Origin of the sequence: Streptomyces sp. NPDC001536, assembly GCF_042894505.1 — a bacterium.
GTDB lineage: Bacteria > Actinomycetota > Actinomycetes > Streptomycetales > Streptomycetaceae > Streptomyces.
On the sequence record NZ_JBIAVQ010000009.1, the window covers coordinates 1 to 55,918 of the forward strand.

General features: G+C 70.3%; 54 protein-coding genes (1 of these 54 cut by a window edge). 38 read left to right on the top strand and 16 right to left on the bottom strand.

Annotation, left to right across the window (positions count from 1 at the left end):
- The 3 genes from ACFY0U_RS24035 to truA form a co-directional block, all read left to right on the top strand.
- Window positions 1–314, top strand: a 314-nt coding sequence (locus tag ACFY0U_RS24035; protein ID WP_308812713.1) for a DNA-directed RNA polymerase subunit alpha C-terminal domain-containing protein, incomplete at its 5' end; no start/stop codon positions are given.
- A gap of 117 nt (window positions 315–431) precedes the next feature.
- On the top strand, window positions 432–941 hold the full coding sequence (rplQ, locus tag ACFY0U_RS24040; protein ID WP_266888950.1) for a 50S ribosomal protein L17: 510 nt from the start codon (window positions 432–434) through the stop codon (window positions 939–941).
- Window positions 942–1,022: 81 nt separating this feature from the next.
- On the top strand, window positions 1,023–1,877 hold the full coding sequence (gene truA, locus ACFY0U_RS24045) for a tRNA pseudouridine(38-40) synthase TruA (RefSeq protein ID WP_388638999.1): 855 nt from the start codon (window positions 1,023–1,025) through the stop codon (window positions 1,875–1,877).
- A 19-nt stretch (window positions 1,878–1,896) separates the two neighbouring features.
- Here truA and ACFY0U_RS24050 read toward each other — a convergent pair whose 3' ends face one another.
- Both ACFY0U_RS24050 and ACFY0U_RS24055 read right to left on the bottom strand, forming a co-directional pair.
- Window positions 1,897–3,504 (bottom strand): ArnT family glycosyltransferase, encoded by a 1,608-nt coding sequence (locus ACFY0U_RS24050; protein ID WP_388639001.1) that lies wholly within the window; start codon window positions 3,502–3,504, stop codon window positions 1,897–1,899.
- 174 nt (window positions 3,505–3,678) lie between these two features.
- The gene (locus ACFY0U_RS24055; RefSeq protein WP_388639003.1) at window positions 3,679–4,863 is read right to left on the bottom strand and encodes a ricin-type beta-trefoil lectin domain protein; all 1,185 of its coding nucleotides are present in this window, start codon (window positions 4,861–4,863) and stop codon (window positions 3,679–3,681) included.
- Between the two features lie 212 nt (window positions 4,864–5,075).
- Between ACFY0U_RS24055 and ACFY0U_RS24060 the strand changes: the two genes are divergently transcribed.
- From ACFY0U_RS24060 to ACFY0U_RS24085, 6 genes are read left to right on the top strand one after another with little or no spacing between them, the layout of a single operon-like run.
- Window positions 5,076–6,692 carry a glycosyltransferase family 2 protein gene (locus tag ACFY0U_RS24060; RefSeq protein ID WP_388639005.1) on the top strand — a complete coding sequence of 539 codons (1,617 nt, stop codon included), beginning with the start codon at window positions 5,076–5,078 and terminating at the stop codon, window positions 6,690–6,692.
- Window positions 6,693–6,697: 5 nt separating this feature from the next.
- Entirely contained in the window at window positions 6,698–7,729 is a 1,032-nt protein-coding gene (locus ACFY0U_RS24065; RefSeq protein ID WP_388639007.1) for a glycoside hydrolase family 26 protein, read from the top strand.
- Window positions 7,726–9,546: a glycosyltransferase family 39 protein gene (locus tag ACFY0U_RS24070; protein ID WP_388639009.1), complete on the top strand. Its 1,821-nt coding sequence runs from the start codon at window positions 7,726–7,728 to the stop codon at window positions 9,544–9,546. Before ACFY0U_RS24065 ends, ACFY0U_RS24070 begins: the two co-directional genes overlap by 4 nt.
- Window positions 9,547–9,576: 30 nt before the next feature.
- Window positions 9,577–10,893 (top strand): UDP-glucose dehydrogenase family protein, encoded by a 1,317-nt coding sequence (locus tag ACFY0U_RS24075; protein WP_388639604.1) that lies wholly within the window; start codon window positions 9,577–9,579, stop codon window positions 10,891–10,893.
- A gap of 19 nt (window positions 10,894–10,912) precedes the next feature.
- Window positions 10,913–11,674, top strand: coding sequence for a polyprenol monophosphomannose synthase (locus tag ACFY0U_RS24080; RefSeq protein WP_388639011.1), 762 nt, complete (start codon window positions 10,913–10,915; stop codon window positions 11,672–11,674).
- Between the two features lie 9 nt (window positions 11,675–11,683).
- Window positions 11,684–12,208, top strand: a complete 525-nt coding sequence (locus tag ACFY0U_RS24085; protein ID WP_388639012.1) for a GtrA family protein — start codon at window positions 11,684–11,686, stop codon at window positions 12,206–12,208.
- A 3-nt stretch (window positions 12,209–12,211) separates the two neighbouring features.
- Here the strand turns inward: ACFY0U_RS24085 and ACFY0U_RS24090 are convergent, their stop codons facing one another.
- Window positions 12,212–13,090, bottom strand: coding sequence for a hypothetical protein (locus ACFY0U_RS24090; protein ID WP_388639014.1), 879 nt, complete (start codon window positions 13,088–13,090; stop codon window positions 12,212–12,214).
- A 262-nt stretch (window positions 13,091–13,352) separates the two neighbouring features.
- On the opposite strand from ACFY0U_RS24090, the gene rplM reads away from it, so the two are divergent.
- The 3 genes from rplM (at window position 13,353) to glmM (ending at window position 15,903) form a co-directional block, all read left to right on the top strand.
- Window positions 13,353–13,796 carry a 50S ribosomal protein L13 gene (gene rplM, locus ACFY0U_RS24095; RefSeq protein ID WP_045559465.1) on the top strand — a complete coding sequence of 148 codons (444 nt, stop codon included), beginning with the start codon at window positions 13,353–13,355 and terminating at the stop codon, window positions 13,794–13,796.
- A gap of 41 nt (window positions 13,797–13,837) precedes the next feature.
- Window positions 13,838–14,365 carry a 30S ribosomal protein S9 gene (rpsI, locus tag ACFY0U_RS24100; RefSeq protein ID WP_388639016.1) on the top strand — a complete coding sequence of 176 codons (528 nt, stop codon included), beginning with the start codon at window positions 13,838–13,840 and terminating at the stop codon, window positions 14,363–14,365.
- A 179-nt stretch (window positions 14,366–14,544) separates the two neighbouring features.
- On the top strand, window positions 14,545–15,903 hold the full coding sequence (glmM, locus tag ACFY0U_RS24105; protein WP_388639018.1) for a phosphoglucosamine mutase: 1,359 nt from the start codon (window positions 14,545–14,547) through the stop codon (window positions 15,901–15,903).
- 79 nt (window positions 15,904–15,982) lie between these two features.
- Here the strand turns inward: glmM and ACFY0U_RS24110 are convergent, their stop codons facing one another.
- Both ACFY0U_RS24110 and coaA read right to left on the bottom strand, forming a co-directional pair.
- The gene (locus ACFY0U_RS24110) at window positions 15,983–16,915 is read right to left on the bottom strand and encodes a DUF389 domain-containing protein (protein WP_388639020.1); all 933 of its coding nucleotides are present in this window, start codon (window positions 16,913–16,915) and stop codon (window positions 15,983–15,985) included.
- A gap of 31 nt (window positions 16,916–16,946) precedes the next feature.
- Window positions 16,947–17,915, bottom strand: a complete 969-nt coding sequence (gene coaA, locus ACFY0U_RS24115) for a type I pantothenate kinase (RefSeq protein ID WP_388639606.1) — start codon at window positions 17,913–17,915, stop codon at window positions 16,947–16,949.
- Between the two features lie 188 nt (window positions 17,916–18,103).
- Between coaA and glmS the strand changes: the two genes are divergently transcribed.
- From glmS to tsaE, 7 genes are all read left to right on the top strand, one after another.
- Complete coding sequence (gene glmS / locus ACFY0U_RS24120) at window positions 18,104–19,951, top strand: glutamine--fructose-6-phosphate transaminase (isomerizing) (protein WP_388639021.1); 1,848 nt, start codon at window positions 18,104–18,106, stop codon at window positions 19,949–19,951.
- Window positions 19,952–19,989: 38 nt separating this feature from the next.
- Window positions 19,990–20,361 (top strand): holo-ACP synthase, encoded by a 372-nt coding sequence (locus ACFY0U_RS24125; protein WP_388639023.1) that lies wholly within the window; start codon window positions 19,990–19,992, stop codon window positions 20,359–20,361.
- 184 nt (window positions 20,362–20,545) lie between these two features.
- Complete coding sequence (locus ACFY0U_RS24130) at window positions 20,546–21,979, top strand: NAD(P)H-hydrate dehydratase (protein ID WP_388639025.1); 1,434 nt, start codon at window positions 20,546–20,548, stop codon at window positions 21,977–21,979.
- 89 nt (window positions 21,980–22,068) lie between these two features.
- Entirely contained in the window at window positions 22,069–22,944 is an 876-nt protein-coding gene (locus ACFY0U_RS24135) for a L,D-transpeptidase family protein (protein WP_388639027.1), read from the top strand.
- A 45-nt stretch (window positions 22,945–22,989) separates the two neighbouring features.
- On the top strand, window positions 22,990–24,162 hold the full coding sequence (alr, locus tag ACFY0U_RS24140) for an alanine racemase (RefSeq protein ID WP_388639029.1): 1,173 nt from the start codon (window positions 22,990–22,992) through the stop codon (window positions 24,160–24,162).
- A 51-nt stretch (window positions 24,163–24,213) separates the two neighbouring features.
- On the top strand, window positions 24,214–25,449 hold the full coding sequence (locus tag ACFY0U_RS24145; RefSeq protein WP_388639031.1) for an alpha/beta fold hydrolase: 1,236 nt from the start codon (window positions 24,214–24,216) through the stop codon (window positions 25,447–25,449).
- Window positions 25,415–25,927 (top strand): tRNA (adenosine(37)-N6)-threonylcarbamoyltransferase complex ATPase subunit type 1 TsaE, encoded by a 513-nt coding sequence (gene tsaE / locus ACFY0U_RS24150; RefSeq protein WP_388639033.1) that lies wholly within the window; start codon window positions 25,415–25,417, stop codon window positions 25,925–25,927. The genes ACFY0U_RS24145 and tsaE overlap by 35 nt, the downstream gene beginning before the upstream one ends.
- A gap of 331 nt (window positions 25,928–26,258) precedes the next feature.
- Here tsaE and ACFY0U_RS24155 read toward each other — a convergent pair whose 3' ends face one another.
- Window positions 26,259–26,813, bottom strand: coding sequence for a hypothetical protein (locus ACFY0U_RS24155; RefSeq protein ID WP_388639035.1), 555 nt, complete (start codon window positions 26,811–26,813; stop codon window positions 26,259–26,261).
- Window positions 26,814–26,921: 108 nt separating this feature from the next.
- On the opposite strand from ACFY0U_RS24155, the gene tsaB reads away from it, so the two are divergent.
- From tsaB to ACFY0U_RS24175, 4 genes are read left to right on the top strand one after another with little or no spacing between them, the layout of a single operon-like run.
- Window positions 26,922–27,578, top strand: coding sequence for a tRNA (adenosine(37)-N6)-threonylcarbamoyltransferase complex dimerization subunit type 1 TsaB (gene tsaB, locus ACFY0U_RS24160; protein ID WP_365392507.1), 657 nt, complete (start codon window positions 26,922–26,924; stop codon window positions 27,576–27,578).
- 17 nt (window positions 27,579–27,595) lie between these two features.
- On the top strand, window positions 27,596–28,093 hold the full coding sequence (gene rimI, locus ACFY0U_RS24165; protein WP_388639608.1) for a ribosomal protein S18-alanine N-acetyltransferase: 498 nt from the start codon (window positions 27,596–27,598) through the stop codon (window positions 28,091–28,093).
- Window positions 28,086–29,171 (top strand): tRNA (adenosine(37)-N6)-threonylcarbamoyltransferase complex transferase subunit TsaD, encoded by a 1,086-nt coding sequence (tsaD, locus tag ACFY0U_RS24170; protein WP_388639036.1) that lies wholly within the window; start codon window positions 28,086–28,088, stop codon window positions 29,169–29,171. Before rimI ends, tsaD begins: the two co-directional genes overlap by 8 nt.
- Complete coding sequence (locus ACFY0U_RS24175; protein WP_388639038.1) at window positions 29,168–29,425, top strand: hypothetical protein; 258 nt, start codon at window positions 29,168–29,170, stop codon at window positions 29,423–29,425. Before tsaD ends, ACFY0U_RS24175 begins: the two co-directional genes overlap by 4 nt.
- Window positions 29,426–29,542: 117 nt before the next feature.
- Here ACFY0U_RS24175 and ACFY0U_RS24180 read toward each other — a convergent pair whose 3' ends face one another.
- Together ACFY0U_RS24180 and ACFY0U_RS24185 are read right to left on the bottom strand one after the other, a co-directional pair.
- Window positions 29,543–30,052, bottom strand: coding sequence for a hypothetical protein (locus ACFY0U_RS24180; RefSeq protein WP_388639040.1), 510 nt, complete (start codon window positions 30,050–30,052; stop codon window positions 29,543–29,545).
- Window positions 30,053–30,078: 26 nt separating this feature from the next.
- Window positions 30,079–32,382 (bottom strand): glycoside hydrolase family 3 N-terminal domain-containing protein, encoded by a 2,304-nt coding sequence (locus tag ACFY0U_RS24185; protein WP_388639041.1) that lies wholly within the window; start codon window positions 32,380–32,382, stop codon window positions 30,079–30,081.
- A gap of 146 nt (window positions 32,383–32,528) precedes the next feature.
- On the opposite strand from ACFY0U_RS24185, the gene ACFY0U_RS24190 reads away from it, so the two are divergent.
- From ACFY0U_RS24190 to ACFY0U_RS24215, 6 genes are all read left to right on the top strand, one after another.
- Window positions 32,529–33,599, top strand: coding sequence for a LacI family DNA-binding transcriptional regulator (locus ACFY0U_RS24190; protein ID WP_388639043.1), 1,071 nt, complete (start codon window positions 32,529–32,531; stop codon window positions 33,597–33,599).
- Between the two features lie 82 nt (window positions 33,600–33,681).
- A complete protein-coding gene (locus ACFY0U_RS24195; RefSeq protein ID WP_388639045.1) occupies window positions 33,682–35,043 on the top strand; it encodes an endo-1,4-beta-xylanase in 1,362 nt (453 codons plus the stop codon).
- Between the two features lie 73 nt (window positions 35,044–35,116).
- The gene (locus tag ACFY0U_RS24200) at window positions 35,117–36,160 is read left to right on the top strand and encodes an LCP family protein (protein ID WP_388639047.1); all 1,044 of its coding nucleotides are present in this window, start codon (window positions 35,117–35,119) and stop codon (window positions 36,158–36,160) included.
- Window positions 36,161–36,321: 161 nt separating this feature from the next.
- Window positions 36,322–36,678 (top strand): YciI family protein, encoded by a 357-nt coding sequence (locus ACFY0U_RS24205; RefSeq protein WP_388639048.1) that lies wholly within the window; start codon window positions 36,322–36,324, stop codon window positions 36,676–36,678.
- A 149-nt stretch (window positions 36,679–36,827) separates the two neighbouring features.
- The gene (locus ACFY0U_RS24210; RefSeq protein ID WP_388639609.1) at window positions 36,828–38,039 is read left to right on the top strand and encodes an RNA polymerase sigma factor; all 1,212 of its coding nucleotides are present in this window, start codon (window positions 36,828–36,830) and stop codon (window positions 38,037–38,039) included.
- 108 nt (window positions 38,040–38,147) lie between these two features.
- Window positions 38,148–40,157 carry a cell wall-binding repeat-containing protein gene (locus tag ACFY0U_RS24215; RefSeq protein WP_388639049.1) on the top strand — a complete coding sequence of 670 codons (2,010 nt, stop codon included), beginning with the start codon at window positions 38,148–38,150 and terminating at the stop codon, window positions 40,155–40,157.
- A gap of 4 nt (window positions 40,158–40,161) precedes the next feature.
- Here the strand turns inward: ACFY0U_RS24215 and ACFY0U_RS24220 are convergent, their stop codons facing one another.
- Window positions 40,162–41,331 carry an SAM-dependent methyltransferase gene (locus tag ACFY0U_RS24220; protein ID WP_388639050.1) on the bottom strand — a complete coding sequence of 390 codons (1,170 nt, stop codon included), beginning with the start codon at window positions 41,329–41,331 and terminating at the stop codon, window positions 40,162–40,164.
- A gap of 90 nt (window positions 41,332–41,421) precedes the next feature.
- Here ACFY0U_RS24220 and ACFY0U_RS24225 point away from each other — a divergent pair, with 90 nt between their 5' ends.
- From ACFY0U_RS24225 to groL, 4 genes are all read left to right on the top strand, one after another.
- Window positions 41,422–42,354 carry a polysaccharide deacetylase family protein gene (locus ACFY0U_RS24225; protein ID WP_388639051.1) on the top strand — a complete coding sequence of 311 codons (933 nt, stop codon included), beginning with the start codon at window positions 41,422–41,424 and terminating at the stop codon, window positions 42,352–42,354.
- On the top strand, window positions 42,351–43,073 hold the full coding sequence (locus ACFY0U_RS24230; protein WP_388639052.1) for a polysaccharide deacetylase family protein: 723 nt from the start codon (window positions 42,351–42,353) through the stop codon (window positions 43,071–43,073). The genes ACFY0U_RS24225 and ACFY0U_RS24230 overlap by 4 nt, the downstream gene beginning before the upstream one ends.
- Window positions 43,074–43,311: 238 nt before the next feature.
- Window positions 43,312–43,620: a co-chaperone GroES gene (gene groES, locus ACFY0U_RS24235; protein WP_003998759.1), complete on the top strand. Its 309-nt coding sequence runs from the start codon at window positions 43,312–43,314 to the stop codon at window positions 43,618–43,620.
- Window positions 43,621–43,733: 113 nt separating this feature from the next.
- The gene (groL, locus tag ACFY0U_RS24240) at window positions 43,734–45,362 is read left to right on the top strand and encodes a chaperonin GroEL (RefSeq protein WP_388639054.1); all 1,629 of its coding nucleotides are present in this window, start codon (window positions 43,734–43,736) and stop codon (window positions 45,360–45,362) included.
- 68 nt (window positions 45,363–45,430) lie between these two features.
- Here groL and ACFY0U_RS24245 read toward each other — a convergent pair whose 3' ends face one another.
- From ACFY0U_RS24245 to ACFY0U_RS24255, 3 genes are all read right to left on the bottom strand, one after another.
- Window positions 45,431–46,138 carry an ester cyclase gene (locus ACFY0U_RS24245; protein ID WP_388639056.1) on the bottom strand — a complete coding sequence of 236 codons (708 nt, stop codon included), beginning with the start codon at window positions 46,136–46,138 and terminating at the stop codon, window positions 45,431–45,433.
- A gap of 152 nt (window positions 46,139–46,290) precedes the next feature.
- A complete protein-coding gene (locus ACFY0U_RS24250) occupies window positions 46,291–47,064 on the bottom strand; it encodes an SDR family NAD(P)-dependent oxidoreductase (protein WP_388639058.1) in 774 nt (257 codons plus the stop codon).
- 50 nt (window positions 47,065–47,114) lie between these two features.
- On the bottom strand, window positions 47,115–47,783 hold the full coding sequence (locus ACFY0U_RS24255) for an MOSC domain-containing protein (protein ID WP_388639060.1): 669 nt from the start codon (window positions 47,781–47,783) through the stop codon (window positions 47,115–47,117).
- An 81-nt stretch (window positions 47,784–47,864) separates the two neighbouring features.
- Between ACFY0U_RS24255 and ACFY0U_RS24260 the strand changes: the two genes are divergently transcribed.
- Window positions 47,865–48,764: a LysR family transcriptional regulator gene (locus ACFY0U_RS24260; protein ID WP_388639062.1), complete on the top strand. Its 900-nt coding sequence runs from the start codon at window positions 47,865–47,867 to the stop codon at window positions 48,762–48,764.
- A gap of 43 nt (window positions 48,765–48,807) precedes the next feature.
- Here the strand turns inward: ACFY0U_RS24260 and ACFY0U_RS24265 are convergent, their stop codons facing one another.
- A complete protein-coding gene (locus tag ACFY0U_RS24265) occupies window positions 48,808–49,137 on the bottom strand; it encodes a WhiB family transcriptional regulator (RefSeq protein ID WP_171145937.1) in 330 nt (109 codons plus the stop codon).
- Between the two features lie 382 nt (window positions 49,138–49,519).
- On the opposite strand from ACFY0U_RS24265, the gene ACFY0U_RS24270 reads away from it, so the two are divergent.
- The 4 genes from ACFY0U_RS24270 to ACFY0U_RS24285 all read left to right on the top strand — a co-directional run bounded on the left by ACFY0U_RS24270 (window position 49,520) and on the right by ACFY0U_RS24285 (window position 53,892).
- Entirely contained in the window at window positions 49,520–50,131 is a 612-nt protein-coding gene (locus ACFY0U_RS24270) for a response regulator transcription factor (protein ID WP_003948568.1), read from the top strand.
- Between the two features lie 208 nt (window positions 50,132–50,339).
- A complete protein-coding gene (locus ACFY0U_RS24275; RefSeq protein ID WP_388639064.1) occupies window positions 50,340–51,005 on the top strand; it encodes a sigma-70 family RNA polymerase sigma factor in 666 nt (221 codons plus the stop codon).
- 151 nt (window positions 51,006–51,156) lie between these two features.
- A complete protein-coding gene (gene guaB / locus ACFY0U_RS24280) occupies window positions 51,157–52,662 on the top strand; it encodes an IMP dehydrogenase (RefSeq protein WP_388639066.1) in 1,506 nt (501 codons plus the stop codon).
- A 105-nt stretch (window positions 52,663–52,767) separates the two neighbouring features.
- Window positions 52,768–53,892 carry a GuaB3 family IMP dehydrogenase-related protein gene (locus ACFY0U_RS24285; protein ID WP_388639068.1) on the top strand — a complete coding sequence of 375 codons (1,125 nt, stop codon included), beginning with the start codon at window positions 52,768–52,770 and terminating at the stop codon, window positions 53,890–53,892.
- Between the two features lie 67 nt (window positions 53,893–53,959).
- Here the strand turns inward: ACFY0U_RS24285 and ACFY0U_RS24290 are convergent, their stop codons facing one another.
- From ACFY0U_RS24290 to ACFY0U_RS24300, 3 genes are all read right to left on the bottom strand, one after another.
- Complete coding sequence (locus ACFY0U_RS24290; RefSeq protein ID WP_388639070.1) at window positions 53,960–54,223, bottom strand: hypothetical protein; 264 nt, start codon at window positions 54,221–54,223, stop codon at window positions 53,960–53,962.
- A gap of 2 nt (window positions 54,224–54,225) precedes the next feature.
- Window positions 54,226–54,717 (bottom strand): hypothetical protein, encoded by a 492-nt coding sequence (locus ACFY0U_RS24295; RefSeq protein ID WP_388639072.1) that lies wholly within the window; start codon window positions 54,715–54,717, stop codon window positions 54,226–54,228.
- A gap of 134 nt (window positions 54,718–54,851) precedes the next feature.
- Window positions 54,852–55,918 carry the 3' portion of a nucleotide sugar dehydrogenase gene (locus ACFY0U_RS24300; protein ID WP_388639074.1) on the bottom strand. 145 nt of this gene lie beyond the right edge of the window, so 1,067 of the gene's 1,212 nt are visible here — the last part of the coding sequence; its start codon lies beyond the right edge, outside the window — the gene reads right to left on this strand; the stop codon is at window positions 54,852–54,854.

Here is a 55,918-nt window from a genome sequence, read left to right on the forward strand (position 1 = left end):
CCCCCACGGACGCCGCCCTGGCCGCTGACCTGGCGCTGCCGATCGAGGAGCTGGAGCTCACCGTTCGGTCGTACAACTGCCTCAAGCGTGAGGGCATCCACTCCGTGGGTGAGCTCGTCGCCCGCTCCGAGGCGGACCTCCTGGACATCCGCAACTTCGGTGCGAAGTCCATCGACGAGGTCAAGGCGAAGCTGGCCGGCATGGGCCTGGCCCTCAAGGACAGCCCGCCCGGATTCGACCCGACCGCCGCCGCGGACGCCTTCGGCGCCGACGACGACGCGGACGCGGGTTTCGTGGAGACCGAGCAGTACTGATCTCCACCGCCTCCGGGGTTCGCGTCAGCGGACCCCGGATCTCCGACAGGTAACCGCCTGCTCGGATACTGACCCCGGTACCTGATACGGCCGGGGCAGACACCTAGGAGAAACACCATGCCGAAGCCCACCAAGGGTGCCCGTCTGGGCGGCAGCGCCGCGCACGAGAAGCTGCTCCTCGCGAACCTCGCGAAGGCGCTGTTCGAGCACGGCCGTATCACCACCACCGAGGCGAAGGCGCGCAAGCTGCGTCCGTACGCCGAGCGTCTGGTCACCAAGGCGAAGAAGGGCGACCTTCACAACCGCCGCCAGGTGCTCCAGGTCATCACGGACAAGGGCATCGTGCACACGCTCTTCACCGAGATCGGCCCGCGGTACGAGAACCGTCCGGGTGGCTACACCCGTATCACCAAGATCGGTAACCGTCGTGGCGACAACGCGCCCATGGCTGTCATCGAGCTGGTCGAGGCGCTGACGGTCGCGCAGCAGGCGACGGGTGAGGCCGAGGCCGCCACCAAGCGTGCCGCGAAGGACGCCGAGGCTGCTCCGGTTGCCGAGGAGACCAAGGTCGACGTGACCAAGGCCGATGAGGCCGAGGACGTCGCCGAGGAGTCCAAGGACGCCTGAGGCTCCGCCTCGCATTGAAGTAAGCGGGTCCGTTCCTTTTCGGGAGCGGGCCCGCTTTCGTGTTCCTGAGAGGATCTCTGTGTGAGTGACGAAGTAGAGCCCGGGTTCGTACGGGTGCGCCTTGATCTGTCGTACGACGGGAGCGAGTTCTCCGGGTGGGCCAAGCAGGCCGGGGGACGGCGGACCGTGCAGGGAGAGGTCGAGGACGCACTGCGTACGGTGACCCGGTCCCGGGAGACGTACGAGCTGACCGTCGCCGGGCGGACCGATGCCGGGGTGCATGCGCGGGGCCAGGTCGTGCATGTCGATCTGCCGCGTGAGGTCTGGGGCGAGCATCACGAGAAGCTGCTCAAGCGGCTGGCTGGGCGGCTGTCGAAGGACGTCCGGGTGTGGGCCCTGCGGGAGGCGCCGAGCGGCTTCAACGCCCGGTTCTCCGCCATCTGGCGGCGGTACGCCTATCGCGTCACCGACAACCCCGGGGGTGTGGACCCGCTGCTGCGCAGTCATGTCCTGTGGCACGACTGGCCGCTCGACGTCGACGCGATGAACGAGGCCGCCGGGCGGCTCCTCGGGGAGCACGACTTCGCCGCGTACTGCAAGAAGCGGGAGGGCGCGACCACCATTCGTACGCTCCAGGAGCTGAGCCTGGTGCGGGGGGACGACGGGATCATCACCGCCACGGTCCGGGCCGACGCCTTCTGCCACAACATGGTGCGCTCGCTGATCGGGGCGCTGCTGTTCGTGGGGGACGGGCACCGGGGGCCGGAGTGGCCGGGGAAGGTGCTGGCCGCCGGGGTCAGGGACTCGGCCGTGCATGTCGTACGGCCGCATGGGCTGACGCTCGAAGAGGTGGGTTACCCGGCGGACGAGTTGCTGGCCGCGCGGAACAAGGAGGCGCGGAACAAGCGGTCGCTGCCAGGGGCCGGCTGCTGCTGAACCGGCCCCTGGGCGCGCGTCACTTCTTTCCGAAGCCTGGTGCGAAGTAGATCGTGTACTGGCCGTCTCCGGTCCGGGTGCTCTTGATGACCTTGTGCACCCGGTAGCCCGCCTCCTTGAGGGAAGGCTGCAGGGCGACGTCGATGTCCGGGGTCTGGGTGAAGTCCAGGACGACGATCGAGTAGTAGTGGTCCTTGACGGCCGCCTGGAGGGCCGGGGCGCCGGAGAGGGTCTTCTTGGTCTCGGGGTCGGTGTAGCTCTTGCCGACGAGGTCCTGCCACTGCGGCCAGGTGGTCTGTTCCTTGAGGTAGTACGCCGGGACGTTGTAGTTCTCGACGAGGTACTCCTCCTTGCCCTTCTTGACATAGGGGCGCAGCGCGGAGACCAGGCCGGAGGAGTCGGACCACTCGGCGTACATGTGGGCGGACTGGCCCGCTCCGAAGTAGGTGAGCGGTGCGACCACCAAGGCGGTGACCAGGACGCCGGCGGTGACGTGGACCTTGCCGCGGAGTGTGACGAAGATCCGGGCGAGCAGCACTCCGGCCGCGATGCAGGCGAACCAGGCGCCGAAGTCGACGTGCTTCTGGAGCGACAGCCAGGTGTGGATACGGATCTGGTTGGCCGGTGCGAGGACGCCACCGACGAAGAGCAGCAGGGCGAGCCAGACGTCTGCCTTGCTCGCTCTGCCGCGCTTGCTGAGCACCAGGGTGACCAGAACGCCGATGAGGGCGAGGACGAGCAGCGGGCCGACCCACTTGGCGGCCTCCCCGGCGACGTACGAGACAGGGTCGGTGCCCGGCTTGCGCATCAGGGTGGTGTGGGTGAAGCCGTCGACGTGGGTCTTCGCCGTGACGGCGGGCAGCAGGAGGGCGACGAGCCACAGGACGGTCAGTTCGATACCGCGTCGTATACGAACCGCGGACCAGGCGGCTCCGCCGTGCCCGGCGAAGATCGCGATGCCGATGACGACCGGGGTCCACAGCAGGGAGGCGTACTTGGTCCAGTCGGCCAGTGCCATGAACATGGCGGCCATGATCATGCTGGAGTATCCGCCACCGGTGGTGAGCCGGACCGCGAAGTAGGCGCCCCAGGCCAGCAGGGTCAGTGCCATCGAGTCGTACGTGGAGTAGCTGCTGAGGAGCTGGGTGGGACCGAGCGCGACGAACAGCGCGGTCGCGAAGAAGGCCGCCACGGAGCCGTACATCCGCCGGGTGGCCAGGTGGAGGGCGACGGTGGCGGTGAGCATGAACGCCATGCTCAGCAGCCGGGTCGCGAGCAGGCCGCCGGCCATGTCGGCCATCGCGACGAAGACCGGGTAGATCAGGGGCGAGCCGGAGAAGAAGCTCGCGTAGTCGGCGACGGGCTCGCCGTGCAGCAGGTGCTCGATCTGGTTGTAACCGGCGTAGATGTAGGTGCCTTCGTCGACGAACGCGGTGTTGTCGTCGGTGAGGCGGTAGGCGAGCACGGCCTGTGCCAGCAGGACGAGCAGCAGAGGCAGCCAGTCGGTACGGAAGGCGGCCTTCGCGGGCTTCGACGGCGGCTCCAGACGTCGGCGGGCGATCCGCTCGGCGGTGCGGCGTGCGGCGACGTCCTCGGCGACCGTGCCCAGCGGCATGGTGGTGTCCATGCCGGGTCGGGTGCGTCTTGGGTTCGGCCTGGTGCCCTCAGGTCTGATCCAGGTGCCATCTGCCGTCATCAGGTCGTCTTTCTCGCTCGGAATCCGGAGCCGTGACCTGACGGAACCCCCCCCGTTAGGTCCATCGCTCAAATGTGTGGACGATGTGCGGATGATAGGCCATTGTCAGGAAGTCAGGCCGTTGTGGGGCAGTGACCAGCGTTGTGACGTTCCCTCATGACATGGCCGCAATACCGCCGTTACGCCGACGGCCAGGGAGCCTTCGTCGGTGTCCAGGCAGCGGCCGGACGCGGTGTGCACGAGCCGGTCGTCCGGGCCCGGGGCCCAGCGCTGGGCGGGCTTTCCGGCACAGGCGGCCAGGGTGACCTTGGTCGTGCCGGCCGACTGGAGACAGCGTCCGCCGGTGCGCAGATGGCCGTCGTTGGCCACCGTCCAGGTGGTCTTCCCGGCGCTGCCTCCGCAGGATCCGGTGACGGCCGTTTCGTCGTCCGACCGTAGGCAGATCCCCGTCGCACCGGAGCGTACGACCCCGGTCGGCAGTCCGGTCCTGTTGTGGAAGGCGAAGTCGAAGGTGCGCAGACCTACGCCGCCGGTCCAGATCTCGAAGCCGGCCGCGACCTTGCACAGGTAGGACTGCTCGGGGATGTATCCGCGCTGGAGCGCGTCCGCCGTGAACAGGCGCAGGTTGAGGCCGCGGACGGTGCGGGTCGGGTGGGTGCGGACGTAGCTGATCACGCTGTGGGCGCCGGTGACGGGAGCCTCGTAGACCGCGTATGTGTCGCCCCCGATGTCGACCGTGCCGGGGGTCCGCCTGCCGGCGGGCGCGATGTTGTCGGTGGCGTCCAGCCAGATCATCAGCTCCGCACTGTGAGCGGAATCGCAGTCGGTTCTGCTCGGGCCGTACCAGAGGTCGTACGCCAGGTTGTACGAGCCAGAGGCGGCGGGCCAGGCCGCCCAGTCGCTGGTCGCGTCGCCCAGGTCGGTGACGGGCACGGGCAGGCCCGCGGTGCCGGGGACGGTGGCGATGTTGGGGTAGGCGCGCGGGGCCTTGGCGTCCTTGGCGACGAGACCGTGGACGTCGGAGACGGTGAAGCCGGTGTCGCCGGGGGTCTTGAGGCAGATGGTGCCGCCCGAGGCGTTCCAGCGGTTGGGCTCGATGCTGTACTTGTCGCCCTTCACCAGGCGCTGGGGGTACGGCTTCTCGGCGGATGTGCACACCGTCGCCGGACCCGTCGCGGTGGTTGCCGGGGCGGCCGTCGTGGAGGCCGGGCTCGGGGTGCGCTTCGCGGCGGGCGCGGGTGTGTGACCTGAACAACCGGCGAGCAGGGCGAGAACGGCGAAGTGCGTCACCGTCCGAAATGATGATTTCACTGACAGAGATCTCATGAGATACGGCATGTCACGACCTGATGTCGCACGTGTTTCCTTGCCGGATGCATGCCGATTTGTTCACCTGTTCCCTCGCAAGAGCACTCGAAAACTCGGAAAAAAAACGTACTATCTTCACTCGTCTTCACCCGATCGGGTGAGAGTAGTCGTAGAACGCCCGGGGGGGCATAGGAATGACCGTCACGGACGGGCCCACGACGGGGGGCGGCAGCAGAAGCGCGTCCTCCTCCCATCGCAGGCTGAGGCGAGGGCAGCCCTCCCGCCGGATGTACGGACTGCTGCCGCAGCCGCCGGACAACGAGGAGAAGTACTCCTACACGAGTCGGCACCTGTGGGTGCTCACCTGCTGCTCCATCATCAGCTTCTGCTGCCTTGTGGCCAGTCAGATAGCGCTTGCCCAGTCTTCGCCGTGGCTCTGGGTCTACATGCCGTTCCTGCTGTTCACGGTGCTGTACTACCTGGTCTCCCTCAAGGTGAACGGTTTCACCAAGGACTTCGACCTCAAGGCGCACCGCGACCTGGTGCGCAGCTGGCGGCCGCAGCGCTACCCGACCGTGGACGTGTTCCTGCCGGTCTGCGGCGAGCCGATCGAGGTGCTGCACAACACCTGGACGCATGTGGCCCGGCTGCGTGACCGCTATCCCGGGGTGGTGACGCCGTACGTCCTCGACGACTCGGCGAGTGACGAGCTGGCCGCGATGGCGGTGGACTTCGGCTTTGTTTATGGCACCCGTCACAATCGGGGCTGGTTCAAGAAGGCCGGCAACATGCACTTCGGCTTTCAGAACTCCGATGGCGAGTACATCCTCATCCTGGACGCCGACTTCGCTCCCCGTGAGGACCTCCTGGAGGAACTTCTCCCGTACATGGAGAAGGACCCGGATGTCGGTATCGTCCAGTCCCCGCAGTTCTTCCGGATTCTCGACTCGCAGAACTGGATCGAACGCGGTGCGGGCGCGGTGCAGGAACTCTTCTACCGCTCCGTCCAGGTCTCCCGGCAGAACAACGACGGCGCGATCTGCGTCGGCTCCTGCGCCGTCTACCGGCGTGCCGCACTGGAGACCAACGGCGGCACCACGCTGATCGAGCACTCCGAGGACGTCCACACCGGCTTCGACCTGCGTGGCCTCGGCTGGGACCTGCGCTATGTGCCGGTCGCGCTGTCCACCGGCGTCTGCCCGGACACCGCGGGCGCCTTCTTCAACCAGCAGTACCGCTGGTGCTCGGGGTCGATGAGCCTGCTGGGCAGCAAGAAGTTCTGGAAGGCCAACCTCAAGCCGGAATCCCGGATGTGCTACATGTCCGGATTCTTCTACTACATTCACACGGCGCTGTTCACCATCGTCTCGCCGCTGATCCCGATCGTTCTGCTGCTGGCCATGCCGGACATGCTGAAGATCGAGTACATGGGTCTGGTGCTGCCGAGCCTGATCTACACCACGCTGATCTTCCCGCTGTGGCACCGCAACCCGTACCGCCTGGAAGCCTGGGCGGCCCGGATGATGTACGGCTGGGCGCATCTCTTCGCGATCTGGGACATCCTCCGCAAGAACCGCATGGGCTGGCAGCCCACCGGTTCCAGCGGCGCCAAGAAGAACAAGACGCGGCGCTTCTGGATCGGCATGACCGTCTGGGGCGGCGGCACGGCCGCGATCTGGGTCGGCGCCGCGACCTGGCGCATGCTCACCATGGACCCGCTGGACTTCGCCCTCGTCCTGGCCTCCGGGCTCTTCTACGCCGTCGTCGTCGGGCGCGTGCTGGTCCAGCCCCGCAGCCGGGAAGTGGTGTGATCGGAATGACCGCCCACGACCAGGGCGCCGTGTCCCGGCGTGCCCTGCCCCTGCTGGCGCTGCTCGTCGCCTGTCTCGTAGTGATCACCGGCTGCGGCCTCACCGGCGCCTCCAAGGACCCCGGCGGCTCGGCGGCCGAGCCCGGTGCGACCGCCGGCGCCGACGCGGAGCCTGTCACGCCGTACGACGTCAGCCCGCTGCTCAAGCCGAAGGGCAAGTACCTCGGGGTCGCCCTCGACGGTGTGCCCAGGTCGCTGAAGGCGTTCGACTCCTACAGCAAGCGGATCGGCAAGGAGCCGAACGTGCTGGAGTACTACGCGGCGTTCGGCGACGGCTTCGACACCAGCGGGGTGCGCAAGATCTACCAGGCGGGAGCGCTCCCCTTCATGGCCTGGGAGCCCTTCAAGCCCTCGCTGAAGTCCATCGCGGCCGGCAAGTCCGACGCCTACGTGGAGAAGATGGCGAAGGACATCGTCCATCTCAACCTGCCCATCGCCATCAGCTTCGGGCACGAGATGAACGGTGACTGGTACCCCTGGGGCCGCACCAAGGCCGACCCCGCCGACTTCGTGAAGGCGTGGCGGCACATCCACGACATCTTCCAGGACGCGGGCGCGACCAACGTCATCTGGGTGTGGACGCCGAACATCATCAACCCGATGCCCAAGGTCGACCTGGAGCAGTACTACCCGGGCGACGCCTATGTGGACTGGGCCGGGATGATCGGCTACTACACCGTCACCGGGGCCAAGACCTTCGACACCCTGTACGGGCCGACGATCGACGAGATCAGGACCTTCACCAAGAAGTCGATCTTCATCGCGGAGACGGCCTCGCAGGAGGGCGAGCGTCGCAGAGTCGACGTCAACGACCTCTTCGACGGCGTCGAGGCCAGCGACGACGTGATCGGCTTCATCTGGTTCAACATCCCCAAGCGCGCCGACTGGCGGATCGAGATCAGCCCGCTGGCTCTCGCCGAGTACCGCAAGCGCGCGCAGGATTCCGACTTCGGCTTCGACATCAGGAAGCAGCAGTGAACGAGCAGTCTGATTCCTGGTTCAGTCCTGCCAGCCCGCCGCCCCACTGGGACCCCGAGCAGGCCGACCCGAACCGCTATGTCGATCCCGCCCTGCAGCAGGTCCAGTACCGGCAGCCCGCCGCTCACCAGCAGCCTTACTACGGTGGCTACCCGGACCATCAGGCGGCCCCCGTCGCCTACGGTGCTCCGGCCCCGGGCATGGACGCGATCCCGGCCCAGGCGCCGGTCGCCACGGCACCGGGCAGCGAGAGCAACCTGTACGAGCACCAGTTTGAGTACCAGGGCCATTACGACGCGGGCCACCAGGCACCCGTCGAGGAGAAGCCCGCCTACGAGATCCCCGAGATCCCCGAGACCGGCTGGTCCGCGGCGCCCAGCCGCCGGCGCCGTTGGATCGGCCGGATCCTGCTGCTCGGCGTGCTTGCCATGCAAGCGCTCCTCTCCCTGCGGCTGAGCGACTCCGCGAGCCCCGAAGAGGCCGTGAACCTCGTCGTCGGGCGCCAGCAGTACGACCACCTGCTCGACGGAACCGCCGTCACCACCGACCTCGTGGACCGGGTGCCGGGCTCCGCGTCGCTGTATCCGGCTCTGGCCGGCGCCGCCGACCACCTCGGCGGACTGACCGCGGTCCGGCTGCTCAGCCTGGTGTTCACCCTGATCGGCACAGCGCTGCTCTACTCGGTGACCCGCCGCATGTTCAACGAGCGGGTCGCGGCCAGCGCCGCCGCCGCCTACGCGGTGCTCCAGTCCACGGTCGTCGTGGGCTACTACGCCTCCCCGGACGCGCTGGCGCTGATGCTGGTCGCCTTCGCGGCGTGGATCGTCCTCTACACCGATCGCGCACCGGTGTTCGCCGTCCTCGCGGCGGCTCCCGTGGCCGCGCTCGCCGCGGCCGTGAACCACACGGCGGTGCTGGTCCTGCCCACCCTGCTGCTGCTCGCGGTACACACGGCCTGGCCCTACAAGGGCCCCGCCCAGGGCATCCTGCGCGGCGGCATGCTGGGCCTGGCGACCGCCGCGCTGCTGGTGGTCACCGGTGTCTTCACCGACATCAGCGACAGCACCCTCTCGCGCGGCCAGGGCTCCGAGAGCACCACGGACATCCTGAGCCTGTCGCTCCAGTGGAGCGGTCTGTTCCTGCTGCTCGCCATCGGCGGCTCGATCGCCTGGGTCAGGCGGGAGCGGATGAACGAGGCCGTCGACGTGGACAGCGTCCCCGGCTCCCCGTTGCGCCGGGCCGCGCTCGGTCTGACGCTGTGCGCGACCGCGGTCCTGGTCCCGCTGCTCCAGGCCCAGCTGCACACGTCGGCGGGGATGTTCCGGCACATCGCCTTCGGGCTGCTGCTGGCCGCGCCGATGGCCGGTCTCGGCATCACCCGGATGATCGGCGCCCACTTCCGCCATCCCCAACTGGGCATCCTGGTATGGGTCCTGATGCTGGCCCTGGGCATCTCCCAGTCGGCCGACCGCTCCGAGAGCTGGGCCAGTTCCGGAAGCCTGGCCAAGGTGCTGAGCGAGCACGTGGACGGCAAGGGCACCTATCTGACCGCGGTCGACGGCCTGCCCCAGTACTACCTGGACGCCGAGACCAGCCCCGGCCAGTGGACCTCCCTGCGGGAGGGGAAAGTCGCCGACGTCACCAAGGGCCGCTACGGCCTGATCGTCCTCGACACCACCTCGGCAGCCGCCGGGAGCGCCCGGGACAAGGCCATCACCCAGGCCATTCGCGCCGGCGGGCACTACCGCCTGATCGCGCAGCTTCCCCACCGTGACACCGGCAAGGCCGGTGTGTACCGGGTCTACGTCAAGCAGTAGACCGTCACCTTCGAGGAGGTGCCGCACACCATGCGGCTCACCGTCATCGGCACCGGCTACCTCGGTGCCACCCACGCCGCCTGCATGGCGGAACTCGGTCACGAGGTGCTCGGCGTCGACGTCGACCCCGACAAGATCGCCGCGCTGCGCAACGGGCAGGTGCCGTTCCACGAGCCCGGGCTGCCCGAGCTGATCCGGAAGCACACGGCGACCGGGCGGCTGCGGTTCACCACCGACTACGCGGAGGCCGGGGCCTTCGGCGAGGTGCACTTCGTGTGTGTCGGCACCCCGCAGCGCAAGGGCTCCGAGGGCGCCGACCTCACCTACGTCGACGCGGCCTTCACGGCGATCGCCGAGCACGCGGCCGAGGACTCGCTGCTGGTCGGCAAGTCGACCGTGCCGGTGGGCACGGCGGAGCGGCTCGCCGGGGCGCTGGGGGTCGAGGTCGCCTGGAACCCGGAGTTCCTGCGGGAGGGCTTCGCCGTCCAGGACACGTTGCGGCCCGACCGGCTGGTCATCGGTGTCCGATCCGCACATGCGGAAACGATCCTCCGCAAGGTGTACGGGCCCGTCCTGGAGGCCGGCACCCCGCTGGTCACCGCCGACTTCCCGACCGCCGAGCTGGTCAAGACGGCCGCCAACGCCTTCCTCGCGACCAAGATCTCCTTCATCAACGCGATGGCCGAGCTCTGCGAGGCGGCGGGCGGCGACGTCGGCGTCCTCGCCGAGGCGATCGGCCACGACGACCGGATCGGGCGGAAGTTCCTGCGGGCCGGCGTCGGCTTCGGCGGCGGCTGCCTGCCCAAGGACATCCGCGCCTTCGCGCACCGCGCCGACGAGCTGGGGGTCTCGCTGGCGTTCCTGCGCGAGGTGGACGCGATCAACATGCGCCGCCGCGACAAGGTCGTCGAGCTGGCGCGGGAGCTGTGCGGAGGTGCGGTGCTGGGGGCCCGTATCGCCGTACTGGGCGCGGCGTTCAAGCCCGACTCGGACGACATCCGGGACTCGCCCGCGCTCAATGTGGCCGCCCGTCTGCGCCTGGACGGCGCCGACGTCACGGTCTACGACCCCGAGGCGCTGGACAACGCCCGCAAGGCGTTCCCGCTCCTCGGATACGCGATGTCGGCCGAGGAGGCGCTCAGGGGAGCCGACCTCGTGCTGCATCTGACCGAGTGGCCGCAGTTCCGGGAGATCGACCCGGAACGGGCCGCGTCGCTGGTGGCCCGTCCGCTGATCGTGGACGGCCGGGGGGCGCTCGACGGGGACCGCTGGTCCGCGGCGGGCTGGCACTTCCGCGCGCTGGGCAGACCCGCGCCGGTTGAGGAGAGGCCCCTCCGGGGCCTCTAGGGGAGGGAAACCGAAAGACATGACGGCCTACGACAGACACCCCGGCGTACCGGTCACCATCGTGATGCCGACGTACAACGAGGCGGCGAACCTGCCCAGGATGGCCGAGCTGGTCCTCGGTCTGCCGATCGACGGGCTGCACCTGAAGATCGTCGACGATTCCAGCCCCGACGGGACCGGCCGGATCGCCGAGGAGCTCGCCGAGAAGTACAACTGGGACGGGCGCCGCCGTATGAGCGTGCTGCACCGCACCGAGAAGGACGGACTCGGGCGCGCCTACGTCGCGGGCATGAGCGCCGCGCTCGCCGAGGGCGCCGCCTACGTGATCCAGATGGACGCCGACGGCAGCCACCCCGTCGAGGCGGTGCCGCGGATGCTCGGTACGGCCGTGGCCTCCGGCGTCGGCCTGGTCGTCGGCAGCCGGTACGTCGAGGGCGGCTCGCTGGACGAGGAGTGGGGAAAGCACCGCGTCCTGCTGTCCCGCTTCGCCAACCGCTACGCCCGGACCGTGCTCGGCACCAAGATCCGGGACATCACGGCCGGCTTCAACCTGTGGTCGGCCGCCACGCTGCGGGACGTGGATCTCGCGACCCTGGACAGCGCCGGCTACAGCTTCCAGGTCGAGCTGAAGTTCAAGGCCGTCCGGGCCGGGCACAGCGCCGTCGAGATCCCGATCCGCTTCGAGGAGCGCACCGAAGGCGTCTCCAAGATGAACCTCTCGACGCAGATCGAGTCGGCCCTGGTGCCGCTGCGGCTGCGGATGCGCAACCGGCGGGGTTGAGCGGGAACCATGAGCGGACGGCACGCGCTTCCCTCGCGGTTCGGCAAGCTGTACCGCGAGGTAGCCAAGTTCGGCCTGGTGGGGGCCTCGGGATTCGTGGTGAATCTCGGGGTCTTCAACATCATCACGGGCGTCGTCGGATGGGCGCCCGTCCGGGCGGGCGTCCTGGCGACGGCGGTCGCCATCCTCACCAACTACCTGGGCCTGCGGTACTTCACCTACCGGGACCGCGACCCGGCGGCCCGGGCCAGCCGGCGCAGGGAGATGACGCTCTTCCTCTTCTTCAGCGCGATCGGGCTGGTCATCGAGAACGGAGTCCTCTACATCACCACGTACGGCTTCGGCCTGGACAGCACCGTCGCCACCAATGTCTGCAAGTTCCTCGGCATCGGCGTCGCGACCCTGTTCCGCTTCTGGTCGTACCGGACGTGGGTCTTCAGGACGGTCGCCCGGCAGGCACCGCACCCGGCGCCGGTCGCACGGGGCGGGGTGCCCGCCGAACCCGTCCTCAACGTCTCCTGGGACGCCCGCTGAGCGTCACTCGTTCGCTGCCGCCGACGCCTGGGCCTCGCCACGGCGTCGGATCTGGCGGAAGGTGAACTCGGCCAGGTCGTCGCCGGTGGAGAAGACCTGGGTGCTCTTCTCCGTGACGTTCTTGCCGTTGGTGAAGCCGGCGGTGGTGAAGTAGGCGTAGCGGCCGTAGGAGTTGGTCGTCGTACGGCAGATCGCGGAGTCGCAGAAGGACTTCACACCGCTGCCGGACAGGGACTTCACGACGCTCTTGTCGTCGGCCTGGGTCTTGACCTTGGTCGCCTGTGCCTCGGTGTCGAAGACGGCCACGCCGACCGTCACCGCGACGCCGTCCTTGACGTACGTCACGCGCATCAGACGGGTGCAGTCGTTGGCGTTGAGGACCTTCGGGAGGGTCCCCTGGGCGACCGAGGCGCAGTTCTTGGTGTCGGCCGTCGGGCCCTTCTTGTAGACCGTCTCGCCCATGGTCAGCTGCGTGCCCGGGAAGAGGATGTCCGCGCCGATCGGGGCGGTGTCCTTGGTCTTGCTGGAGACGAAGTCCTTCGGGTCCAGCGGCGGCGGGGCGCTGGTCGGGGCGAAGGACGGGGCCGTGGCGGACTGGCTGGGGATGTCCGCGGTGGCGGGCAGCGAGGACGTGGTGGACGCCTCGCTGTCCCCGTTCGCCGACACCACGGCCACGGCCACGGCGGTGCCTATCGCCACGGTGGCGAGGGCGCCGCCGCCTATGAACAGCAGCCTGCGGCGTTTGTTACGGGTCTCCGAGGCCTCGGCGAGCGCGGCCCAGTCCGGGGTCGGGCCGTCGCTGCCGCCGGTCCACGGCTGCTGGGAATTCGGTTTCCAGGGATCCCACTGGGACGGGGGTCCCCCCTGCTGCCCAAAGCTCATGGGGCGCATCTTAGACGGGGGGCGGGAGGGGCAGGTGCGCGTACTCGTTTTGACCCGTCCGGGGCAGCCCGAGTAGTCTTGCAGCTTGTTATGCGTATTGGCTTGATCGCTCTCATGCGAGAAGTCCTTACGTAGGTTCCCTGGAGCAGTTACCAGTGGGCGGCATACGGGCATCGGTTCCCGGCACTGTCGTCCCCAGCTGCACGATCGCTTCAGTGATGCCATGTGTCAGCACCCATCCACTGAAGAAGAAGGCTGCGAAGTGCGTACGTACAGCCCTAAGCCCGGCGATGTGACTCGCCAGTGGCACGTCATTGACGCTCAGGACATCGTCCTGGGCCGTCTGGCTACCACTGCCGCGAACCTCCTCCGCGGCAAGCACAAGCCGACCTATGCCCCGCACATGGACATGGGCGACTTCGTCATCATCATCAACGCCGACAAGGTTCACCTGTCCGGCAACAAGAAGACCCAGAAGCTGGCGTACCGCCACTCCGGTTACCCGGGTGGTCTGCGCTCCGTCCGTTACGACGAGCTGCTGGCGAAGAACCCCGAGAAGGCCGTCGAGAAGGCCATCAAGGGCATGATCCCCAAGAACACCCTGGGCCGTCAGATGCTCTCGAAGCTCAAGGTCTACTCGGGCGACCAGCACCCGCACGCTGCCCAGCAGCCGGTGCCGTTCGAGATCACCCAGGTCGCGCAGTAGTTCCGGCCACACCCCCAAACAGAAAAGATCTGAGGAGAACCGTGGCCGAGACCACCGTTGAGCAGCCGGTCGAAGAGACCGAGACCGAGCTCGTCGACATCGAGAGCTACACCACCGAGTCCGAGGTCCCCGTCGAGGGCGAGTACACCTCGGAGTCGCTCGCCGGCCGCTTCGGCGACCCGCAGCCGGCCGCCGGCCTGGGCCGTCGCAAGAACGCCATCGCCCGCGTCCGGATCGTCCCGGGCACCGGCAAGTGGAAGATCAACGGTCGCACCCTTGAGGACTACTTCCCCAACAAGGTGCACCAGCAGGAAGTCAACGAGCCCTTCAAGGTGCTCGAGCTCGACGGCCGCTACGACGTCATCGCCCGCATCGCGGGTGGCGGTGTCTCCGGCCAGGCCGGCGCCCTGCGCCTCGGCGTGGCCCGCGCGCTGAACGAGGCCGACGTGGACAACAACCGCGGCGCCCTCAAGAAGGCCGGCTTCCTCCGCCGCGACGACCGTGCGGTCGAGCGCAAGAAGGCCGGTCTCAAGAAGGCCCGCAAGGCCCCGCAGTACAGCAAGCGTTAAGCTTCGCTGCCTGCAGCTCGTACTCGCACGTCAGCAGTACGTCCGAACGCCCCGGCGGCACGCCACAGTGCCGTCGGGGCGTTCGTTTATCACAGCCTTAGGCGTATAACGGCACAAGACGTTCTCAGACTTGTGCGATCGGATGATCTCCGAGTGGCAGCGCTCTATCAGGAGGACAAGTGGGACGACTCTTCGGCACGGACGGCGTGCGCGGCGTCGCCAACGCGGACCTGACGGCCGAGATGGCCCTGGGTCTGTCGGTAGCGGCGGCCCACGTACTGGCCGAGGCGGGTACCTTCGAGGGCCACCGGGCTACGGCGGTGGTCGGACGGGATCCGCGCGCGTCCGGGGAGTTCCTGGAGGCCGCCGTGGTCGCGGGCCTCGCGAGCGCCGGTGTCGACGTCCTGCGGGTCGGCGTACTGCCGACGCCGGCCGTGGCGTACCTCACGGGCGCTCTCGGCGCCGACCTCGGCGTCATGCTGTCCGCCAGCCACAACGCCATGCCCGACAACGGCATCAAGTTCCTCGCCCGCGGCGGGCACAAGCTCGACGACGAGCTGGAGGAGCGGATCGAGTCGGTCTACGAGTCCCACCGGCACGGCGAGCCCTGGGACCGGCCGACGGGTTCGGGCGTGGGACGCGTCCGTGAGTACCTGGAGGGCTTCGACCAGTACGTCGCCCATCTCATCGGTGTCCTCCCGAACCGGCTCGAAGGCCTGAAGATCGTCCTCGACGAGGCGCACGGCGCGGCCGCGCGGGTCTCCCCGGAGGCGTTCACCCGGGCCGGGGCCGAAGTGATCACGATCGGTGCCTCGCCGGACGGGCTCAACATCAACGACGGGTGCGGGTCGACCCACCTCGGCCTGCTGAAGGCCGCCGTCGTGGAGCACGGGGCCGACTTCGGCATCGCGCACGACGGGGACGCCGACCGCTGCCTCGCCGTGGACCACACCGGTGACGAGGTGGACGGCGACCAGATCATGGCCGTGCTCGCGCTGGCGATGCGGGAACGCTCCGCGCTGCGGGCCGACACCGTCGTCGCGACCGTCATGTCGAACCTCGGGTTCAAGCTGGCGATGGAGCGGGAGGGGCTGCGCCTCATCCAGACGGCGGTGGGCGACCGGTATGTGCTGGAGGCGATGAAGGAGCACGGGTACGCGCTCGGTGGCGAGCAGTCCGGGCACGTCATCATTCTCGATCACGCCACCACCGGTGACGGGACGCTGACCGGGCTCATGCTCGCGGCGCGGGTCGCGGAGACCGGGCGGTCGCTGCGGGACCTCGCGGGTGTGATGGAGCGGCTGCCTCAGGTGCTCATCAATGTGCCGGACGTGGATCGTACGCGGGTGGGGAGCTCGGGCGAGCTGGCCGCGGCCGTCGCCGAGGCCGAGCGGGAACTCGGGGCCACGGGGCGGGTGTTGCTGCGGCCGTCCGGTACCGAGCCGTTGGTTCGGGTGATGGTCGAGGCGGCGGACATCGATCAGGCTCGGTCTGTGGCCGGCCGGTTGGCCGATGCGGTGAAGTCGGCGCTGGGTTAGGACGCCGGGTTCGGGGTGGGGGGGCTGTGTGTTGCGGGCTGCGGGTGTTTCGTGGCTGGTCGCGCAGTTCCCCGCGCCCCTAAGGGCGTTGCCCCTCAGGGCGTTTCCAGAGCCACTTCTGGAGCAGCAGGGTGAGGGTGCCTGCCAGGACGATGCCCAGGAGGTTCAGCAGGAGCTGCTCCGTTGAACCCCAGGCCTGCTTGTACTCGTTGAAGCTGAAGGCGACGGCGGCGTTCGCGGCCGCCGGGACTGTGGTCACCGAGATCGCGACGCCGACGAGGGCGCCGGACTTGGCCGAGGTCAGGGACAGGGTGCCCGCGCAGCCGGCGAGGACGGCCACGACGAAGGAGAACCAGTCGGGCCGGTAGATGAAGTTGGTGTTGGGGCGCGTGGCTTCCAACTGCTCGGCGCTGAAGAGGTTCACGGAGTCCATGAAGTAGCTGAAGCCGACCGTCACCAACATGGCCACCGCGAAGCCCACCAGCAGCGCGATCAGTGAGCGCAGGGCCAGCTTGGGGTGGCGTTGGACGATCGCCGTGCTGAACGCGGCCAATGGGCCGAATTCCGGGCCCACCGCCATCGCACCCACGATCAGGATCGCATTGTCGAGGACCACACCGCAGGCGGCGATCATCGTTGCCAGCGTGATGAAGGCGACGTAGGTGACCGAGAGCGTCGACTCCTCGTGGGTGGCGTCCGTGAGGTGCTCCCACAGGACCGCGTCGGCGCCCTCGCCCGGGGCGTCGTCCTCGGCCTTGTCGGCCCGCTCGGAGAGCGACAGGTCGATGTTCTCGACGGCGATGGAGCCGGTCTTGTCGAGGTCCAACTCGCGTAGCGCGCCGATGAGTTCGTCACCGGCCTCGCGGGCCACGTCGCACATCACGACGTCCCCGGCGGGGTTGCGGGCGGCGCCCGGCAGGACGACCAGGTGGGTGGTGCCGACCGTGTTCTCGATCAGTCGGACCACGTCGTCGGTCTTCTCGGCCGGGGTGATCAGGCGCAGATGCAGCATGACGCCTTTCTAACAGGCCCGGTGGGATGGTTCAGAGCTTGCGCAGGCGCAGGCGCTGGACCTTGTGGTCGGGACCCTTGCGGACGACTAGGGTGGCGCGGCCGCGGGTGGGGGCGATGTTCTCGATCAGGTTGGGCTTGTTGATGGTGCGCCACTGGGTGCGGGCGTAGTCGAGGGCCTCCTCCTCCGACACCTGGGTCCACTTGCGGAAGTAGGAGTCGGGGTTCTGGAAGGCCGTCTGGCGCAGCTTCTTGAAGCGGTTGAGGTACCAGCGTTCGACGTCCTCGGGGCCGGCGTCGATGTACACGCTGAAGTCGAAGTAGTCGGCGAGGCCCACGCGGGTGCGGCCGTCCTTGCCGGGGAGGGCGGGCTGAAGGACGTTGAGGCCCTCGACGATCAGGATGTCCGGGCGGCGCACCACGAGCTTCTCGCCGGGGACGATGTCGTAGATGAGGTGGGAGTAGACGGGGGCCGTCACCTCGTCCTTGCCCGCCTTGATGTCGGCGACGAAACGGGTCAGCGCCCGTCGGTCGTACGACTCGGGGAAACCCTTCCTCGACATCAGACCGCGGGCCTGCAACTCCTTGGTCGGCAGCAGGAAGCCGTCCGTCGTCACGCGCTCGACGCGGGGGTGCTCGGGCCAGCGGGAGAGCAGGGCCTGGAGGAGCCGGGCGACCGTGGACTTGCCGCCGGCCACCGAGCCGGCGACCCCTATGACGAAGGGGGTGCCGGACTGGGCACCCTGTTCGCCGAGGAAGGTGTTCAGCGCCCCTCTGAGGCCGTCCGTGGCACCGATGTAGAGGTTGAGGAGCCGGGAGAGCGGCAGATAGATGTCGCGCACCTCGTCGAGGTCGATGACATCGCCCAGACCGCGCAGCTTCTCGACCTCCTCGGCGGTGAGCGGCAGCGGCGTCTTGTCGCGCAGCGCGCTCCACTCGGCACGGGTGAGGTCGACGTAGGGAGTCGCCTCCGGCTTGTGCCGGTGGGCGCTCCGGGGCATCGAGGAGACCGGAGAGATCACAGTCCATTGTTAACGGAGTTTGAACGGGATGGCGGGTGGGGTCCGTCACGCGGCGGCCGCTCTGAGTGCGTCGGGGGTTCGTACGGCGGTGGGAATTTCCGATTTCGGGCAGCCGGAGGCCGGTTCGGGCGCTGTTCGGGCAAGGTTTCGCCTTTAGGCTGCGGCGCATGTGCGGAATCGTGGGTTACGTGGGGTCGCAGTCGGCGCTCGAGGTCGTGATGGCCGGACTGAAGCGGCTGGAGTACCGGGGGTACGACTCGGCGGGCGTCGCCGTGCTGGCGGACGGGGGGCTGGCGGCCGCGAAGAAGGCGGGCAAGCTCGTCAACCTGGAGAAGGAACTGGTGGACCGGCCCCTGCCGACGGGCGGGACGGGCATCGGCCACACCCGGTGGGCCACCCACGGCGGCCCGACGGACGCGAACGCCCATCCCCATCTGGACAACGCGGGCCGGGTCTCGGTCGTCCACAACGGGATCATCGAGAACTTCGCCGTCCTGCGGGCCGAGCTGGCGGAGCGCGGACACACGCTGTCCTCCGAGACGGACACGGAGGTCGTGGCGCACCTGCTGGCGGAGGAGTTCTCCGGGACGGCCGACCTCGCGGAGGCGATGCGGCTGGTGTGCCGGCGGCTGGACGGCGCGTTCACGCTGGTCGCGGTGCACGCGGACGAGCCGGACGTGGTGGTGGGGGCGCGGCGGAACTCGCCGCTGGTGGTGGGTGTGGGGGAGGGGGAGGCGTTCCTGGCCTCCGATGTCGCCGCCTTCATCGCCCACACGCGCTCCGCGATCGAGCTGGGTCAGGACCAGGTGGTGGAGCTGCGCCGGGACGGGGTGACGGTGACGGGCTTCGACGGCCGTCCGGCGGAGGTCAGGTCGTACCACGTGGACTGGGACGCGTCCGCCGCGGAGAAGGGCGGCTACGACTACTTCATGCTCAAGGAGATCGCCGAGCAGCCGAAGGCGGTCGCCGACACCCTGCTGGGCCGCATCGACGCGGACGGCTCCCTCACGCTGGACGAGGTGCGGATCAGCGCGTCCGAGCTGCGCGAGGTGGACAAGGTGGTGATCGTGGCCTGCGGTACGGCCTTCCACGCGGGGCTGATCGCCAAGTACGCCATCGAGCACTGGACCCGGATCCCCTGCGAGGTGGAGCTGGCGAGCGAGTTCCGGTACCGGGACCCGATCCTGGGGGCGCGGTCCCTGGTGATCGCCATCTCCCAGTCCGGCGAGACCATGGACACGCTGATGGCGCTGCGGCACGCGCGGGAGCAGGGCTCCAAGGTGCTGGCGATCTGCAACACCAACGGCTCCACGATCCCTCGTGAGTCGGACGCGGTGCTGTACACGCACGCCGGTCCCGAGGTGGCGGTGGCGTCGACGAAGGCGTTTCTGACGCAGCTGGTGGCGTGCTATCTGGTGGCCCTGTATCTGGGTCAGGTGCGGGGCACCAAGTGGGGCGACGAGATCTCCGCAGTCATCCGGGACCTGTCGCAGATCTCCGGCGAGGTGGAGCGGGTGCTGGAGACCATGGAGCCGGTACGTGCCCTGGCCAGGTCGCTGGCCTCGAAGAACACGGTCCTTTTCCTCGGGCGGCACGTGGGGTATCCGGTGGCGCTGGAGGGGGCGTTGAAGCTGAAGGAACTCGCCTACATGCACGCCGAGGGCTTCGCGGCGGGCGAGCTGAAGCACGGTCCGATCGCGCTGATCGAGGAGGACCTGCCCGTGGTGGTGGTCGTGCCGTCGCCGCGAGGCCGGTCCGTCCTCCACGACAAGATCGTGTCCAACATCCAGGAGATCAGGGCCCGGGGCGCCCGCACCATCGTGATCGCGGAGGAGGGCGACGAGGCGGTGGTCCCGTACGCCGACCACCTGATCCGCATCCCGGCCACCCCCACGCTGCTCCAGCCGCTGGTGGCGACGGTGCCGCTCCAGGTCTTCGCGTGCGAGCTGGCCACGGCCCGGGGCAACGAGGTGGACCAGCCCCGGAACCTGGCCAAGTCGGTGACGGTGGAGTAGGGGACCGAGCTCCGGAGCGTGGTCATAGGGTGCACCGCATGAGCATCATCGGCGTCGGGATCGACGTGGCGGAGATCGAGCGGTTCGCGGCGTCGCTGGAGCGCACCCCCGGGATGGCGCGGCGGCTGTTCCTCGACAGCGAGTTGCTGCTGCCCAGCGGGGAGCGCCGGGGGATCGCCTCGCTCGCGGCGCGGTTCGCCGCGAAGGAGGCGCTGGCCAAGGCCCTGGGCGCGCCCGCCGGACTGCACTGGACCGATGCCGAGGTGTACGTCGAGGACAGCGGGCAGCCCCGGCTCCGGGTCACCGGAACGGTCGCGGCGCGGGCGGCCGCGCTGGGCGTGCGGACCTGGCATGTGTCGCTCAGTCACGACGCCGGTGTGGCTTCGGCGGTCGTCGTCGCGGAGGGGTAGTGACGCCGCCGAGGCCTGCCGGGCACCGCGTGATGGTGCGGAACGTCGTGTTCGTGCCGCAGAGGCTCTCGCGGATCGACGACTGAATCGATTCGTGCCGTGAGGGTGGGCGAATTCGACAAAGGCGCGGTAAAGCGTCAATGGCTGCGGCGAGGTTCGTCACGCTCGGGGGAGACTCGGTCCCATGCGTACTGCGTACAGCGTGGAGACGGTCAGGGCGGCCGAGCGGGAGCTCATGGCACGGCTGCCGGAGGGAGCGTTGATGCAGCGGGCGGTCGCCGGACTCGCCGCCGCCTGCGCGGACTTGATGGGAAGGGTGTACGGCAGCAGGGTCGTCCTGCTGGTGGGCAGCGGTGACAACGGCGGGGACACCCTGTACGCCGGGGCCCGGCTCGCGCGGCGCGGCGCCGGGGTCTCCGCGGTGCTGCTCACGCCGGAGCGGGCCCATGCCGGCGGGCTCGCGGCACTGCGGCGGGCGGGCGGCGCGGTGGTGGGCGTGGAGGCGGCCGAGGACCTGATCCTGCGGGCCGACGTCGTCCTGGACGGCATCGTCGGGATCGGCGGGAAGGGCGGACTGCGGCCGGAGGCGGCCCGGCTCGCCTCGGTGGTCCAGGACTCGCGCGCCGGCGTCGTGGCCGTCGACCTGCCCAGCGGCGTCGACGCCGACACGGGGGAGGTGCGCGGGGCCGCGATCCGCGCCGACCTCACCGTCACCTTCGGCACGCACAAGCCGGGGCTCCTGGTGGACCCGGCCCGGGAGTACGCCGGGTCCGTGCGGCTGGTGGACATCGGGCTGGCGCTGCCCGCCGAGGCGGAGCTGGAGGCGTTGCAGCACGCGGATGTGGCCCGGTTGCTGCCGGTGCCGACGGGGGAGAGCGACAAGTACCGGCGGGGGGTCGTGGGGATCGCCGCCGGGTCGGCGCGGTACCCGGGCGCGGCCGTGCTCGCCGTCGCGGGCGCGTTGCGGGGCGGTGCGGGGGCGGTGCGGTACGTCGGGCCCGCCGGGGACGCCGTCATCGCCCGCTTTCCCGAGACGCTGGTGTCGGACCAGGGCCCGAAACGGGCGGGGCGGGTGCAGGCCTGGGTCGTCGGGCCCGGGGCGGGGGACGACGCGGCGGGTGTCGCGGAGGTGCTGGACGCGGACGTGCCGGTGCTGATCGACGCGGACGGACTGCGCCTCGCGGACGTCGGCGCCGTGCGGGGGCGTCGCGCGCCGACCCTGATGACGCCGCATGCCGGGGAGGCGGCGGCGTTGCTGGGGGTGGCGCGGGAGTCGGTCGAGGAGGCCCGGCTGGAGTCCGTACGGGAGCTGGCGGGGCGGTACGGGGCGACGGTGCTGCTCAAGGGGTCGACGACGCTGGTCGCGGACTCCGGGGGCGGGGCGGTGCGGGTGAACCCGACGGGGACCGCCTGGCTGGCCACGGCGGGCAGCGGGGACGTGCTGTCGGGCCTTGCGGGGTCCTTGCTGGCGGCCGGGCTCTCCGCGGTGGACGCGGGGAGTGTGGCGGCGTATCTGCACGGGCTGGCTGGGCGGTTCGCCGCGGAGGGGGCGCCGGTGGGGGCGCATGACGTGGCGGAGGGGATTCGCGGGGCCTGGAGGGATGTGCGGGCCGGGTAGGCGGGCCGGCTGGGCGGGGCTGCGTACGTCCGAGTGACCTCTCCGCGTGGTACCCCCTGTCCTCGCGGAGCCCAGGTTTGTCTGATCGCATGATCAGCAGACATGTCGCCCGCCGGAGCGTCGCCGCGCTCCTCGTAGCCGCCACCGTGCTGCCCGCCCAAGCCGCCTTTGCCGAGCCCGCGCCCCCCGCCCCCGGCGCCGGCGCCGAACTCGTCCCCGGCGAGTACCAGCCCTGGCAGACCGTCACCCCCGACCAGGTCCTCGCGCCCCAGGTGTACGTGCCCAGCGCCGCGGAGGATGCCGTCGAACCGGCGGAGGCCGCCCCGGGGGCGTACGACCTGGTCGAGTACGTGCCGCTCTCCGACGCCGTCGCCCGGGTCGCGTGCACCACGTCACGCGGGCCCTATCAGCGGCAGGTCGAGCGGTGGCTGAAGCTGAAGGTGGACGGGAAGCAGTCGAAGGCCGACTGCAAGGCCATCCGCGCCTTCCAGGTCAAGCACAAGATCAAGCCCGCCATCGGGTTCGCGGGGCCGATCACCTGGTCCCGGATGCAGTACCTGTCCGCCAAGAAGAACCCCAATGCCGCCAAGAAGTGTCCGGTCCGCACGTACCGCGTCGCCTGTGTCGACCAGGACCGGCAGATCACCTGGGTGCAGAAGGGGAAAAAGGTCGTCTTCGGACCGGTGCCCATGCGCAGCGGCCGGGCCGGGTACCGGACCCGTACGGGCTGGTTCACGGTCTACTGGAAGCACAAGAACCATGTGTCCACGCTCTACCACCAGCCCATGCCCTACGCGCAGTTCTTCAGCGGCGGACAGGCCTTCCACGCCGTCTACGACAGCATCTTCACCACCGTCGGCTCCATGGGCTGCGTCAATCTGCGGCTCGGCGACGCGCGCAAGCTGTGGGGTGTGCTGAAGAAGGGCGACCGGGTCTATGTCTGGGGGCGGCGACCCGGAGCGTAGGCGTCCGAAGGGACTGTCGGACCCCTCTGAGAGACTGGGGGCGCCATGAGTGAGACACCTGCCCCGCGGAGCGCGCCCCTGCGTGCCCGCGCCGAGATCGATCTGGCCGCCCTGCGCGCCAATGTGCGGGTCCTGCGCGCCCTCGCGCCGGACGCGGCCCTGATGGCCGTGGTCAAGTCCGACGCGTACGGCCACGGGGCGGTGCCGTGTGCCCGCGCGGCCGTCGAGGCGGGAGCGACCTGGCTGGGCACGGCGACCCCCGAGGAAGCTCTTGAGCTGCGGCGCAAGGGTCTCCACGACGTCCGCATCATGTGCTGGCTGTGGACTCCGGGCGGACCCTGGCGCGAGGCCGTCGAGGCCGATCTCGACGTCTCCGTCAGCGGGATGTGGGCGCTGGAGGAGGTCGTCGCGGCCGCCCGGGAGGCCCGCACCCCCGCGCGCGTGCAGCTCAAGGCCGACACCGGCCTGGGGCGCAACGGATGCCAGCCGGGGGCCGACTGGGCCGAGCTGGTCGCCCACGCCCTGCGGGCCGAGGAGGAAGGCCTCCTGCGCATCACCGGACTCTGGTCGCACCTCGCCTGCGCCGACGAACCGGGGCACCCCTCCATCGCCGCTCAGCTCAGCCTCTTCCGGGAGATGGTGTCGTACGCCGAGGAGGCAGGGGTCCGGCCCGAGGTACGGCACATCGCCAACTCACCGGCCACGCTCACGCTTCCCGAGACGCACTTCGACCTCGTGCGGACCGGCGTCGCCGTCTACGGCATCTCGCCGAGCCCCGAACTCGGCAGCCCGGCCGACTTCGGGCTGCGCCCGGTGATGACGCTGAGCGCGTCGCTGGCGCTGGTCAAGCGGGTCCCGGGCGGGCACGGCGTCAGTTACGGCCATCACTACGTCACCCCCGGCGAGACCACCCTCGGGCTGGTGCCCGTCGGGTACGCGGACGGCGTCCCGCGGCACGCCTCCGGCACCGGACCCGTCCTGGTCGGCGGCAAGTGGCGGACCGTCGCGGGGCGGATCGCCATGGACCAGTTCGTCGTCGACCTCGGCGGCGACGAGCCCGGGACCGGCTCGGAGGCGATCCTCTTCGGGCCCGGCGACCGCGGTGAGCCCACCGCCGAGGACTGGGCACAGGCGGCCGGGACCATCGCGTACGAAATCGTCACGCGGATCGGAAGCCGGGTTCCCCGCGTCTATGTGAATGAGGGACAACCGGGGTAACCGCCCCAACAGCAAGTGGTGGTCCTGTAGTCCGGCGAAGAGGAGCGGTACGTGAGCGAGAGCAGCGCGGAGGCTGTCGTAGCCGTGGTCTCCGCCACGGGGGCGGCCGGGAACTGGCGCCGGGCGACCGGGATCGCGGGCGCCGCGATAGGCGTGGTCGCGGCGGGCGCGGCGGCCGGTGTCGCCATCGAGCGGATGACCGTCGGCCGCGGCATGCGCAAGAAGGCGCGGCTCGCGCTCGACTCCGCCGGGCCGTACGGCTCGCTGCGCGGGATGCCCGGCAAGGCGTACGCCGACGACGGCACCGAGCTGTACTACGAGGTCGACGACGTGGAGCCGGAGGGCGGGTCCGCCCCGCGCCGGCGCCGGCTCTTCGGACGCAAGGCCCCGCTGCCCGTCACCGTCGTCTTCAGCCACGGCTACTGCCTCAGCCAGGACTCCTGGCACTTCCAGCGGGCCGCGCTGCGCGGGGTCGTGCGAACCGTCCACTGGGACCAGCGCAGCCACGGCCGGTCCGGGCGCGGGGTGCAGCAGGTGCAGGACGACGTGCCGGTCAGCATCGACCAGCTGGGGCGCGATCTGAAGGCCGTCATCGACGCCGCCGCGCCCGAGGGGCCGATCGTGCTCGTGGGGCACTCCATGGGCGGGATGACCGTCATGGCACTCGCCGACGAGTTCCCCGAGCTGATCCGTGAGCGGGTGGTCGCCGTCGCCCTCGTCGGCACGTCGTCGGGGGGGCTCGGCGAGGTCAACTTCGGGCTGCCCGTCGCGGGAGTGAATGCCGTACGACGGATCCTGCCCGGGGTGCTGAAGGCGCTGGGGCAGCGGGCCGAGCTGGTGGAGAAGGGGCGGCAGGCCACCGCCGATCTGTTCGCGGGGATCATCAAGCGGTACTCGTTCGCGAGCCGGGACGTGGATCCGGCCGTCGCCCGGTTCGCCGAGCGGATGATCGAGGGGACGCCGATCGACGTGGTCGCCGAGTTCTACCCGGCGTTCACCGACCACGACAAGACCGAGGCGCTCGCCCGCTTCGCGGACCTGCCGGTGCTCGTGCTGGCCGGGATCGGGGACCTCGTCACGCCGAGCGAGCACAGCGAGGCCATCGCCGGGCTGCTGCCGGACGCCGAACTGGTGCTCGTGCCGGACGCCGGGCACCTCGTGATGCTGGAACACCCGGAAGTGGTCACCGACCGCATCGCCGACCTTCTCACCCGCGCGGGTGCCGTGCCGGCAGGAGCTACCGTGGGTGGCTATGGAAGCACCAACAGCACCGCACAGCCCGGCTGAGACCGAACTGACCGTCACCTCCCCCGAGCAGATGCGTGAGCTGGGCCTGAAGCTGGCCAAGCTGTTGCGCGCCGGGGATCTCGTGATGCTCAGCGGGGAGCTCGGGGCGGGCAAGACGACGCTGACCCGGGGGCTCGGGGAGGGGCTGGGCGTGCGGGGGGCCGTCACGTCGCCGACCTTCGTCATCGCCCGGGTGCACCCGTCCCTCGGTGACGGTCCGCCGCTCGTCCACGTCGACGCGTACCGCCTGGGCGGCGGGCTCGACGAGATGGAGGACCTCGACCTCGATGTCTCGCTGTCCGACTCGGTGATCGTCGTGGAGTGGGGCGAGGGCAAGGTCGAGGAGCTCACCGACGACCGGCTCCAGGTGTGGATCCACCGGGCCGTCGGGGACACCACCGACGAGGTACGCCATGTGACGCTGACCGGGCTCGGGGAGCGCTGGGCGAGCGTCGACCTCGGTGTGCTGTCCGCCTGAGCCTGCGCGTGCTGTCCCGCTTGAGCATCGGTGGATGAATATTCCGACAAGACGTCGGCAAGTTATTGCATTTGCGGTCGTGTGCGTGGTCACATGGTATCCAGTTCGTAGTTAGGTCTACCTAACTACGTCCGCCCCCGGTGCTCAGGAGGCGTCCATGGCGGCCACGGAACGAGACGAGGCGGCGCCCCGCGTGGTGTCCGCGGTACCCATGCGTGACCTGCTGGCGGCGTGTGCCGCGGCGCATGCGATCTCGACGCCGCCGCGGGTCCCTGACCGGGAGACGGGCCGGCCACGTGGGGTCGAGCACCGTAAAGCCGCCTAGGGACCCTCAGCGGATCACGACGACCCGTTGGCCGATCGTCGCGAAGTCCCACATCGCGTTGCCGTCCTCGCGGGACTCGCGGATGCCGCCGGTCTTGGCCGTGGGGTCGTTCTCGGGGAGCGAGCCGTCGACGGCCGCGCTGAAGCCGATCGTGACGCTGTCGACGCTGGTGAAGCGGACGACGTGCTCGATGGGGGTGCCGTCGGTGCCGGTGACCGAGTTGGAGCGGGACGTGACGTAGTAGGTGCCCGGGACCGGGTCGACCGTGCCCGGGGTGACCCTGAAGGTGCGCTGGACCCTGTTGCCCTTGCCGACCAGCCAGACCCGGTCGTCGTCCACCGAGTACACGACCCGTTCACCCTTGCCGGAGCCGGCGGGCAGGGCGGTGGGATGCCCGGTGTCACGGGGCGCCTTCGAGGCGACGGCCGCGGGCTCACCGACGGCCTGCGAGGCGCCGAGCGAGGCCGGCACGTCCGCCGAGGCCTGGTAGGCGAGGAAACCCACCGTGATCAGGGCCGCCGTGGTGAGGCCGGTCACGATCCCGGCGCTGGAACTGGGCACGGTCGTCCACCTCGTCGTCGTACGGCGTGATCCTCGGCGACGTTAGCAGTCGGCGGCGCCGTGACCGGGGCGGCGATACGCGCGGCGCGGGAGCCGTAGGCTGTTTGCGTGCTCTTGCTCGCTCTGGATACCGCCACCCCCGCCGTGACCGTCGCCCTGCACGACGGTACGGACGTCGTCGCCTCTTCGAGTCAGGTGGACGCGCGCCGGCACGGCGAGCTGCTGCTGCCGGCCGTCGACCGCGTCCTCGCCGAGGCCGGGCTGAAGCTCGACGCCGTCACCGGCATCGTCGTAGGGATCGGGCCCGGCCCCTACACCGGACTGCGCGTCGGACTGATGACCGCCGACACCTTCGGGCTCGCGCTCGGCGTCCCCGTGCACGGTGTGTGCACGCTCGACGGGCTCGCCTACGCCGCCGACATCGACGAGGGACCCTTCGTCGTGGCGACCGACGCGCGGCGCAAGGAGGTCTACTGGGCGCGCTACGCCGACTCCCGTACGCGGCTGACCGACCCGGCCGTCGACCGGCCCGCCGAGATCGCCGAGCAGGTCGCGGGGCTGCCCGCCGTCGGGGCCGGGGCGCTGCTCTACCCGGACACCTTCCCGGTCGCGCGCGAGCCCGAGCATGTCTCCGCCGCCGCGCTCGCCGCGCTCGCCGCCGAGAGACTCGCCGCCGGTGCGGAACTGCCCGCCCCGCGGCCGCTGTATCTGCGCCGCCCCGACGCCCAGGTGCCGAAGAACTACAAGGTGGTCACCCCCAAGTGACCTCCGTGCTGCGCGAGATGCGCTGGTGGGACATCGATCCCGTACTGGTGCTTGAGAAGGACCTCTTTCCCGAGGACGCCTGGTCGCGGGGCATGTTCTGGTCCGAGCTGGCCCATGCGCGCGGCGCCTCGGCGACCCGGCGCTATGTCGTCGCCGAGGACGGCGGACGGCTCGTCGGCTACGCCGGGCTCGCCGCCTCCGGTGATCTGGCGGACGTGCAGACCATCGCCGTCGCCCGCGACCACTGGGGCACCGGGCTCGGCGGGCGGCTGCTGACCGAACTGCTGCGCGCGGCCACCGCCTTCGAGTGCGCCGAAGTGATGCTGGAGTGCCGGATCGACAACGTGCGCGCGCAGAAGCTGTACGAGCGGTACGGCTTCGAGGCGATCGGCTTCCGGCGCGGCTACTACCAGCCCGGCAATGTCGACGCCCTGGTCATGCGACTGACCACGGAATCCAAGAACGGCTCCGCCGCGGGTTCCACCTCCGAACAAGGAACCGAGAACAATGACTGACGAACCTCTCGTCCTCGGCATCGAGACCTCCTGCGACGAGACCGGCGTCGGCATCGTCCGCGGCACCACCCTGCTCGCGGACGCGATCGCCTCCAGCGTCGACGAGCACGCCCGCTTCGGCGGGGTCGTGCCCGAGGTCGCCTCGCGGGCGCATCTGGAGGCGATGGTGCCGACCATCGACCGCGCGCTGAAGGAAGCCGGGGTCACGGCGAAGGACCTGGACGGCATCGCGGTGACCGCGGGCCCCGGTCTGGCGGGCGCGCTGCTGGTCGGCGTATCGGCGGCGAAGGCGTACGCCTACGCGCTCGGCAAGCCGCTGTACGGCGTCAACCACCTCGCGTCCCACATCTGTGTGGACCAGCTGGAGCACGGGGCGCTGCCCGAGCCGACGATGGCGCTGCTGGTGTCCGGGGGGCACAGCTCTCTGCTGCTCTCCAGCGACATCACCTCCGATGTGCGGCCCATGGGCGCGACCATCGACGACGCGGCGGGCGAGGCGTTCGACAAGATCGCGCGTGTGCTGAACCTCGGCTTCCCGGGCGGTCCGGTCATCGACCGGTACGCGAAGGAGGGCGACCCGTCGGCGATCGCGTTCCCGCGCGGGCTGACCGGGCCGCGCGATCCGGCGTACGACTTCTCCTTCTCCGGTCTCAAGACCGCGGTGGCCCGTTGGATCGAGGCCAAGCGGGCGGCCGGCGAGGAGGTGCCGGTGCGGGACGTGGCGGCGTCCTTCCAGGAGGCGGTCGTGGACGTGCTGACCCGCAAGGCCGTCCGTGCCTGCAAGGACGAGGGCGTCGACCACTTGATGATCGGCGGCGGTGTCGCCGCCAACTCCCGGCTGCGGGTGCTCGCTCAGGAGCGGTGCGAGGCGGCCGGGATCCGGCTGCGGGTGCCGCGGCCGAAGCTGTGCACGGACAACGGGGCGATGGTGGCGGCGCTGGGCGCGGAGATGGTCGCCCGGAACCGGCCCGCCTCCAGCTGGGACCTGTCGGCGGACTCCTCGCTGCCGGTGACGGACCCGCATGTCCCCGGCCACGACCATGTGCACGAGGTCAGCAAGGAGAACCTCTACTCGTGACGGTCGCGCTGATGTGGGAGGCCCGGGCGGTCGACGGACGGGGCGAGGAACTCCTCGCCTGGGCGCGGGCACAGGAGCTGCCCCGCGCCCCGCTGCGGCGGGAGACCTTCCGGGCGCCTCAGGACCGGGTGCTCGTTATCACCTGGTGGGACGCGGATCTGGCCGCTGACCTGCCGGAACTGCCCGAGCCGGACGGCGAGTTGGTGACTCGGGCGGTGCACCGGTGGCGGTTCGAGTCCGTGCCGGCGGACTAGTCCCACCAGAAGTACCACTTCCGTCGGGTCATCAGTTCCTGTGGACAGGCGCTCTCCCAGTCGCCGAAGCGGGAAGGCCACGACCCGGGCGCCGAAGGTGGGGTGCATGGCCGGAATCTAGGCGGGGGTACTGACAACCTCCCGTACGGCGGGGGAGTACGACAGCTTCCACGGTGCGTCCGTGTCGTGGCCGCGCCACAGCACCTTGCCGTTCCTGCGCTCCCACCCGGCGGCCAGCCATGCCTGCCCCAGCCAGACCAGCGCCGACCACAGGGGGAGCAGGGCGATCCAGGGCGCGTAGGCGATGGCGAGGACCAGGGTCGGGACCAGCATCACCGGGAGGAGCCACCAGTTGAGGGGGCGGCGGCGCAGCGAGACGACGGCCGTCGGGGGCTGCTCCAGGGGGACCGCGGACTCGAAGTCCCGTATCTCGCCGACCCACTTGAGCCGGGTCGCGCCGAGCAGGGTGAACACCACCGTGAAGGCGATCAGGCCCAGGGCGAACCGCCCCACCCCGTAGGCCGTCATGGGCGCACCGCGCACACCCACCGTCACCGGCACACAGACGGCGAGAGCGGCGAACGCGGTGTACACGGCCCGCAGTTCGTGGTGGACGTACCTGTCCATGGTGAGCCTCCCCCAGGTGCGGAGGGTCAGGCCGGTCCCGACACCTCCGTCTCGCAGCGCAGCAGGCGGTCCGGGCCCAGCACCCGTACCGGCCCCGTGAGGTTCAGCCGGGCCGTATGCCGTACGTCCGTACTGGACGCCGCCAACCGCAGCTCCAGGATGCCCGGTTCGACGACCCGGCGGAGTGAACGATCTGTGAAGGAGGACAGGTCGGTGTGGAAGCGGAAGGACACCCGCGCCGCCTCTCCCGGGGCCAGCTCCACACGCCGGTAGCCGATCAGGCGGACGTCCGGGCGGGTCACCGAGGCCACCGGGTCGTGCAGGTACAGCTGGACGACCTCGGCGCCCTCGCGGTCACCGGTGTTGCGGACGGTCACGCCCATGTCGTAGGAGCCGTCCGTGCCGATCTCGGCGTCGGCGGCGTCGGACTCCCAGGCGAAGGACGTGTACGACCGTCCGTGCCCGAACGCGTACAGCGGCGTCGGGTCCAGATTGCTGACCTCGCCCGCCAGGCCCAGCGGCGGCTGGAGGTAGGTCCAGGGCTGGCCGCCCGGCACCTGGGGGACGCTCACCGGGAGGCGGCCCGAGGGGTTGACGCGGCCCGACAGCACTCCCGCGACCGCCGGGCCGCCCTCCTCGCCCGGGAAGAACGCCTGCACCGCGGCGGCGAGGCGCCCGTTCCAGCGGCCGAGCGCGTACGGCCGGCCGGTCAGCAGCACCAGGACGACGGGTACGCCGGTGGCGACCAGGGTGTCCAGCAGTTCGGCCTGCACACCCGGGAGCCGAAGGTCCGTCACGTCGCAGCCCTCGCCCGACGTGCCCCGCCCGAACAGGCCCGCCCGGTCGCCCAGGACCGCCACGCACACGTCCGCCTCGGACGTCCGCGCCACCGCCTCCGCGAAGCCGGACCGGTCGGGGTCCGAGGTGTCGCAGCCCTCCGCGAACGTCACCTTGGCGTCGGGGAGTTCGGTGCGCAGGGACTCCAGGACGGTCGGGATCTCGATGCCCATCGGGATGTCCGGGTGGTGGGTGAGGACATGGGACGGGAAGGAGTAGCAGCCGAGCATCGCCAGCGCGTCGGCCGCCCGCGGGCCCACCACCGCGATCCTCGTGTCCGGGGACAGCGGGAGGACCCCGTCCGGGTTGTCCAGCAGGACCACCGACTCCTCGGCGAGACGGCGGGCCAGGGCGCGGTTCGCCGTCGAGTCGAGGTCGATGAGGGCGGTCGGCTCGGGGGTCCAGTCCTCGTCCAGGAGGCCCAGTTCGCACTTCTGGAGCAGGACCCGGCGCGCCGCCCGGTCGATCAGTTCCTCGGGGATCTCGCCCGCCCGCACGGCGTCCAGGAGCGGTGTGCCGTAGCACTTCAGGGTGGGCAGTTCGACGTCGAGGCCGGCCGCGAGCGCCGCGTGGGCCGCCTCCGCCTCCGAGCCGGCGACCCGGTGCTGGCTCTGGAGGAAGCCGACGCCGAAGTAGTCGGCGACCACCGTGCCGGTGAAACCCCACTCCTCGCGCAGGAGTCCGGTCAGCAGAGCCGGGTCCGCGGAGGCCGGGACGCCGTCCGTCTCGTTGTACGCCGCCATCACCGAGCGCGCCCCGCCCTCGCGCAGCGCCAGCTCGAACGGCGGCAGCGTCACATCGGCGAACTCCCGCGCGCCCGCCCGTACCGGCGCCAGGTTGCGGGCGCCGGTCGAGGACGCGTACCCGGCGAAGTGCTTGAGCGTGGCGACGATCCCGGCCGACTCCAGGCCCCGGACGTAGGCGGCGCCGATCGTGCCGACGAGGTACGGGTCCTCGCCGACGGTCTCCTCGACCCGTCCCCAGCGCGGGTCGCGGACGACGTCCAGGACGGGGGCGAGGCCCTGGTGGACGCCGACCGCGCGCAGGTCCCGGCCGATGCCCCGGGCCATCTCCTCGACGAGCGGCGGGTCGAAGCTCGCGCCCCAGGCGAGCGGGACCGGGTAGGCGGTGGCCTGCCAGGCCGTGAAGCCCGCCAGGCACTCCTCGTGGGCGAGTGCCGGGATGCCGAAGCGGCCCGCCGCCGCGATACGGCGCTGGGCGCGGGCCAGTGCCTGCGCGCCCAGCGCCGGGTCCACGGGGGCGGTGCCGAAGGGGCGGGTCAGCTGGCCCAGCCCATGGGTGATCAGCTCGTCCCACTCGTAGTCGGCCGTCATCTCGCGCTGCAACGGCGCGACTCCCTCGCCGTCCGTGCTGGCGCCCACCCACACGCCGTAGAGCTGGGCGGTCTTCTCCTGAAGGGTCATCCGGGAGAGGAGGTCGTCGACGCGGGCGGCGGCGGGCAGGGCGGGGTCACGCCAGGGGGCGGTGGTCATGAAACTCCTGTCAGGGTGAAGGCCCTCACGAATGTCCCTAATCGAATGTCCCTAACGAATGTTTCGATATGCATGCCGAATGTTTTGGGAACCTAGGCGGGTCGGAAGGGTTCGTCAAGAGGTCGCGCAGGGATACGATCGCCGCCATGACACCCCCGGAGCCCGCTGAATCCCGGGCGACAGCCCCAGCAACCGGCCGCTCGTCGCAGACCGCGACCCTCGCCGAGATCGCCCGCGAGGCAGGCGTCTCGGCGCCGACTGTTTCGAAGGTGCTGAACGGCCGCGCCGACGTCGCCCCGGCGACCCGCACCCGCGTGGAGGACCTGCTGCGCGCCCACGGCTACCGGCGCCGCCGCGCCGAGGCCAGCCGTTCGCCCCTGATCGACCTGGTCTTCCACGAACTGGAGAGCGCCTGGGCGATGGAGGTCATCCGGGGCGTGGAGAACGTCGCCCGGGACGCCGGGCTGAGCGTCGTACTGAGTGAGAGCGCGGGGCGGCTCACACCCGGACGCACCTGGGCCGACCAGGTCGCCGCCCGCCGCCCGCACGGGGTGATCCTCGTGCTGTCGGGCCTCGACGAGTCGCAGCGCGCCCTGCTCACCAGCCGGTCGATCCCCTTCGTCGTCATGGACCCGGCCGGCGACCCCGGCGCGGACGTGCCCTCCATCGGCGCCACCAACTGGCAGGGCGGGCTCGCCGCCACCCGGCATCTCGTCGACCTCGGGCACACCCGGATCGGCGCGATCAGCGGGCCCTCCCGGATGATGTGCAGCCGCGCCCGCGTCGACGGCTACCGGGCCGCCCTGGAGACCGCCGGGCTGCCGGTCGACCCGGCGCTCATCAAGAACGGCGACTTCCACCACGAGGCCGGCTACCGGCTGGGCCTGGAGCTGTTGCGCCGCCCGGACCGGCCGACCGCCGTCTTCGCCGGGAACGACCTCCAGGCGCTCGGGCTCTACGAGGCCGCGCGCGAGCTGGGGCTCAGGATCCCGGAGGACCTGAGCGTGGTCGGGTTCGACGATCTGCCGGTGGCGCCCTGGGTGGGGCCGCCGCTGACGACCGTACGGCAGCCGCTGACCGAGATGGCCGAGGCGGCGGCCAAGCTGGTGCTCGATCTGGCGCGCGAGGAGGGGTCTCCGGCGGCCACGCGGGTGGAGCTGGCGACGAGTCTGGTGGTGCGCAGCAGTACCGCCGGGCCGCCGGTGGCCGGAAGTTGACGTATTGACGGGTGGGGCCGCCACCTCCACACTCCTCCGAAGTCAATCGGCTGCACGACCGAAACTTTCGGAGGCACCCGCAGTGAGATCCTCCAGAACTTCGTCACGTGTACGACTCGCCGCTCTGCTGGCCGGAGCGGCCACCGTCGCCGCCCTGGTGACCGCCGGCACCACCACCGCGCACGCCGCCGACACCCCGCTGCGCGATCTCGCGGCCGCCAAGGGCAAGGCCATGGGCACGGCGGTCACCGGCTCCAAGCTGACCGGGACCTACGGCGACATCGCCGGGGCTCAGTTCAACTGGCTGACCCCCGGCAACGCCATGAAGTGGGGCTCGGTCGAGCCGACCCGGGGGAACTTCGACTGGACGGAGGCGGACCAGATCGTCGCCTTCGCCGAGGCCCACGACCAGGACGTGCGCGGCCACACCCTGGTCTGGCACAGCCAGAACCCGAGCTGGCTGACGAACGGCACCTGGACCCCGGCCCAGCTGAGCACGCTGCTGAACGACCACATCGCCACAGAGGTCGGCCGGTACAAGGGACGGCTCGCCGCCTGGGACGTCGTCAACGAGCCCTTCAACGAGGACGGCACCTACCGCCAGACCCTCTGGTACAACGGCCTCGGCACCGGCTACATCGCCCAGGCCCTCACCGCCGCCCGCGCCGCCGACCCGGACGCCGAGCTGTACATCAACGACTACAACGTCGAGGGCGTCAACGCGAAGAGCACCGCCCTCTACAACCTGGTCAAGTCGCTGAAGGAGCAGGGCGTCCCGATCGACGGCGTCGGTCTCCAGGCCCACCTCATCCTCGGTCAGGTGCCGTCCACGCTCCAGCAGAACATCCAGCGCTTCGCCGACCTCGGCGTCGACGTGGCGATCACCGAGCTGGACATCCGGATGAACCTGCCCTCCGACAGCGCCAAGCTCACCCAGCAGGCCGCCGACTACAAGGCCGTCATGAACGCCTGCGTGGCCGTCGCCCGCTGCACCGGCGTCACCGTCTGGGGCTTCACCGACTCCGACTCCTGGATCCCGAGCACCTTCCCGGGGCAGGGCGCGGCGACGCCGTACGACGAGAACTACGCGCCGAAACCGGCGTACCACGCGATCGCGGAGGCGCTCGGCGGCACGACCACCCCGCCGACGGGGGCCTGCACCGCGACCTACAGCGTGGCCAACCAGTGGAACACCGGCTTCACGGGCCAGGTGCGGATCGCCTGCTCGGGTGCCGCGCTGTCGTCCTGGAAGGTGAACTGGACGTACGGGGCGGGCCAGCAGATCACCCAGGCCTGGAACGCGACCTGCACACAGACGGGTTCGGCGGTCAGCTGTGCCAACGCCTCCTACAACGGGACCGTGCCGGACGGCGGTTCGGTGACCTTCGGGTTCAACGGGTCCTGGAGCGGGAGCAACCCGGTGCCGACCGTGACACTGAGCTGAGAAAGGTGAGATTTTCCGAAGAAAGGCGGCCGGAGCAGCGCCCTTGTAATAATTCGGACTTACGTTCCTCCCCGTGAGCGGAGACGACGAAGGCAGACGAGCGGGCCGGCGGTCACGCGGGCTGAAGGCCGCCGGCCTGACTCTCGCGGGCGTTCTGGTGGCGGGCGCCGCGGCGGGTGGCTGGATGTACTGGCACCTCAACGACAACATCAAGAGCGTCGACATCGACCAGGCGCTCGGCGACGACCGTCCGCCGAAGCCGGTGACGACGCCTTCCGCGTCGGCGTCGGCCTCCGCCTCCCCGCTGCCCTCCGAGGCCCTGAACATCCTCGTCCTGGGCTCCGACTCGCGCAGCGGCGAGGAGAACGAGGAACTCGGCGGCGGCGACAGCTCCGGCGCCCGGTCCGACACGGCGATGGTCGTGCACATCGACGCCGGCCGCACCGAGGCGACCGTGGTCAGCATCCCGCGCGACACGCTCGTCACCCGCCCGTCGTGTCCCCTGGACGACGGGGGCTCCACGGCGGTGGCGTACCGCGCGATGTTCAACAGCGCGTACTCCGTCGGCGGTCCCGTCTGCGCGGTCAAGACCGTCGAGTCGATCACGGACGTCCGCATGGACCACTACATCGAGATCGACTTCTCGGGCTTCGCGAAGCTGGTGAACGCCCTCGGTGGCGTGACGGTGACGACGGACGAGGACATCGACGACCCCAGCAGCCATCTGACGCTCAAGGCGGGCACCCACCACCTCGACGGCAAGCAGGCCCTCGGCCTCGCCCGCACCCGGCACGGCATAGGCGACGGCAGCGACCTCGGCCGGATAGGCCTCCAGCAGAAGCTGGTGAAGGCGCTGCTGGAGCAGATCGCCTCGACCGATCTGCTCACCAGCCCCACCAAGCTCTACGAGGTCGCCGACGCGGTCACCGCCAGCCTCACCACCGACACCGGGCTCGACTCGCTGAGCGAGCTGACGAGCCTCGGGCAGAGCCTGAAGGGGCTGTCGGCGGACCGGCTGAGGACGGTGACGATGCCGGTGCTGCCGGCACCCTCGAACGCGAACCGGGTGGTGGCGCGGGAACCGGAGGCGGGCGACTTGTGGAAGTCGCTGCGCTGAGCGCGGCGTGAAGGAGTCTCGAAGCCCGGCTGAAAGACTCCTCGAAGCCCGACCGAAAGATTCCTCGAAGAAATCCCGCGAGCCTGTCGATCCGGGTGTCTCCCGTTCGACGCATGGTGGAGAGGCCGGAAAGCACCGGCCGACCGATACGAGGAGTCACCATGCCGCGTTACCTGTCGCTCGTGCAGATCGACGAGTCCACCGCCCCCGCCGAGGGCCCCAGTGCCGAGCTGATGCAGCGCATGGGCGAGCTGATCGAGGAGATGACCAAGGCCGGAGTGCTGCTGGACACCGCCGGGCTCACGCCCTCCGCGCAGGGCACGCGGGTGCACTGGAGCGGTGGCCAGACGTCCGTCACGGACGGGCCGTTCACCGAGTCCAAGGAGGTCGTCGGGGGGTACGCGATCGTGCAGTGCAAGGACAAGGCCGAGGCCGTCGAGTGGACCAAGCGGTTCCTCCAGGTGCACGAGGCGCACTGGACGGTGACCTGTGAGGTGCGGGAGATCGCGGAGGGCTGAGCGGTCGGCTGAGCGGTCGGCTGAGCGGTCGGCCGAGCGGTCGGCTGAGCGGGGGTCTTTGGCCGTACGCCGGGAGGGGTGTTGCATGGAGGGCTGTGAGCCCACAGTCCTCCAGCGACCCCCGCGGCACCGTCGAGACGGTGTTCCGCATGGAGTCCCCGCGCATCATCGCCGGCGTCACCCGCATCGTCCGGGACGTCGGCATCGCCGAGGAACTCGCCCAGGACGCCCTCGTCGCGGCCCTGGAGCAGTGGCCGCGCGACGGCGTCCCGAGCAACCCGGGCGCCTGGCTCATGACCACCGCCCGGCGCCGCGCCGTCGACCTGGTCCGGCGCCGCGAGAACTACGCCCGCAAGCTCCAGGAGATCGGCCGCTCACTGGAGACGACGGCACCGCCGGAGGAACCGGCCGACCCCGAGGACATCGACGACGACCTGCTCCGCCTGGTCTTCACCACCTGCCACCCGGTGCTGTCCCCCGAGGCCCGCATCGCCCTCACCCTGCGGCTGCTCGGCGGCCTCACCACGGCCGAGATCGCCCGCGCGTTCCTGGTCCCGGAGCCGACGATCGCCCAGCGCATCGTCAGGGCGAAACGCACCCTCGCTACCAAGAACATCGCCTTCGAAGTGCCCTACGGCGCCGAGCGCGAGGCCCGCCTGGGAGACGTCCTCGACGTCATCTACCTCGTCTTCAACGAGGGCTACGCCGCCACCGCCGGCGACGACTGGCTGCGCCCGGGACTGTGCGAGGACGCCCTGCGCCTGGCCCGCGTTTTGTCCGGCCTGATGCCGAAGGAACCGGAGGTCCACGCGCTGGCCTCGCTCCTGGAGTTCCAGGCGTCCCGCGCCGCCGCCCGCACCGGCCCCGCCGGTGAGCCGGTCCTCCTGGAGGACCAGAACCGCCACCGCTGGAACCGCATGCTCATCGCCCGCGGCATCCAGGCCCTCGCCCGCGCCGACGCCACCCGCACGGGCGCCCCGGGCCCGTACGCCCTCCAGGCCGCGATCGCCGCCTGCCACGCGCACGCCCACACCTACGAGGAGACCGACTGGGCGAGCATCGCGACCCTGTACGGACTGCTCGCCGTCCGCGCCCCCTCCCCGGTCGTCGAACTCAACCGCGCGGTCGCCGTGTCGAGGGCCGAGGGCCCGGCACCGGCCCTGGAGATCGTCGACGCGCTCATCGACGAACCCGCGCTGCGCGACTACCACCTGCTCCCGAGCGTCCGCGGCGACCTGCTGGCCCGCCTCGGGCGTACGGCCGAGGCGAGGGCGGAGTTCGAGCGGGCGGCGGGGCTGGCGCGCAACGCACGCGAACGGGAGCTGCTGGCGGTCCGACTGAGATCACTGCCGACCCGATAACCCATTCCCTTCCTGGTCAGCGGCGGCTTACAGTTACGCGGCTGCCGCAACCGGCGTGACACCTTCCGCGGTCGGCAGCACTCCGACACCCGTGGGGGGTACACACACGTGCGATCTTCCGGATCCACCAGATTCACCGCGCGCCGCAGACTCGTCGCGCTCACCGCCGCGACGGCCCTCGCCGCCGGCACCGCCACCGCGCTCGCGCCCGCCGCCTCGGCCGACGTCCCCGGATGGACGGCCACCGACGGCGCGATCGCCGTGGTCAACGACGGCATCACCCTGGTCGACACCGAGGGCGCGGGGGACACATACGCCACCCGCGGCTCCGACGACGAGGCACCCGCCTGGGCGCCCGACGGCAGCCGGATCGTCTTCGAACAGGCCGGCACCCTGCGCACGGTGAGCGTCGCGGGCGGCACCTCGACCACGGTCTACGACGGGACCTACAGCGGCCGTTCGGCGTCCCACCCGACGTACTGGGCCTCCGGCAGCCGGATCGTCTTCGCCGCCGCCAAGAAGCTCTACTCCGTCCCGTCCGGCGGCGGCAGCGCGACCGCGCTGCTCTCCAGCGGCGGCGGCTGCGACACCCACCCGAGCGCCGCCGCGGTCGACAGCGTCGTCGTCTTCCAGCGCAACGGCTCGGCCTGCGCCACCAAGACGCCGTCGATCGTGCTCTACGACGCGGCCGCCGGCACCCAGACCACGCTGGTCACGAACGCCGCCGCGCCCGCCCTGTCGCCGGACGGCACCAAGCTGGCCTTCATCCGCAGCGTCGACGGCCGCAACCAGCTGTTCTCCATCAACACCGACGGCACGGGCGAGCGCCGCCTCACCGAGGACACCGCCGACTACGACTCCCCGTCCTGGGCGCCCGCGAGCGACCGGATGGTGGTCCACTTCGACCACGGCACCACCGAGACCGGCGGCTGCTGCACGGGGGGCAACGCCGTCCTGACCATCACCGCGGACGCGGTGACCCGGGGCGCCGTCTTCCCGTACGGGGGCCGCTCGCCCGCCTGGCAGCCGCTGCGCAAGAACGGCGTCGGCCGGGTCTGGGGCGCCGACGTCTACGGCAGCAACATCGCCGCGTCCCGCTGGACCTGGAACACCGTCGGCCAGAGCGAGGCCGGTCTGAAGAACGCCTCGGCCGCCGTGCTGGTCTCCAAGGACAGCCAGGCGTACGCGCTGACCGCCGCCGCGCTCGCCGGCAAGAAGGGCGGCCCGGTCCTGCTGACCTCGGCCACCTCGGTGAGCTCCGCCGTGCAGAGCGAGCTCAAGCGCATCCTCAAGCCCGGCGCGACGGTCTACCTCCTCGGCGGCAGCTCCGTCCTGAGCAACAGCGTCTCCACGAAGGTCACCGCGCTCGGCTTCAAGCCCAAGCGCCTCGCGGGCACGTCCCGTTACTCGACCTCGGTCGCCGTCGCCAAGTCGATCACCAGCGCCCCGACCGACGTCTTCCTCTCCACCGGCACCGACTACCACTCGGCGCTGGCCGCGGCCTCCGCCGCGGGCGCCCTGGGCAAGAGCGGCAAGGCCGTGGTCGTCCTCAACGAGGGCAACAAGCTGACCGCGTCCGTGAAGTCCTATCTCAACGGCCTCGACCCGCGGGACACCCACATCATCACGGTCGGCGGCTCGGCGAAGTACGCGCTGACGCACACGGCGTTCTCCAACTGGCCCTCGACGTACTCCTACTACCCGGTGACGGGCAGCACCCACGAGGCCACCGCGGCGGCCCTCGCCAGATTCTGGTGGGGCGGCCCGCGCAACGCGGCGCTGGCGTACGTCGACAGCTGGCGAGGCGGTGTCTCGGCCGCCGCGGCGATGAACGTCTACGGCCCCCTGCTGTGGACGAAGGCCGACACCCTCTCCGCCGACACCAAGTCCTACCTGGTCAAGGGCGCCGCGAGCCTCAACTACCTGGCCGTCTTCGGCGGCACCGGCTCGGTGTCGACGGCCGCGCTGAACTCCGCGGGCGCGGCGATCAGCGCGAGCAGCGGCCAGTGGGGCTACACGCCGTACTACAACGGCCTGGAGCCGGCGGCGAGTTCGACCTCGGCGCCGCTCGTCGCGGGCTCCGGCCTCACCGCACTGCGGACGACGGCCACCCGCTAGCCGGTCACACGGGGGCGCCGACCAGCATCGTCGGCGCCCCCGCGACCCGGGTCAGGAACACGGTCGCCGACCTGCTCCCGTACGGCTTCGGCAGCACCTTCCTGCGCAGCTCCTCCGGCTCCACGGCCGACCCGCGCTTCTTCACGGTCAGGATCCCGACCTCGCGCTCGCGCAGCAGGGCCTTCAACTTCTTCACGTTGAAGGGGAGTTGGTCGGTGATCTCGTACGCCGTCGCATACGGCGTCACGTGCGGCTCGTCGGCGGTGATGTAGGCGATGGTCGCGTCGATCAGCCCGCCCTCCAGGTCCTCGGCCACCTCGGCGACCAGGTGGGCGCGGATGACGGCGCCGTCGGGTTCGTACAAGTACCGTCCGACGGGGCGGACTTCGGGGTCGGGCAGACCCCGCCCCAGCAGGGTGCGCGGACCCGGCAGCAGGGTCGCCCGGACGGCCCCCGGTGCCGTCCCGAACCACAGCACCGCCTCCTTGACGTCCCCGCCGTCGGAGATCCACTCGGCCTCGGCCTCGGTGGGGACGGTCTCGTGCGGGATGCCGGGGGCGATCTTCAGCGCGGCGTGGGGCGCCTTGAGGGCGGTGTCGATCGCCCAGGACAGGGGCGGCGAGTAGGCCTCGGGGTCGAAGATCCGGCCGCGCTTGGAGGACCGCCGGGCCGGGTCGACGAACACGGCGTCGTACGGGGAGGTGTCGACGTCCGTGACATCCGCCTCCCGCACCTCGATCAGGTCGGCGAGCCCCAGCGCGTCGGCGTTGGCCCGCGCCGCGGCCGCGGTCAGCGGATCGTGGTCCACGGCGAGCACCTGGATCCCGGCCCGGGCGAGCGCGATGGCGTCGCCCCCGATGCCGCTGCACAGGTCGGCGACGGAGGTGACGCCCAGCTCCCGGAGCCGCTGTGCGCGATACGTCGCCACACTCGCCCGCGTCGACTGCTCCACCCCGTTCGGCGTGAAGAACATCCGCCCCGCGTCCTCGGCCCCGAACTTCACCACCGCCCGCTGCCGCAGCCGGGCCTGGCCGAGCGCCGCCGACACCAGGTCGGCCGGGTGCTCGCGGCGCAGCCGGGTGGCGACGGCGAGTTCGTCGGCGGGGGCGGTGTCGCGCACCGTGTCGAGGAGGGCGCGGCCCTCGGGGGTGAGGAGAGGGGCGAGGTCGTTCACCGGGACATTGTGGGCCAGTCGGTGGACGGTCCGCCTCCGGCGGCGGTGTCGGCCCGGGAGCAGGGCGGTGGCCTGCGAGGATCCGGCGCCATGGGATCAGTCGTACAAAATGACAAAAGCCGGGCGAAGCGTGCTTCCCGCGCCCGCGCCCGTGCCGGGATCGCCGTGCTCGCCGTCGCCGTCATCGCCTCGGGCTGTGCGCAGGGCGGGAGCACCGAGGTGCGCCCGGTGCGTCCGGCACCCGGCCAGCAGCCCCTGAAAGCCGCTCCGGCCCGCGCCCTGGACTCGTACGCCATGAAGCTCCGCGCCTCCGCGAAGGTCGCGAAACGCTGGGGCCTGGCCAGAGCCCCGCTGGCGCCGCCCGCGCCGCCCGCGAAGAAGCCGAGGATCACGACCCGCAAGGGCTTCGAGGTGGACGGCCACGAGGAGAAGGGTCTCCCGCCGGTCTTCACCACGATCCCGACCAAGGAGAAGATCGTCTTCCTCACCATCGACGACGGCGCCGAGAAGGACCCGGCGTTCCTGCGGATGATGAGCGAGCTGAAGGTCCCGTACACCGCCTTCCTCAGCGACTACCTGGCCAAGGAGGACTACGGCTACTTCAAGGACATGCAGGACCGGGGGGTCGGGCTGTACAACCACACGCTCCATCACCCCTACCTGCCGGGCCTGTCCTACGCCCGCCAGAAGCGCGAGATCTGCGGCATGCAGGACGTCATCGAGAAGCGCTACGGCAAGCGCCCCACCCTCTTCCGCCCGCCGTTCGGCAACTACAACGAGGACACCCTGCGCGCCGCGAAGTCCTGCGGGGTGAAGTACGCCCCGATCTGGAACGAGGAGGTCTTCGTCGACCGCTGGGACTACCGCGAGTGGGACCGCAGGATCCGCCCGGGTGACATCGTGCTGAGTCACTTCCGCGGCCGCGAGGAGTGGAAGGGCACGATGCCCGACATGATCCGGCGGTTCCTGAACAAGGTCACGGCCGAGGGGTACGCGGTGGCCCGCCTGGAGGACTACCTGTGAGTTCGCGAGCACCGGCCGCCGCGGTCCTGGCGGCGGTCATGCTGCTCGCCGGCTGCGCCCGGTCCGTCGGCCCCGTCGAACGGCTGGGCGGGAAGGCGGGGTCGTACGGCGCGACGGCGACGGGTTCCGGGACAGGGGTGCCCTCCGTTGTGCGGCGGGTCCCCACCTCCGACAAGGTCGTCTTCCTGACCTACGACGACGGTGCCGAGAAGGACCCGCGCTTCGTCGAACTGGTCCGTGAACGGCGGCTGCCCGTCAGCATGTTCCTCACCGACAGCGTCGTCGGCCCCGGGTACGGGCACTTCGCCCGCCTCCAGTCGGTGGGCGCCTCGATCCAGAACCACACCCTGGACCACACCGCCCTGCGCGGTCTGCCCTACGCCGGGCAGCGCGCCGAGATCTGCGGCCAGCAGGACAAGCTCAAGTCCCGCTTCGGCATCCGCCCCCGCCTCTTCCGCCCGCCCTACGGCACGTACGACACCACCACCCTGCGCGCCGCCGCCGACTGCGGCGTCACGGCGGTCGTCCTGTGGCGCGCGTCGATGGGGGACGAGCACCTGACGTACCCGAAGGGCGAGCGGCGGCTGCTGCCGGGCGACATCATCTCCGTGGCTTCCATCGGGACGACGGGGCTGACGCTGGTCGAGCGCACACAGAGGGCGCTGGGGGAGATCCGGAGGGCGGGGCTGAGGGTGGGGCGGCTGGAGGACTACCTGTAGGGACACCCGCCGGGATGTCCGAGGAGTCCCCCGTGGCGGTGTCCTCGGACCGCCGCGCCGCGGTGAATTGGCACTCCGCTTGACCGAGTGCTAATCGCAGTCATAGTCTCGGGTCTGGCACTCCCCCCTGGAGAGTGCCAATAGCGACGGGCAGGTCCGGCACCCGCGACGACGGATCCACCTGGTCGCCACCTCAGACAGTTAACCCCGTGAGATCTCCGAAGGGGGAGGTCGGATCGTGACGACCACCAGCTCCAAGGTTGCCATCAAGCCGCTCGAGGACCGCATTGTGGTCCAGCCGCTCGACGCCGAGCAGACCACCGCCTCTGGCCTGGTCATCCCGGACACCGCCAAGGAGAAGCCCCAGGAGGGCGTCGTCCTGGCCGTGGGCCCGGGCCGCTTCGAGAACGGCGAGCGCCTGCCGCTCGACGTCAAGACCGGCGACATCGTGCTGTACAGCAAGTACGGCGGCACCGAGGTGAAGTACAACGGCGAGGAGTACCTCGTCCTCTCGGCTCGCGACGTGCTCGCGATCATCGAGAAGTAAAACCACCTCAAGTTTTTCCGAGCTGCGCCCCGGGCCCCCGCGACCTTATGAAGCCGGGCGTCAGGGGCGCAGTTCGTTTCACCCACGTTTTCCGAGAGGGCTGAACCGCTCCCATGGCGAAGATCCTGAAGTTCGACGAGGACGCCCGTCGCGCCCTTGAGCGCGGCGTCAACAAGCTTGCCGACACGGTCAAGGTGACGATCGGCCCCAAGGGCCGCAACGTCGTCATCGACAAGAAGTTCGGCGCTCCCACCATCACCAACGACGGTGTCACGATCGCCCGCGAGGTGGAGATCGACGACCCGTACGAGAACCTCGGCGCGCAGCTGGTGAAGGAGGTGGCGACCAAGACCAACGACATCGCGGGTGACGGTACGACCACCGCCACCGTGCTCGCCCAGGCGCTGGTCCGCGAGGGCCTGAAGAACGTCGCCGCGGGTGCCTCCCCGGCGCTGCTGAAGAAGGGCATCGACGCGGCCGTCGCCGCGATCTCCGAGGACCTCCTCGCGACCGCCCGCCCGATCGACGACAAGGCGGACATCGCCGCCGTCGCCGCGCTGTCCGCCCAGGACCAGCAGGTCGGCGAGCTCATCGCCGAGGCGATGGACAAGGTCGGCAAGGACGGTGTCATCACCGTCGAGGAGTCCAACACCTTCGGTCTGGAGCTGGACTTCACCGAGGGCATGGCCTTCGACAAGGGCTACCTCTCCCCGTACTTCGTGACGGACCAGGAGCGTATGGAGGCCGTCCTCGACGACCCGTACATCCTGATCAACCAGGGCAAGATCTCCTCGATCCAGGACCTGCTGCCGCTGCTCGAGAAGGTCATCCAGGGCGGTGCCTCCAAGCCGCTGCTGATCATCGCCGAGGACGTCGAGGGCGAGGCCCTGTCCACGCTGGTCGTCAACAAGATCCGCGGCACCTTCAACGCGGTCGCGGTCAAGGCCCCCGGCTTCGGCGACCGCCGCAAGGCGATGCTCCAGGACCTCGCGGTCCTCACCGGCGCCACGGTCATCTCCGAGGAGGTCGGCCTCAAGCTCGACCAGGCCGGTCTGGACGTGCTGGGCTCCGCCCGCCGCGTGACGATCACCAAGGACGACACCACGGTCGTCGACGGTGCCGGTGACTCCGCGGACGTCACGGGCCGCGTCGCCCAGATCCGGGCCGAGATCGAGAACACGGACTCCGACTGGGACCGCGAGAAGCTCCAGGAGCGCCTCGCGAAGCTGGCCGGCGGCGTGTGCGTGATCAAGGTCGGCGCCGCCACCGAGGTGGAGCTGAAGGAGAAGAAGCACCGTCTGGAGGACGCCATCTCCGCGACCCGCGCCGCGGTCGAGGAGGGCATCGTCTCCGGTGGTGGCTCCGCTCTGGTCCACGCCGCGAAGGTCCTCGAGGGCGGTCTGGGCAAGACCGGCGACGAGGCCACCGGTGTCGCCGTCGTCCGCAAGGCCGTCGTCGAGCCGCTGCGCTGGATCGCCGAGAACGCCGGCCTGGAGGGCTACGTCATCACCTCCAAGGTCGCCGAGCTCGACAAGGGCCAGGGCTTCAACGCCGCGACCGGCGAGTACGGCGACCTGGTCAAGGCCGGCGTCATCGACCCGGTCAAGGTCACCCGCTCCGCCCTGGAGAACGCCGCCTCCATCGCCTCCCTCCTCCTGACGACCGAGACCCTGGTCGTCGAGAAGAAGGAAGAGGAGCCGGCCGAGGCGGGCCACAGCCACGGCCACGGTCACTCCCACTGACCTGAGCGGCTAGCAGAAGGCCCGGCCCCCGGACATGGGTGCCGGGCCTTCGCCGTCCCGCCGCGGCCCTACTGCTCCAGGTCGTCCAGCGCACCCAACTGCGCCATCAGCCCCAGCCGGTCGTACTGCCACCACCCCTCCGCGATCCGCCCGTCGAGGGCACACCGGTGAATGGTGGTCCCGGTCATCGTGACCCGCTTCCCACTGGCCGGAATTCCGAAGAAGTCCCCGACATGGGTCCCGTTCCAGCTCCACCGCGTGCACACCCGGTCACCCTGGGCGATCTGCTCATGGATCGTGAACCCGAAGTCGAAGGCCCCCCGCCACATCTCGACCTCCTGCCGCATGGCATCGAGCCCGACGGCGTCCTGCTCATTGGCGGGATCGTGGTCGTGATAATCCGCCGCGACCAGCTCGTCGAGCGCCGACAGCTCCCCGCTCCCGGCCAGCGTCTCGAAGAACCGCCGAGCGGTGGTCGCGTACAGTTGCTCGTCCCGCACCACGTCCAGATCGGTGAAGGTCGGCATCTCGTCGCACAGCGCGACCATCTCCCGGAACACCTTGTCGGTCTCCGGCAGCCCGGAATTCCGCATCGCCTCCTCGTACGACGGAAACTCCACGATCTCGACGAAGTGCGACGCGTCCGACCGGTCCTTCCCGATCACACTGTGTGTCGCCGTCCGTTTCCCCTTGGTCTGCTCGACCCACGTGTCCATCAGCCGGTTCATCTCGTCGAACCGGCTGGTTTTGCAGTCGATGAGCTGTACGAAGGTCATGCCACCGTCGCCTCCGGCCCCCCTGGGTCCGGTTGTACGGCACCATTCTCCTCCCCTTTGGCGTCATGAGCGCCATGGAGGCGCGGGGGGCGAGATCGGGGTGGCGGTGACGGGCGAACCGCGCGCAGCCGTCGCCCTCACCCCGCACACCCCTACTGAGGCCCGTACTTCCGCCCCGTCTTGGAGCTGATCCCCCCGAGCAACCCCCGAGGCACCACCTTCACCACCCCCATCAACGCCTTGTACCGGGGATCCGGAATCGACAGCGTCTTGCCGCGCGCGAGGTCGTTCAATGCGGACGCCACGAGCTTGTCCGCGTCGAGCCACATCCAGTTGGGGATGTTGTCCGTGCCCATGCCGGCCCGCTGGTGGAACTCGGTGCGGACGAAGCCCGGGCAGAGGGCCATCAGCCGTACCCCGCTCCCCGCCAGGTCCTTGGCCGCGCCCTGGGTGAACTGCACGACCCAGGCCTTGGACGCCCCGTAGGTGCCGCGGGGGACGAAGGCGGCGACCGAGGCGACGTTGACCACGCCGCCGCGGCCCCGCTCGCGCATCCCCTCCGTGGCCGCAGACGTCAGCCGCAGCACCGCCTCGCAGTGGACCTTGAGCATCTTGAGCTCGTCGGCCATGGAGACGTCGAGGTAGCGGCCCTTGTTGCCGAAGCCGGCGTTGTTGACCAGCAGGTCGACCGGGTTCCTGCGGTCGGCGAGGCGGGTGGCCACCGTCTCGATGCCGGAGTCCTCCGCGAGGTCCGCCGTGAGGACCTCCGCCTCGATGCCGTGGCGGTCGTGGAGCTCGGTGGCCTGTTCGCGCAGCCGCTTGGTGTCGCGGGCCACCAGGACGAGGTTGTGGCCGTCGGCGGCGAGGCGCCGTGCGAACGCGGCACCGATGCCCGCGGTCGATCCCGTAATCAATGCCGTTGTCATGGCGCAAGGTTAGTGACCGGGACGGACAGCGTCCGCTTGAGAGGACGCCGTCAGACGCCGTGCTTCTCCACATATTCGAGCGCCCACTGCCGCACTTCCGGATGGAGCGCCTCGCCCGCCGCCAACAGCCGCGGCTGGAGGGGCCGTTCGGTGGTCATCGCCCGGAACGCCAGGGCGACGGTCACGTCGTGGTCCGGCCGGTGCACGATCTCGACAGGGTCCCCGGAACTGATCTCGCCGGGCCGGATCACCCGCAGGTACGCCCCGGGAGCGCCCTTCCGCGTGAACCTCTTCACCCACCGCTTCTCCTCCATATGGCCCTGGAAGGTGCCGCACGGGATGCGCGCGCTGGTGACCTCCAGCACCACCTCGGGCCCGATGCGCCAGCGTTCGCCGATCAGCGCGCCGGAGACGTCGATGCCCTGTGTCGTGAGGTTCTCGCCGAAGGCGCCGTCGGCCAGGGCACGGCCGAGCTCACGCTCCCAGTCGTCCAGGTCCTCGCGCGCCATCGCGTACACCGCCTGGTCGTCACCGCCGTGATGCTGCCGCTTGCACACCGCGTCCCCGGCGAGACCGCTCCCGGCGATGCCCTTGGGGCCCGGCGCCGCCACCCGCACGGGCCCGTCGGCCGGCCGCTTGTCGATGCCGGTCACGCCTTCAGGGTTGTCCGTGTACGGCACGGCCTTCGCACGGCCCAGGTTGACTGACAGAAGCTTCATGAGAAAACGGTAGGCGGCAGGTCATCAAAGTCGCCACGCATTATTCGGCGGTATGTCAAAGATGCGCTTATCCTCGATCGTGTGATCGAAGCCCGCCATCTACGCGTCCTGCGCGCCGTCGCCACCACCGGCTCCTTCTCCGCCGCCGGGCGCGAACTGGGCTGCACCCAGCCCGCGGTGAGCCAGCAGATGAAGGCCCTGGAGGCGTCCGTCGGCACCCCGCTGCTCATCCGCAGCGGCCGCGAGATGCGGCTGACCCAGGCGGGGGAGGCGCTCGTGCGGCACGCCGCCGGGATCCTCGCCGGGCTGACGGCGGCGGAGGAGGAGGTCGCCGCCATCGCCGGACTGCGGGCCGGGCGCGTGCGGCTCGTCTCCTTCCCCAGCGGCAGCTCCACCCTCGTACCGACCGCGCTCGCGGCGCTGCGTGCCGCGCACCCGGGCACGCGCGTCTCCCTGGAGGAGGCCGAACCCCCGCAGTCCGTCGCGATGTTGAGGGAGGGCGACTGCGATGTCGCGCTCGCCTTCCGGTACGCGGGGGCCGCCCAGGAAGGCGAGTGGGACGACCTCGTCGTACGGCCACTGCTGCGGGACCGCCTCGTCGCCCTCGTACCGGAGCGGCACCGGCTCGCCTCCGCGGGGTCCGTGGCCATCGGGGAACTCGCGCGGGAGTCCTGGATCGCCGGATGTCCGCGCTGCCGGGGGCAGTTGGTGCAGGTGTGCGAGGGCGCCGGGTTCACGCCCCGCATCGACTTCGCGACCGACGACTACCCGGCGGTGGTGGGACTGGTGGGCGCCGGCCTCGGCGTGGCCGTGCTGCCGCAGCTGGCCATCGAGTCCGTACGGCCGCGAGGCGCGCGCACCGTCACGCTGGAACCGGCCGTACGGCGGGAGATCGTCGCGCTGACCCTGCCCGATCTGGCCCAGGTGCCCGCGGTGGCGGCGACCCTGGATCGGCTCGCGATCGCGGCGGGCCGGAAATAAGGAAGGGCACGCGTACGCGTGCCCCTCTGGCAGAAACGTTCCTTCAGTTGTTCGAGACGGTGTGTCCGCCGACCGACGACGCCGTCACCAGCCGGTTGCGGGCCCGCCCCATGAGCTCTTCGCGCTCGTCCTCGGTCAGCCCGCCCCACACGCCGTACGGCTCTCTCACCGCCAGCGCGTGCGCCGCGCACTGGGCGCGGACCGGGCATCTCATGCAGACCTCCTTGGCCGAGTTCTCGCGAGCACTCCGGGCCGCTCCTCGCTCGCCCTCCGGATGGAAGAAGAGCGAGCTGTCCACCCCGCGACAGGCGGCCAGAAGCTGCCAGTCCCACAGGTCCGCGTTCGGTCCGGGAAGGCGGGAGAAATCTGCCATTGCGTGACCCCTTGTAGCCGTTCTGTGGCGCTTGTGGTGTCTACGACCGTACATCTGCGATCTAAGGAGATGAAAATATGACTCATTGCGAATCTAGCCTCAGACACCAGTAAATGGGAAGAAATAGGGCTAAATGGGGCACTGGTTGTGATGAAACGTTGTGGGTCCGTCGTGCATGTCTGCACCGTGTCCGCACCCTCACGTAGAGTGCCGAAGATGGCACACGGCCCCGTAACTCTTTCGAGTGACCGTCGTTGAGAGTGCGGAGGCGGTTGAAACACAAAGCGCTCGGGCAGGCGTCCGAGACGGTCGACCGCACAGGTGACGATTTCGTACCAGCCTGGAGGCTCAAGGTGACGTGCATCAGCTGCGGAGGGCGGCCATGACATCCGTCCTCGTCTGCGACGACTCCCCGCTTGCCCGAGAGGCGCTCCGCCGCGCGGTCGCGACCGTGCCCGGCGTCGAGCGCGTGACGACCGCGGCCAACGGCGAGGAAGTCCTCCGCCGCTGGGGCGCCGACCGCTCGGACCTGATTCTGATGGACGTACGCATGCCCGGTCTGGGCGGCGTCGAGACCGTGCGGCGGCTGCTGTCCGCCGACCCCGGTGCGCGCATCATCATGCTCACCGTCGCGGAGGACCTGGACGGGGTCGCGCTCGCGGTCGCCGCCGGCGCGCGGGGCTATCTGCACAAGGACGCTTCGCGTGCGGAACTGCGGGCCACGGTGACGCAGGCCCTCGCCGACCCCACTTGGCGGTTGGCTCCGCGTCGGCTGCGTTCCGCTGAGATGGGTGCCGCGCCGACGCTTACCGCGCGTGAGATCCAGGTGCTCGAAGGGATGAGCCACGGACGGTCCAACGCGGAGATCGGGCGCGAGCTGTTTCTCTCCGAGGACACCGTCAAGACGCATGCTCGGCGGTTGTTCAAGAAGCTGGGTGCGTCTGACCGGGCGCATGCTGTGGCGCTCGGGTTCCGGTGGGGTCTGGTTCGCTGAGAGCTCGGTCGTACAGGTAGTCGTATGGCCGCGGGCGCATCGTGGCTGGTCGCGCCCACGCAGCGGTAGCCGCATGTTGATGCAGCCCCGCGCCCCTTTGGGGCGCGGGTGTTCGTGCCCGGTGCTTGTTTCGGTGCCGATGCCGCATCCTTGAGGTGTGGAGTCTCTCGGGGACGAGTCGGTCGAGCGGAAGGGGAGGGCGCAGGGTATGAGTTCCGGCGCACCTGCTCATAACGCTTCGGTGCACAACATCGGACGTGATGCCGCGGATGAAACGGCCGCAAGGCACCATGGACCGATGCGCGAGGACGAGACGACGGTGATCGGTGGGCTCGTTCACCGCGCCGTCGACGGGGATGAGCAGGCGACACACGACCTGCTCGCCCATGTCCACCCACTGGCGCTGCGCTACTGCCGCACCCGTCTGTCACGGCTGCCCGGCGACGCGCGTCACTTCGTGGAGGACCTGGCGCAGGAGGTCTGCGTCGCGGTTCTGCTCGCCCTGCCGCGCTACCGGGACACCGGTCGGCCCTTCGAGGCCTTCGTCTTCGCCATCGCCGCCCACAAGGTCGCCGACCTTCAGCGAGCGGCGATGCGTGGTCCCGGCTCGACGGCGGTGCCGTCCGACGAGATGCCCGAGCGGCCGGACGACTCCCTCGGCCCCGAGGAGCGCGCGCTGCTCAGCAGTGACGCCGAATGGGCCAAGAAACTGCTCGCCAACCTCCCCGAGAACCAGCGGGAGCTGTTGCTGCTGCGGATCGCGGTGGGGCTGACGGCGGAGGAGACGGGACAGATGTTGGGAATGTCACCGGGTGCGGTCCGGGTGGCCCAGCATCGGGCGCTGAGTCGGCTGCGGGCCCTTGCCGAGCAGTAGTTCCCTGCTGTTGTGCCTTTGTTGAACAGGCCGTATCTGAGTTCCGTACGAACATACGAAGCCGGTAGCCGGACGGAACCGTGGAATTCGGGACCCTTCCTTCCCGTTAGCATGGACATCCGCACCGATCAAGGCCATTGGGGAAGGTGTCATGACTGCAAACGTCGACGGAGTGCCTGACAAATTCGCGACACTCGGGCTGACCTACGACGACGTGCTGCTGCTGCCGGGCGCGTCGGACATGGCGCCCGACGAGATCGACACCGCCTCGTACGTCTCCAAGAACGTGCGGGTGAACATCCCGCTGCTGTCCGCCGCCATGGACAAGGTCACCGAGTCGCGTATGGCGATCGCGATGGCCCGTCAGGGCGGCGTCGGTGTTCTGCACCGCAATCTCTCCATCGAGGACCAGGCCAACCAGGTCGACCTGGTGAAGCGCTCCGAGTCCGGCATGGTGGCCGACCCGATCACCGTGCACCCGGACGCCACGCTCGCCGAGGCCGACGCGCTGTGCGCCAAGTTCCGCATCAGCGGCGTCCCGGTCACCGACCCGGGCAAGAAGCTCCTCGGCATCGTCACCAACCGAGACATGGCCTTCGAGAGCGACCGCTCCCGCCGGGTCCGCGAGGTCATGACGCCGATGCCGCTGGTCACCGGCAAGGTCGGCATCTCCGGTGTCGAGGCCATGGAGCTGCTGCGCAAGCACAAGATCGAGAAGCTGCCGCTGGTCGACGACGCGGGTGTCCTCAAGGGCCTCATCACCGTCAAGGACTTCGTCAAGGCGGAGAAGTACCCCAACGCGGCCAAGGACGGCGAGGGCCGGCTGCTCGTCGGTGCCGCGGTCGGCGTGGCCGGTGACGCCTTCGAGCGCGCCCAGGCGCTCATCGAGGTCGGCGTCGACTTCATCGTCGTCGACACCGCGCACGGCCACTCCCGGCTGGTCGGCGACATGGTCGCCAAGATCAAGTCGAACTCCTCCGGCGTCGACGTCATCGGCGGCAACATCGCCACCCGTGACGGCGCCCAGGCGCTCATCGACTCCGGCGTGGACGGCATCAAGGTCGGTGTCGGACCCGGCTCCATCTGTACGACCCGTGTCGTCGCCGGCATCGGCGTCCCGCAGGTCACCGCGATCTACGAGGCCTCGCTGGCCGCCAAGGAGGCCGGCATCCCGGTCATCGGCGACGGTGGCCTCCAGTACTCCGGTGACATCGCCAAGGCCCTGGTCGCGGGTGCCGACACCGTGATGCTGGGCTCGCTGCTCGCGGGCTGCGAGGAGTCCCCGGGCGAGCTCCTCTTCATCAACGGCAAGCAGTTCAAGTCGTACCGCGGCATGGGCTCGCTCGGCGCCATGCAGACCCGCGGCGAGCGCAAGTCCTTCTCCAAGGACCGCTACTTCCAGGAGGGCGTCGCCTCCGACGAGCAGCTGGTCCCCGAGGGCATCGAGGGCCAGGTGCCCTACCGCGGCCCGCTGCACTCGGTCGTCCACCAGCTGGTCGGCGGACTGCGCCAGTCGATGTTCTACGTCGGCGGCCGCACGGTGCCGGACCTCCAGGCCAACGGCCGCTTCGTACGGATCACGTCGGCGGGTCTGAAGGAGTCGCACCCGCACGACATCCAGATGACGGTCGAGGCGCCGAACTACAGCCGTAAGTAGCCACCAGATCGCTCAAGGGCGGCTCCGGAGCATCCGGGGCCGCCCTTGCCGTACCCGTCGGGGATACTGGGAGGCGCTGCAACGCATCAGGGAAAGGCCACACACGTGACTGAGATCGAGATCGGGCGCGGCAAGCGCGGCCGCCGGGCGTACGCCTTCGACGACATCGCCGTCGTCCCGAGCCGTCGTACGCGCGACCCGAAGGAGGTCTCGATCGCCTGGCAGATCGACGCCTACCGCTTCGAGCTGCCGTTCCTGGCCGCCCCCATGGACTCGGTCGTCTCCCCGGCCACCGCGATCCGCATCGGCGAGCTCGGCGGCCTCGGCGTGCTCAACCTCGAGGGCCTGTGGACGCGCTACGAGGACCCGCAGCCGCTGCTCGACGAGATCGTCGGCCTCGACTCGGAGACGGCGACCCGGCGCCTCCAGGAGATCTACTCCGCCCCCATCAAGGAGGAGCTGATCGGCGCGCGCATCAAGGAGGTGCGCGACTCGGGCGTGGTCACCGCGGCCGCGCTCTCCCCGCAGCGCACGGCGCAGTTCTCCAAGGCCGTCGTCGACGCGGGCGTGGACATCTTCGTCATTCGCGGTACGACGGTGTCGGCCGAGCACGTGTCGGGTTCGCACGAGCCGCTGAACCTGAAGCAGTTCATCTACGAGCTCGACGTCCCGGTGATCGTGGGCGGCTGCGCCACGTACACCGCCGCCCTGCACCTCATGCGCACCGGCGCCGCGGGCGTCCTGGTCGGCTTCGGCGGCGGCGCGGCGCACACCACGCGCAATGTGCTGGGCATCCAGGTCCCGATGGCGACGGCGGTGGCCGACGTGGCGGCTGCCCGCCGTGACTACATGGACGAGTCCGGCGGCCGGTACGTGCACGTCATCGCGGACGGTGGCGTGGGCTGGTCAGGCGACCTCCCCAAGGCCATCGCCTGCGGCGCGGACGCCGTGATGATGGGCTCCCCGCTCGCCCGCGCCACGGACGCGCCCGGCAAGGGCCACCACTGGGGCATGGAGGCCGTCAACGAGGAGCTCCCGCGCGGCAAGAAGGTCGACCTCGGCACGGTCGGCACGGTCGAGGAGGTGCTGACCGGTCCGTCGCACACTCCCGACGGCTCCATGAACCTCTTTGGCGCGCTCAAGCGGGCCATGGCCACGACCGGGTACAGCGAGCTGAAGGAGTTCCAGCGCGTCGAGGTGACGGTGGCGGACTCGCAGCACAAGCGGTAGATCGTACGACGTCGAAGGGCCCGTCCACCGGGGAGGTGGGCGGGCCCTTCGACGTGCTGTCGCGGCTTCAGAGCCAGGCCTTCAGGAAGGCGGCCATCAGCAGGACGATGCCGCCGGCGAAGATACGGGCGCCCCGTATGCGGAATTGGCGGGCCGTCCACACCGTGTCGAGCGGGCGGAAGTCGCCCGTGGCGGCGGCTCTCAGCTCGGTGTTGATCCTGGCGCGCTCCGCCCAGACGTCGGCCGCCCCGCGCACGTCGAACGCCAGGCGGCCGCCCCATCCGGTGGCCGCGAGACCGACCAGCAGGAGAACCACGGGTACGGGCACCATGCTCAGGCCACGGCCTTCTTGGCGCCCGAGAACGCGGCGAAGGCGCCGATGGCGAGGAACAGGAAGCTCATCGCGTCGAACGACTCCTTCCAGATCGTGACGACCAGGTCGGAGTACTCGGTGAGCACGTCGGTGAGGGTGACACTGGCCTCGGTGGCGTCCATGATCAACGCGACCCCGAACAGCTGACCAAGGCAGACCGCGACGAGCGACAGCACGCCGCTCACGATCGGCAGGATCGGGTTCGCGCCGCCGCCCTTGCCCGCGGCGAAGCCGATGGCGAGGCCGACGCCGATCGCGGCGTAGCCGATCTCGCGCTCGGTGGCCTTGAGGATGTAGCCGTAGAGGCCCGCGGTGACCAGGGCCACGACGACGGCGGCGACCACGCCGAGGGCGAGGTTGTCGCGGGCCGGGGCGGCGGGCGGCACCGGGGCCGGCTGCTGGGCGAACGGATTGCCGTCGGTGGGCTGCTGCGGCGGGGTTGGCTGGGTCATGACAGAGATCCCCCCATGGGACTGTCGGGCGAGCGGAGCGGGGTGTGCGCACGAGTGTGCGACGAGGCTCGCCTGCCGGGCGAGTCGCCGAAGAGTAGCAGGCACTCCACCCGGCGCCACCAGCCAATTTCCCCTCAGAGCCGGTGCGCCGCCCCCGTCGGCGTGGCCCCGCGCGTGTCCAGCAGCAGCTGGGCCTTCACCGACAGGCCCTGGAGGTCGTACGTCCGGTGCTGCTGGAGCAGGATCGTCAGGTCCGCGTCGGCGGCGGCCTCGTAGAGGGAGTCCGCGCGGGGGACCGGGCGGTCCAGGACGTTCCAGGAGGGGACGTGGGGGTCGTGGTAGCTGACCGCGGCGCCGAGTTCCATCAGGCGGATCGCGATCTCGCGTGCGGGGGTGGCCTGTTGGTCGGCGAGGTCGGGTTTGTAGGTGACGCCCAGCAGGAGGACGCGGGCGCCGCGCGCCGACTTGCCGTGCTCGTTGAGGAGGGCGGCGGCGCGCTGGACGACGTAACGCGGCATCTGGCTGTTGACCTGCTGGGCGAGTTCCACCATGCGGAGCGTGCGGCCGGCGGGGGCGGCGGTCAGGTCCTGGGGGACCGCGTGGCCGCCGACGCCGGGGCCGGGGCGGAAGGAGTGGAAGCCGAAGGGCTTGGTCTCCGCGCAGCGGACGACGTCCCACAGGTCGACGCCCAGGTCGTGGCAGAGGACGGCCATCTCGTTGACGAGGGCGATGTTGACGTGGCGGAAGTTGGTCTCCAGGAGCTGGACGGTCTCCGCTTCCCGTGGGCCACGCGCGCGTACCACCTTGTCGGTGAGACGGGAGTAGAACGCGGCGGCTGATTCCGTGCAGGCGGGGGTCAGGCCACCGATGACCTTCGGGGTGTTGGCGGGGGTGAAGTCGCGGTTGCCGGGGTCGACGCGGCTGGGGGAGTAGGCGAGGTGGAAGTCGCGGCCCGCGCGGAGGCCGGAGCCCTCTTCGAGGAGGGGGCGCAGAAGGTCCTCGGTGGTGCCCGGGGGGACCGGGGACTCCAGGATGACCGTGGTGTGCGGGCGCAGCTGGGCGGCCAGGGTGCGGGCCGCGGACTCCACCTGGGTGAGGTCGAGGCCGCCGTCCGCCCCGCGCGGGGTGGGCGCGCAGATGACCGCGGTGCGCACCCGGCCGAGTTCGGCGGGGGAGGTGGTCGGCCGGAAGCCCCCCGAGA

Coding starts and splice junctions, on each gene's coding strand:
- rplQ (WP_266888950.1), top strand. CDS start 432: ATGCCGAAGCCCACCAAGGGTGCCCGTCTGGGCGGCAGCGCCGCGCAC.
- ACFY0U_RS24050 (WP_388639001.1), bottom strand. CDS start 3,504: ATGGACACCACCATGCCGCTGGGCACGGTCGCCGAGGACGTCGCCGCA.
- ACFY0U_RS24060 (WP_388639005.1), top strand. CDS start 5,076: ATGACCGTCACGGACGGGCCCACGACGGGGGGCGGCAGCAGAAGCGCG.
- ACFY0U_RS24065 (WP_388639007.1), top strand. CDS start 6,698: ATGACCGCCCACGACCAGGGCGCCGTGTCCCGGCGTGCCCTGCCCCTG.
- ACFY0U_RS24075 (WP_388639604.1), top strand. CDS start 9,577: ATGCGGCTCACCGTCATCGGCACCGGCTACCTCGGTGCCACCCACGCC.
- ACFY0U_RS24080 (WP_388639011.1), top strand. CDS start 10,913: ATGACGGCCTACGACAGACACCCCGGCGTACCGGTCACCATCGTGATG.
- ACFY0U_RS24085 (WP_388639012.1), top strand. CDS start 11,684: ATGAGCGGACGGCACGCGCTTCCCTCGCGGTTCGGCAAGCTGTACCGC.
- ACFY0U_RS24090 (WP_388639014.1), bottom strand. CDS start 13,090: ATGAGCTTTGGGCAGCAGGGGGGACCCCCGTCCCAGTGGGATCCCTGG.
- ACFY0U_RS24110 (WP_388639020.1), bottom strand. CDS start 16,915: ATGCTGCATCTGCGCCTGATCACCCCGGCCGAGAAGACCGACGACGTG.
- coaA (WP_388639606.1), bottom strand. CDS start 17,915: ATGCCCCGGAGCGCCCACCGGCACAAGCCGGAGGCGACTCCCTACGTC.
- glmS (WP_388639021.1), top strand. CDS start 18,104: ATGTGCGGAATCGTGGGTTACGTGGGGTCGCAGTCGGCGCTCGAGGTC.
- ACFY0U_RS24125 (WP_388639023.1), top strand. CDS start 19,990: ATGAGCATCATCGGCGTCGGGATCGACGTGGCGGAGATCGAGCGGTTC.
- ACFY0U_RS24130 (WP_388639025.1), top strand. CDS start 20,546: ATGCGTACTGCGTACAGCGTGGAGACGGTCAGGGCGGCCGAGCGGGAG.
- ACFY0U_RS24135 (WP_388639027.1), top strand. CDS start 22,069: ATGATCAGCAGACATGTCGCCCGCCGGAGCGTCGCCGCGCTCCTCGTA.
- alr (WP_388639029.1), top strand. CDS start 22,990: ATGAGTGAGACACCTGCCCCGCGGAGCGCGCCCCTGCGTGCCCGCGCC.
- tsaE (WP_388639033.1), top strand. CDS start 25,415: ATGGAAGCACCAACAGCACCGCACAGCCCGGCTGAGACCGAACTGACC.
- rimI (WP_388639608.1), top strand. CDS start 27,596: ATGCGCTGGTGGGACATCGATCCCGTACTGGTGCTTGAGAAGGACCTC.
- tsaD (WP_388639036.1), top strand. CDS start 28,086: ATGACTGACGAACCTCTCGTCCTCGGCATCGAGACCTCCTGCGACGAG.
- ACFY0U_RS24180 (WP_388639040.1), bottom strand. CDS start 30,052: ATGGACAGGTACGTCCACCACGAACTGCGGGCCGTGTACACCGCGTTC.
- ACFY0U_RS24185 (WP_388639041.1), bottom strand. CDS start 32,382: ATGACCACCGCCCCCTGGCGTGACCCCGCCCTGCCCGCCGCCGCCCGC.
- ACFY0U_RS24190 (WP_388639043.1), top strand. CDS start 32,529: ATGACACCCCCGGAGCCCGCTGAATCCCGGGCGACAGCCCCAGCAACC.
- ACFY0U_RS24205 (WP_388639048.1), top strand. CDS start 36,322: ATGCCGCGTTACCTGTCGCTCGTGCAGATCGACGAGTCCACCGCCCCC.
- ACFY0U_RS24210 (WP_388639609.1), top strand. CDS start 36,828: ATGGAGTCCCCGCGCATCATCGCCGGCGTCACCCGCATCGTCCGGGAC.
- ACFY0U_RS24225 (WP_388639051.1), top strand. CDS start 41,422: ATGGGATCAGTCGTACAAAATGACAAAAGCCGGGCGAAGCGTGCTTCC.
- groL (WP_388639054.1), top strand. CDS start 43,734: ATGGCGAAGATCCTGAAGTTCGACGAGGACGCCCGTCGCGCCCTTGAG.
- ACFY0U_RS24245 (WP_388639056.1), bottom strand. CDS start 46,138: ATGACCTTCGTACAGCTCATCGACTGCAAAACCAGCCGGTTCGACGAG.
- ACFY0U_RS24250 (WP_388639058.1), bottom strand. CDS start 47,064: ATGACAACGGCATTGATTACGGGATCGACCGCGGGCATCGGTGCCGCG.
- ACFY0U_RS24255 (WP_388639060.1), bottom strand. CDS start 47,783: ATGAAGCTTCTGTCAGTCAACCTGGGCCGTGCGAAGGCCGTGCCGTAC.
- ACFY0U_RS24265 (WP_171145937.1), bottom strand. CDS start 49,137: ATGGCAGATTTCTCCCGCCTTCCCGGACCGAACGCGGACCTGTGGGAC.
- ACFY0U_RS24270 (WP_003948568.1), top strand. CDS start 49,520: ATGACATCCGTCCTCGTCTGCGACGACTCCCCGCTTGCCCGAGAGGCG.
- ACFY0U_RS24275 (WP_388639064.1), top strand. CDS start 50,340: ATGAGTTCCGGCGCACCTGCTCATAACGCTTCGGTGCACAACATCGGA.
- guaB (WP_388639066.1), top strand. CDS start 51,157: ATGACTGCAAACGTCGACGGAGTGCCTGACAAATTCGCGACACTCGGG.
- ACFY0U_RS24290 (WP_388639070.1), bottom strand. CDS start 54,223: ATGGTGCCCGTACCCGTGGTTCTCCTGCTGGTCGGTCTCGCGGCCACC.
- ACFY0U_RS24295 (WP_388639072.1), bottom strand. CDS start 54,717: ATGACCCAGCCAACCCCGCCGCAGCAGCCCACCGACGGCAATCCGTTC.